Annotated in this window: 52 protein-coding genes (1 of these 52 running past the window's edge); 35 read left to right on the forward strand and 17 right to left on the reverse strand. The window is 69.0% G+C overall.

Annotated elements, in window-relative coordinates; translation table 11 throughout:
• The 3 genes in view from AC6CH0_RS10175 to AC6CH0_RS10185 are tightly spaced (at most 18 nt apart) and all read right to left on the reverse strand, a layout consistent with a single transcriptional unit that may run on beyond the window.
• Nucleotides 1-719: the 5' portion of a hypothetical protein gene (locus tag AC6CH0_RS10175; protein WP_498100317.1), read on the reverse strand. Its footprint begins 703 nt before the window's first position; the window shows 719 of its 1,422 coding nt (coding positions 1-719); the start codon lies at nt 717-719; the stop codon falls past the left edge of the window.
• Between the two features lie 5 nt (nt 720-724).
• The gene (locus AC6CH0_RS10180; protein WP_498100319.1) at nt 725-1,828 is read right to left on the reverse strand and encodes a glycosyltransferase; all 1,104 of its coding nucleotides are present in this window, start codon (nt 1,826-1,828) and stop codon (nt 725-727) included.
• An 18-nt stretch (nt 1,829-1,846) separates the two neighbouring features.
• Nucleotides 1,847-2,461, reverse strand: a complete 615-nt coding sequence (locus AC6CH0_RS10185; RefSeq protein ID WP_498100321.1) for an LbetaH domain-containing protein — start codon at nt 2,459-2,461, stop codon at nt 1,847-1,849.
• A gap of 48 nt (nt 2,462-2,509) precedes the next feature.
• Here AC6CH0_RS10185 and AC6CH0_RS10190 point away from each other — a divergent pair, with 48 nt between their 5' ends.
• The 3 genes from AC6CH0_RS10190 to AC6CH0_RS10200 all read left to right on the forward strand — a co-directional run bounded on the left by AC6CH0_RS10190 (nt 2,510) and on the right by AC6CH0_RS10200 (nt 5,892).
• Nucleotides 2,510-3,772, forward strand: a complete 1,263-nt coding sequence (locus AC6CH0_RS10190; protein ID WP_498100323.1) for a glycosyltransferase — start codon at nt 2,510-2,512, stop codon at nt 3,770-3,772.
• Nucleotides 3,773-3,856: 84 nt separating this feature from the next.
• Nucleotides 3,857-4,885, forward strand: coding sequence for a GDP-mannose 4,6-dehydratase (gene gmd, locus AC6CH0_RS10195; protein WP_498100325.1), 1,029 nt, complete (start codon nt 3,857-3,859; stop codon nt 4,883-4,885).
• Nucleotides 4,882-5,892, forward strand: coding sequence for a GDP-L-fucose synthase family protein (locus AC6CH0_RS10200; protein ID WP_498100327.1), 1,011 nt, complete (start codon nt 4,882-4,884; stop codon nt 5,890-5,892). Before gmd ends, AC6CH0_RS10200 begins: the two co-directional genes overlap by 4 nt.
• A gap of 35 nt (nt 5,893-5,927) precedes the next feature.
• Here AC6CH0_RS10200 and AC6CH0_RS10205 read toward each other — a convergent pair whose 3' ends face one another.
• From AC6CH0_RS10205 to AC6CH0_RS10215, 3 genes are read right to left on the reverse strand one after another with little or no spacing between them, the layout of a single operon-like run.
• Nucleotides 5,928-6,209: a PqqD family protein gene (locus AC6CH0_RS10205; RefSeq protein ID WP_498100329.1), complete on the reverse strand. Its 282-nt coding sequence runs from the start codon at nt 6,207-6,209 to the stop codon at nt 5,928-5,930.
• Entirely contained in the window at nt 6,206-6,799 is a 594-nt protein-coding gene (locus AC6CH0_RS10210) for an arsenate reductase/protein-tyrosine-phosphatase family protein (RefSeq protein WP_498100331.1), read from the reverse strand. The genes AC6CH0_RS10205 and AC6CH0_RS10210 overlap by 4 nt, the downstream gene beginning before the upstream one ends.
• Entirely contained in the window at nt 6,786-8,324 is a 1,539-nt protein-coding gene (locus AC6CH0_RS10215; protein WP_498100333.1) for a tyrosine-protein kinase domain-containing protein, read from the reverse strand. Before AC6CH0_RS10215 ends, AC6CH0_RS10210 begins: the two co-directional genes overlap by 14 nt.
• A 78-nt stretch (nt 8,325-8,402) precedes the next feature.
• Between AC6CH0_RS10215 and AC6CH0_RS10220 the strand changes: the two genes are divergently transcribed.
• The 4 genes from AC6CH0_RS10220 to AC6CH0_RS10235 all read left to right on the forward strand — a co-directional run bounded on the left by AC6CH0_RS10220 (nt 8,403) and on the right by AC6CH0_RS10235 (nt 12,400).
• Complete coding sequence (locus AC6CH0_RS10220; RefSeq protein WP_498100335.1) at nt 8,403-9,569, forward strand: PqqD family peptide modification chaperone; 1,167 nt, start codon at nt 8,403-8,405, stop codon at nt 9,567-9,569.
• A complete protein-coding gene (locus AC6CH0_RS10225) occupies nt 9,566-10,468 on the forward strand; it encodes a helix-turn-helix domain-containing protein (protein WP_498100337.1) in 903 nt (300 codons plus the stop codon). The genes AC6CH0_RS10220 and AC6CH0_RS10225 overlap by 4 nt, the downstream gene beginning before the upstream one ends.
• A 135-nt stretch (nt 10,469-10,603) precedes the next feature.
• Nucleotides 10,604-11,341, forward strand: coding sequence for a hypothetical protein (locus tag AC6CH0_RS10230; RefSeq protein ID WP_498100339.1), 738 nt, complete (start codon nt 10,604-10,606; stop codon nt 11,339-11,341).
• A 15-nt stretch (nt 11,342-11,356) separates the two neighbouring features.
• Complete coding sequence (locus AC6CH0_RS10235; RefSeq protein ID WP_498100341.1) at nt 11,357-12,400, forward strand: MauE/DoxX family redox-associated membrane protein; 1,044 nt, start codon at nt 11,357-11,359, stop codon at nt 12,398-12,400.
• Here the strand turns inward: AC6CH0_RS10235 and AC6CH0_RS10240 are convergent.
• Together AC6CH0_RS10240 and AC6CH0_RS10245 are read right to left on the reverse strand one after the other, a co-directional pair.
• Nucleotides 12,397-13,356: a nucleotidyltransferase family protein gene (locus tag AC6CH0_RS10240; protein ID WP_498100343.1), complete on the reverse strand. Its 960-nt coding sequence runs from the start codon at nt 13,354-13,356 to the stop codon at nt 12,397-12,399. The genes AC6CH0_RS10235 and AC6CH0_RS10240 overlap by 4 nt on opposite strands.
• Nucleotides 13,349-14,533 carry a DUF418 domain-containing protein gene (locus AC6CH0_RS10245; protein WP_498100345.1) on the reverse strand — a complete coding sequence of 395 codons (1,185 nt, stop codon included), beginning with the start codon at nt 14,531-14,533 and terminating at the stop codon, nt 13,349-13,351. Before AC6CH0_RS10245 ends, AC6CH0_RS10240 begins: the two co-directional genes overlap by 8 nt.
• A 109-nt stretch (nt 14,534-14,642) precedes the next feature.
• On the opposite strand from AC6CH0_RS10245, the gene lepB reads away from it, so the two are divergent.
• The gene (gene lepB / locus AC6CH0_RS10250) at nt 14,643-15,353 is read left to right on the forward strand and encodes a signal peptidase I (RefSeq protein WP_498100347.1); all 711 of its coding nucleotides are present in this window, start codon (nt 14,643-14,645) and stop codon (nt 15,351-15,353) included.
• 12 nt (nt 15,354-15,365) lie between these two features.
• Here the strand turns inward: lepB and AC6CH0_RS10255 are convergent, their stop codons facing one another.
• Entirely contained in the window at nt 15,366-15,737 is a 372-nt protein-coding gene (locus tag AC6CH0_RS10255; protein WP_498100349.1) for a TraR/DksA family transcriptional regulator, read from the reverse strand.
• A gap of 78 nt (nt 15,738-15,815) precedes the next feature.
• On the opposite strand from AC6CH0_RS10255, the gene AC6CH0_RS10260 reads away from it, so the two are divergent.
• From AC6CH0_RS10260 to AC6CH0_RS10270, 3 genes are all read left to right on the forward strand, one after another.
• On the forward strand, nt 15,816-18,296 hold the full coding sequence (locus AC6CH0_RS10260) for a DNA polymerase III subunit gamma and tau (RefSeq protein WP_498100351.1): 2,481 nt from the start codon (nt 15,816-15,818) through the stop codon (nt 18,294-18,296).
• Between the two features lie 3 nt (nt 18,297-18,299).
• Nucleotides 18,300-18,896, forward strand: coding sequence for a recombination mediator RecR (recR, locus tag AC6CH0_RS10265; RefSeq protein WP_498100353.1), 597 nt, complete (start codon nt 18,300-18,302; stop codon nt 18,894-18,896).
• A 173-nt stretch (nt 18,897-19,069) separates the two neighbouring features.
• Complete coding sequence (locus AC6CH0_RS10270; protein WP_498100355.1) at nt 19,070-19,429, forward strand: nuclear transport factor 2 family protein; 360 nt, start codon at nt 19,070-19,072, stop codon at nt 19,427-19,429.
• Nucleotides 19,430-19,475: 46 nt separating this feature from the next.
• Here the strand turns inward: AC6CH0_RS10270 and AC6CH0_RS10275 are convergent, their stop codons facing one another.
• On the reverse strand, nt 19,476-19,967 hold the full coding sequence (locus AC6CH0_RS10275; protein ID WP_498100357.1) for a hypothetical protein: 492 nt from the start codon (nt 19,965-19,967) through the stop codon (nt 19,476-19,478).
• A gap of 33 nt (nt 19,968-20,000) precedes the next feature.
• The gene (locus tag AC6CH0_RS10280) at nt 20,001-22,457 is read right to left on the reverse strand and encodes a cell wall-binding repeat-containing protein (RefSeq protein WP_498100359.1); all 2,457 of its coding nucleotides are present in this window, start codon (nt 22,455-22,457) and stop codon (nt 20,001-20,003) included.
• On the opposite strand from AC6CH0_RS10280, the gene AC6CH0_RS10285 reads away from it, so the two are divergent.
• From AC6CH0_RS10285 to AC6CH0_RS10310, 6 genes are all read left to right on the forward strand, one after another.
• A complete protein-coding gene (locus AC6CH0_RS10285) occupies nt 22,458-23,732 on the forward strand; it encodes an aspartate kinase (RefSeq protein ID WP_498100361.1) in 1,275 nt (424 codons plus the stop codon).
• Between the two features lie 166 nt (nt 23,733-23,898).
• Nucleotides 23,899-24,960: an aspartate-semialdehyde dehydrogenase gene (locus tag AC6CH0_RS10290; RefSeq protein ID WP_498100363.1), complete on the forward strand. Its 1,062-nt coding sequence runs from the start codon at nt 23,899-23,901 to the stop codon at nt 24,958-24,960.
• A gap of 202 nt (nt 24,961-25,162) precedes the next feature.
• The gene (locus AC6CH0_RS10295) at nt 25,163-26,464 is read left to right on the forward strand and encodes an ABC transporter substrate-binding protein (protein ID WP_498100365.1); all 1,302 of its coding nucleotides are present in this window, start codon (nt 25,163-25,165) and stop codon (nt 26,462-26,464) included.
• Between the two features lies 1 nt (nt 26,465).
• Nucleotides 26,466-27,431: a carbohydrate ABC transporter permease gene (locus AC6CH0_RS10300; protein ID WP_498100367.1), complete on the forward strand. Its 966-nt coding sequence runs from the start codon at nt 26,466-26,468 to the stop codon at nt 27,429-27,431.
• Nucleotides 27,428-28,378 carry a carbohydrate ABC transporter permease gene (locus AC6CH0_RS10305; RefSeq protein ID WP_498100369.1) on the forward strand — a complete coding sequence of 317 codons (951 nt, stop codon included), beginning with the start codon at nt 27,428-27,430 and terminating at the stop codon, nt 28,376-28,378. Before AC6CH0_RS10300 ends, AC6CH0_RS10305 begins: the two co-directional genes overlap by 4 nt.
• Nucleotides 28,375-30,168 (forward strand): amylo-alpha-1,6-glucosidase, encoded by a 1,794-nt coding sequence (locus tag AC6CH0_RS10310; RefSeq protein ID WP_498100371.1) that lies wholly within the window; start codon nt 28,375-28,377, stop codon nt 30,166-30,168. The genes AC6CH0_RS10305 and AC6CH0_RS10310 overlap by 4 nt, the downstream gene beginning before the upstream one ends.
• Nucleotides 30,169-30,247: 79 nt before the next feature.
• On the opposite strand, the gene AC6CH0_RS10315 is transcribed toward AC6CH0_RS10310, so the two are convergent.
• Entirely contained in the window at nt 30,248-30,904 is a 657-nt protein-coding gene (locus tag AC6CH0_RS10315; RefSeq protein WP_498100373.1) for a GntR family transcriptional regulator, read from the reverse strand.
• A 140-nt stretch (nt 30,905-31,044) separates the two neighbouring features.
• On the opposite strand from AC6CH0_RS10315, the gene AC6CH0_RS10320 reads away from it, so the two are divergent.
• Genes AC6CH0_RS10320 through AC6CH0_RS10340 form a run of 5 tightly spaced genes read left to right on the forward strand, consistent with a single transcriptional unit; the run spans nt 31,045 to nt 38,298 of the window.
• Entirely contained in the window at nt 31,045-33,210 is a 2,166-nt protein-coding gene (locus AC6CH0_RS10320; protein ID WP_498100375.1) for a beta-galactosidase, read from the forward strand.
• Nucleotides 33,211-33,217: 7 nt separating this feature from the next.
• The gene (gene gcvPA, locus AC6CH0_RS10325; protein ID WP_498100377.1) at nt 33,218-34,726 is read left to right on the forward strand and encodes an aminomethyl-transferring glycine dehydrogenase subunit GcvPA; all 1,509 of its coding nucleotides are present in this window, start codon (nt 33,218-33,220) and stop codon (nt 34,724-34,726) included.
• Entirely contained in the window at nt 34,723-36,312 is a 1,590-nt protein-coding gene (gene gcvPB, locus AC6CH0_RS10330) for an aminomethyl-transferring glycine dehydrogenase subunit GcvPB (protein ID WP_498100379.1), read from the forward strand. Before gcvPA ends, gcvPB begins: the two co-directional genes overlap by 4 nt.
• A 2-nt stretch (nt 36,313-36,314) precedes the next feature.
• The gene (locus AC6CH0_RS10335) at nt 36,315-37,550 is read left to right on the forward strand and encodes an ATP-NAD kinase family protein (RefSeq protein WP_498100381.1); all 1,236 of its coding nucleotides are present in this window, start codon (nt 36,315-36,317) and stop codon (nt 37,548-37,550) included.
• On the forward strand, nt 37,540-38,298 hold the full coding sequence (locus AC6CH0_RS10340; RefSeq protein ID WP_498100383.1) for an SDR family NAD(P)-dependent oxidoreductase: 759 nt from the start codon (nt 37,540-37,542) through the stop codon (nt 38,296-38,298). Before AC6CH0_RS10335 ends, AC6CH0_RS10340 begins: the two co-directional genes overlap by 11 nt.
• Before the next feature lie 92 nt (nt 38,299-38,390).
• Here AC6CH0_RS10340 and AC6CH0_RS10345 read toward each other — a convergent pair whose 3' ends face one another.
• From AC6CH0_RS10345 to AC6CH0_RS10360, 4 genes are read right to left on the reverse strand one after another with little or no spacing between them, the layout of a single operon-like run.
• Nucleotides 38,391-38,777 (reverse strand): RidA family protein, encoded by a 387-nt coding sequence (locus AC6CH0_RS10345; RefSeq protein WP_498100385.1) that lies wholly within the window; start codon nt 38,775-38,777, stop codon nt 38,391-38,393.
• A gap of 55 nt (nt 38,778-38,832) precedes the next feature.
• Nucleotides 38,833-39,564, reverse strand: coding sequence for an IclR family transcriptional regulator (locus AC6CH0_RS10350; protein WP_498100387.1), 732 nt, complete (start codon nt 39,562-39,564; stop codon nt 38,833-38,835).
• A gap of 1 nt (nt 39,565) precedes the next feature.
• Complete coding sequence (locus AC6CH0_RS10355) at nt 39,566-41,203, reverse strand: N-acyl-D-amino-acid deacylase family protein (RefSeq protein WP_498100389.1); 1,638 nt, start codon at nt 41,201-41,203, stop codon at nt 39,566-39,568.
• Between the two features lie 7 nt (nt 41,204-41,210).
• Entirely contained in the window at nt 41,211-42,521 is a 1,311-nt protein-coding gene (locus tag AC6CH0_RS10360; protein WP_498100391.1) for a type III PLP-dependent enzyme domain-containing protein, read from the reverse strand.
• An 82-nt stretch (nt 42,522-42,603) separates the two neighbouring features.
• Here AC6CH0_RS10360 and AC6CH0_RS10365 point away from each other — a divergent pair, with 82 nt between their 5' ends.
• From AC6CH0_RS10365 to AC6CH0_RS10410, 10 genes are all read left to right on the forward strand, one after another.
• Nucleotides 42,604-43,557, forward strand: a complete 954-nt coding sequence (locus AC6CH0_RS10365) for a sugar kinase (RefSeq protein ID WP_498100393.1) — start codon at nt 42,604-42,606, stop codon at nt 43,555-43,557.
• A 3-nt stretch (nt 43,558-43,560) separates the two neighbouring features.
• Nucleotides 43,561-44,169, forward strand: a complete 609-nt coding sequence (locus AC6CH0_RS10370) for a bifunctional 4-hydroxy-2-oxoglutarate aldolase/2-dehydro-3-deoxy-phosphogluconate aldolase (RefSeq protein ID WP_498100395.1) — start codon at nt 43,561-43,563, stop codon at nt 44,167-44,169.
• 300 nt (nt 44,170-44,469) lie between these two features.
• Entirely contained in the window at nt 44,470-46,134 is a 1,665-nt protein-coding gene (locus AC6CH0_RS10375; RefSeq protein WP_498100397.1) for an ABC transporter substrate-binding protein, read from the forward strand.
• A 51-nt stretch (nt 46,135-46,185) separates the two neighbouring features.
• A complete protein-coding gene (locus AC6CH0_RS10380; RefSeq protein ID WP_498100399.1) occupies nt 46,186-47,190 on the forward strand; it encodes an ABC transporter permease in 1,005 nt (334 codons plus the stop codon).
• Nucleotides 47,183-48,280 (forward strand): ABC transporter permease, encoded by a 1,098-nt coding sequence (locus AC6CH0_RS10385; RefSeq protein WP_498100401.1) that lies wholly within the window; start codon nt 47,183-47,185, stop codon nt 48,278-48,280. The genes AC6CH0_RS10380 and AC6CH0_RS10385 overlap by 8 nt, the downstream gene beginning before the upstream one ends.
• A gap of 5 nt (nt 48,281-48,285) precedes the next feature.
• The gene (locus AC6CH0_RS10390) at nt 48,286-49,161 is read left to right on the forward strand and encodes an ABC transporter ATP-binding protein (protein WP_498100403.1); all 876 of its coding nucleotides are present in this window, start codon (nt 48,286-48,288) and stop codon (nt 49,159-49,161) included.
• The gene (locus AC6CH0_RS10395) at nt 49,158-50,009 is read left to right on the forward strand and encodes an ABC transporter ATP-binding protein (protein ID WP_498100405.1); all 852 of its coding nucleotides are present in this window, start codon (nt 49,158-49,160) and stop codon (nt 50,007-50,009) included. Before AC6CH0_RS10390 ends, AC6CH0_RS10395 begins: the two co-directional genes overlap by 4 nt.
• Nucleotides 50,010-50,078: 69 nt before the next feature.
• Nucleotides 50,079-51,233 (forward strand): ROK family transcriptional regulator, encoded by a 1,155-nt coding sequence (locus tag AC6CH0_RS10400; protein WP_498100407.1) that lies wholly within the window; start codon nt 50,079-50,081, stop codon nt 51,231-51,233.
• Between the two features lie 106 nt (nt 51,234-51,339).
• The gene (locus tag AC6CH0_RS10405) at nt 51,340-52,599 is read left to right on the forward strand and encodes a family 4 glycosyl hydrolase (RefSeq protein WP_498100409.1); all 1,260 of its coding nucleotides are present in this window, start codon (nt 51,340-51,342) and stop codon (nt 52,597-52,599) included.
• Entirely contained in the window at nt 52,596-53,600 is a 1,005-nt protein-coding gene (locus tag AC6CH0_RS10410; RefSeq protein ID WP_498100411.1) for an N-acetylglucosamine kinase, read from the forward strand. Before AC6CH0_RS10405 ends, AC6CH0_RS10410 begins: the two co-directional genes overlap by 4 nt.
• A gap of 36 nt (nt 53,601-53,636) precedes the next feature.
• Here AC6CH0_RS10410 and AC6CH0_RS10415 read toward each other — a convergent pair whose 3' ends face one another.
• The gene (locus AC6CH0_RS10415; protein ID WP_498100413.1) at nt 53,637-54,257 is read right to left on the reverse strand and encodes a MerR family transcriptional regulator; all 621 of its coding nucleotides are present in this window, start codon (nt 54,255-54,257) and stop codon (nt 53,637-53,639) included.
• A gap of 86 nt (nt 54,258-54,343) precedes the next feature.
• Here AC6CH0_RS10415 and AC6CH0_RS10420 point away from each other — a divergent pair, with 86 nt between their 5' ends.
• From AC6CH0_RS10420 to AC6CH0_RS10430, 3 genes are all read left to right on the forward strand, one after another.
• Nucleotides 54,344-54,763: a hypothetical protein gene (locus tag AC6CH0_RS10420; protein ID WP_498100415.1), complete on the forward strand. Its 420-nt coding sequence runs from the start codon at nt 54,344-54,346 to the stop codon at nt 54,761-54,763.
• A 71-nt stretch (nt 54,764-54,834) separates the two neighbouring features.
• Nucleotides 54,835-55,281, forward strand: a complete 447-nt coding sequence (locus AC6CH0_RS10425; RefSeq protein WP_498100417.1) for a VOC family protein — start codon at nt 54,835-54,837, stop codon at nt 55,279-55,281.
• Nucleotides 55,282-55,338: 57 nt separating this feature from the next.
• The gene (locus AC6CH0_RS10430) at nt 55,339-56,817 is read left to right on the forward strand and encodes a malate:quinone oxidoreductase (protein ID WP_498100419.1); all 1,479 of its coding nucleotides are present in this window, start codon (nt 55,339-55,341) and stop codon (nt 56,815-56,817) included.
• Nucleotides 56,818-57,027: the final 210 nt, after the last annotated feature.

Below are 57,027 nucleotides of genomic sequence, written 5' to 3' on the forward strand. Positions count from 1 at the left end.
CGCTTCGCGCCGAGGAGGCCGGCGCCTGCCAGAACAAGAAGTGGAAGTAGCGCGAGTGAACGACTGGCCAGCGCCAAGTAGAGAAGTGCGTACGCGCCGATGAGTACCCAGCCGAGTACGCGCGCTGGGGTCGAGCGACTTGCAATTGCCGAACCGAGCACCACACAGCTCGCTATGGCGAGCAGTATGAGGAGGCTCGTGGCTCCACCGAGATCGCCACTGAACCTCTCGCCGCGTGACAGCAGCCACGGCAGGCCCTGAAGAGAGACCATTGCGACGAGGACCGTGGCCGCAAGGGCAAGTCCCCACGCGTTTGCCCGCGGGGAAATGGGCCGATGGGCCTGTTCCAGACCGGCTGGAGGAACGGGCTTTCCGGCGAGCGCGCATGCGGCGATCGGAACCAGAATCGCTGCCAGGAAGAAGACGTTTGCCGTGCTCAGTCGCATCGGGTCGGAGAGAGCGGTGTCAGCGCCAGCTGTGCCGCCGTACGCACTCAGAAAATTCGAGAATGTGTATCCGAAGACCGCATTGATGAACATGAACACGCTGAACGCGAGCGCGGGCGACTCCCAGATCGGCGCGAGCCTTCGCCAAGTCAGGAGCAGGACGAGAAGTGTCGTCACGGCTTGTGGAAGAACGCGGTAGAAATCGGCGACGGCGAAGGTCAGGAATACGAGACCGAACGCCGGGATCAAGAGGAGTTGCGGGGTGCGGCTCACGCGTGTCATCGCAATTGACTTTCATATCGTTCGGCGAGGCGAATGGCAACGGCTGTCATGGTGAAGCTGGTGGATACCATTCGTTTGGCCATTTCGCCTGCATGGGTTCTCATCCCCGGTTCCATAAGGAACGAGCGCACGGCCGACACGAGCGACTGCAGGGAAGAGTCAATCACTGTGCCCGCGCCAGCTTCTGCAATGGATGGCGCGAGTCCGCACGAATCAGTCACGATGATCGGCAGTCGCATGGAGGCCGCCTCTAGCACGCTCATCGGGAAGGGTTCATCCACGGATGGCAGGACGTAGATCGCTGAGCGCGACATCCGCTCGAGGGTCAGCTCCGGCGCGAGAGCACCTTCCCATCGAATTCGGCCTTCGGCGCTGGACTGCCTGATGAGATGTTCTACGTGCTCTCCTTCTCCTTCGTCCGGCCCGACGAGAGAGAACGTCGCCGTCGGAAATTCCCGAGAGAGCTCGAGTGCAGCCCGGACGAAAAGGTCCGGCCGCTTGCGATGGTGGAGTCTCGCGAGGAAGAGCACATCGGGCCCTTCATTTCGCAGGGGAGTGATCTCACCGGGGTCGGGCACCCCGTTGACCAAGTGTTCGAGTTTGGACGCTGGCACGCCAACCTGCCGAAGATCTTCGCGTTCGCGTTCGGTTAGGAAGAAGACAGAAGCGGCACCCCGGAATGCGGGTCGGGTCCACAGAGCGTCCAGAGGCACGGCCAACGGATTCGATGAAGGATCGATCATGCCGTGGGTCTGCAGGAAGACTGGAACTCGAGCACGCTGCGCCGTTCGCGCAGCTGGCAGCGTTACGAGATCGCGCGCGAGATGGACGTGAATCAGATCGAAGTCGGATGCGCGACGCTTGAGCTCGCGTGAGAGTGGCCGCGATGCGAGTCCGGCAAATCCAACACCGGGAAGGACGGTACGCGCGGGAAAGGCGACCACGGGGATCCCGCTGATCTCGGTCGGCGCCGTGTCGTACCCGCGGTAGGTCGAGAACAGGGTCACATCGTGGCCGCGCTCCGCGAGCGCTTTCAACTGGTTGACAGCGACCCGTACAGGGCCCCCGTATGCACCATCGGGCGAGAGGAGGGTGACCACGTGTGCGATGTGCAACGGTCAGCCCGCGCTGTCGCTCGAGGTGGAGAATCGCTCGCCCAGCGGACCGGGGCGGCTCGCGGCATCCGCACCCCAGATCGTGTTGGCCGGAACCACACCCTCGACCACGGTCATCGGCCGGATGAGCGCCGAACGCCCGATGACCGCCCCGCCGAGCACGATGCACCTCGATGTGATCCACGCGCCTGCCTCGATGGTGATCGGGCGGGTGATTAGTGCCATGTCGCGGCGATGGGCATGGCTGCCGGTCGTGAGGAAGGTCTCCTGTGAGATGACGACATCGTGCTCGACGAAAATCTCGTCTTGATTGTGAAACCAGACTCCCTCGCCGATCCAGGAGTTGTCGCCGATGTGCAATTTCCACGGAAAGCTCACGCGGGTGCGCGGCCGAAAGACGACACCCTCGCCGATGTCGGCACCGAACCGCCGCAGTACGCGAACCCGAAGGCCGGAGCTGACCTGCCATGAGTTCGTCACGAACAAGCGCTCGAACACCGCCCATGCGTAGACGGTGAAACGCGACCGGCTCCAGGCGGTACGCTCACCGGGTGCTTGGGCGAGGGGGATCACCGGGTGCGCGAAATCGGAGGTCGAAGAGCGAGCAGCGTCGTTCATCGCGCCCCCAACTCATCGTTCCTCGCGGCCCGGGATAGTCTCAATCCTGTGACTGCCCGACCGCTGCGTATCGCAATTCTAGGTCTCAACTATTCACCCGAGCCAACAGGCATTGCGCCGTACACCGCGTCCATGGCCGCCGGACTGCGCCGACGCGGTCACCAGGTGCGCGTGATCACCGCTCACCCGCACTACCCCGAGTGGAGAGTGCGCGACGGATACGGGGGATGGCGCCGCACCGAAGTGGTCGACGGTGTGCGGGTGACGCGGCTCTCGCACCATGTTCCGGCGCGGCGAAGCGGCATCCTTCGTCTCGTCTCGGAGCTGAGCTTCGGCGTGCGCCTCGTCTTCGAACGGTGGGGAGCACCCGATGTCGTAGTGCTCGTTTCTCCCGCGCTCTTTTCGACCGCATTCGCTGGATTGCGATCGCGGCTGAGCCGGCGTCGCGCTGCGCATGTGGTCTGGGTGCAGGATCTCTACAGTGCCGGGGTCGTCGAGTGGGGCCAGGGAGGCGGTTCGGTCGCACGCATTATGCGGTTGGTCGAGTCGGCGACGCTTCGTGGGGCAACCGGCGTGGCCGTCATCCATGATCGGTTCAGCGACTACGTCGTCGATGAGCTCGGCGTCGAACGCTCGCGGGTGGAGGTGGTGCGCAATTGGTCTCACGTGCAGCCCGCGGTCGACGTCGACCGGGCGGCGGTGCGCTCGAGGTTCGGGTGGGGAGACGAGACGGTCGTGCTGCACGCCGGCAACATCGGCGCAAAGCAGGGGCTCTTGAACGTCGTCGAGGCCGCACACCTGGTAGATGCCGAGCAGCAGCCCGTACGCTTCGTGCTGCTCGGCGACGGCAATCAGCGTGCCGAGGTCGAGGCTGCGGCGCGGGGCATCCGATCGGTGCAGTTCATCGACCCGTTGCCCGATGGGGAGTTCGAACAGGCACTCGCGAGCGCCGACGTACTCCTCGTGAACGAGCTCCCCGGCATGGCCGAGGGGGCGGTGCCGAGCAAGCTCACGAGCTACTTCTCCACAGGGCTACCGGTGATCGCCGCGACGGATGTCGGCAGTGTCACGGCGGCCGAGATCGAGACGTCTGGCGGGGGAGTGCGGGTCGACGCCGGTCGCCCGCGAGAACTCGTGGATGCAGTGCTCGCGCTGCGCGCCGACCCGGTCAGGCGGGCAGCCTACGGCGCTGCCGGCAAGGCGTTCCGCTCGTCGACGCTGGATGCGGAAGCGGCGATCACGCGGTTCGCGGGTTGGCTGTGCGAGCTCAGTGAAGCCCGTCGCTCTGATGCGCGGCGCTCCGGCAGCTGAACAGTATGCTCGGCAGTCGGGGATCGTCGAAGCCCCGGCCCGCGTTCTGATGGGCGTTCTTTTGTACACGATGGGGGATCACCGATGACCAAGCGGGCGTTCATCACGGGGATCACGGGCCAAGACGGCTCGTATCTTGCAGAACTGCTGCTCGCAAAGGGCTACGAGGTGCACGGCCTCATCCGGCGGGCGTCGACCTTCAACACCTCGCGCGTCGACCACCTCTACGTCGACCCGCATGAAGCACGCGCCAAGCTCTTCTTGCACTACGGCGACCTCAGCGACGGTGTGCGGCTCGTGACGCTGCTGGCCGAGATCCGGCCCGACGAGGTCTACAACCTCGCCGCGCAATCGCACGTGCGCGTGTCGTTCGACGAGCCCGAGCACACCGGCGACACGACTGGCATCGGCTCGATTCGACTGCTCGAGGCCGTGCGCATGGCGGGCATCGACACGCGCTTCTACCAGGCGTCATCATCGGAGATGTTCGGCGCGACCCCGCCGCCGCAGCACGAGGAGACGCCGTTCTACCCGCGCTCGCCGTATGGCGCCGCGAAGGTCTACGCCTACTGGGTGACCCGCAACTACCGCGAGGCGTACGGCATGTTCGCCGTGAACGGCATTCTCTTCAACCACGAATCGCCCCGACGCGGTGAAACGTTCGTGACGCGCAAGATCACGCGCGCCGCCGCCGCCATCAAGGCGGGCGTGCAGAGCGAGCTCTACCTCGGCAACCTCGATGCGGTGCGCGACTGGGGCTACGCGGCCGAGTACGTCGAGGGAATGTGGCGCATGCTGCAGGTCGACGAGCCCGACGACTTCGTGCTCGCCACCGGCGCAGGCATCACCGTGCGCGATTTTCTCGAAGCGGCGTTCTCGCGCGTCGATCTCGACTGGCAGGAGTTCGTGCGGTTCGACGAGCGCTACTTGCGGCCCACCGAGGTCGACGCGCTCATCGGCGATGCGAGCAAGGCCAAGGAGCGGCTCGGCTGGGAGGCCACCGTCGACAGTCGAACGCTGGCCGGACTCATGGTCGATGCCGACGTCGAGGCGCTCTCCTGTGCAGGCACGCCGTGGATCGACCGCGTCTCGCTCGAATCGTGGGTGGCATGAGCGAGGAAACCAGCCAGAGGCGAGTCGTCGACGACCGCGACGCCGTCGAGTTCACCCCTGCACCGCTCGACCGTGCTGCCGGGTTCTACGTCGCCGGGCACCGCGGCCTTGTCGGATCCGCTGTGTGGCGTCGCCTCGAACAGGCCGGGTTCACTGGGCTGGTCGGCCGCAGTTCGAGTGAACTCGACCTCACCGATCGCGCCGCGGTCTTCGAGTTCTTCGCCGAACAGCGCCCGCGGTACGTCGTGCTCGCCGCGGCGAAGGTCGGCGGAATTCTCGCGAACTCGACGTACCCGGTCGACTTCCTCTCCGAGAACCTGCGCATACAGGTGAACGTCATGGACGCAGCGGTCGAACACGGTGTGCAACGGCTGCTGTTCCTCGGCTCCTCGTGCATCTACCCGAAATTCGCCCCGCAGCCGATCCACGAGCACGACCTGCTCACCGGTCACCTCGAGCCGACGAACGACGCGTACGCGATCGCGAAGATCGCCGGCATCCTGCACGTGCAAGCGGTGCGCCGGCAATACGGCCTGCCGTGGATCTCGGCGATGCCGACCAATCTCTACGGGCCCGGCGACAATTTCTCACCGACCGGCTCCCACGTGCTGCCCGCGCTCATTCGCCGCTACGACGAGGCGGCGCGCACCGGCGCACCCTCGGTGACGAACTGGGGCACCGGTACGCCCCGGCGCGAGTTCTTGCACGTCGACGACATGGCGGCGGCGTGCCTGCACCTGCTCGAGCACTACGACGGGCCCGATCAGGTCAATGTCGGCACCGGCACGGATGTCACGATCGCCGAGATCGCCGAGACGATCGCACGTGTCGTGGGCTACGAGGGGCGCACCGAGTGGGACACGAGCAAGCCAGACGGCACTCCGCAGAAGCTGCTCGACGTCTCCAAGCTCGCAGCGGCGGGCTGGACCGCGCAGATCGACCTCGAGACAGGGCTGCGTGACACGGTCGACTGGTACCGAGCGAACCTCGGTCACCTGCGCGGCTGAGGTCGCGCGAGGCATCCGCTCTCGGGCCGGCGTGGCTACTCGACGGGGGTGACGAGATCCGCCGCCCGCAGCTCCTCCAGGAAGCCGCGCACATCGGCCGCGATCGCTTCGGGTGCGCTTCCGTAGGCTTTGGCGAGTTCGGCGACGATGGCCTCGAAGGTTCGCGGCTCGCTGCCGAGGCTCGCCCAGACCGCCGCGGCCGCCCCTTCGAGGGCGACCGGCGTCGCCGTCGGTGCGTCGAGGTGCAGCACCACGGTGTGGTCATCTGCGGCCACCCATGCGACATGCGGGCCGCGCGCCCACCCCGTCGGCGTCATCGCAGTCCGAACACCAGACGGCTCGTGGTCAAAGAGAGCTGCTCGGCGACTGATTCGTGCACCGCGCGAGATCTGCCCATCGGGTCGATCACGTCGTCGTCGGGAGTCAACCGGACCATGCTGCGTCGCCGGGATGCCGCCGCCACGAGTCGGAGGTGGCGGGCGACCGCCGCCTCGTCATCGGCGTCGACGGGGTGCTCATCGGGCATGGTCGCGAGCAGGCGGGCGAACTCGACGATCGTGAACGTGCGGTGTGCCGCTCGAGGAAACCGGCTCAGCAACTCGTTGCGCTGGCCGACGGTCATGGTGAGCACGAGGTCGGCCGCGTCGATCTCGCGGTCGCCGAGTTGCCGTCCGACGGCGTGCGCAGGGTCGGCGCCGTAGTGGCGTGAAAGTTCGGCGGGGATCGGCTCCATCGGGGCGCCGACGACGGCACCGAGACCTGCGCTGGCAACCTCGACGACGCGAATCCCCGCTTCGGCGAAGCGTGCGCGCAGGAGCTGTTCGGCGAGCGGCGAACGGCAGATGTTGCCCAGGCAAACCGTGAGGATCGAGAACACCGGTTCGCCGCGTCGATCAGCTCGTGGCACGTCTGCCCCGGCTCGTCTCGTCGGCCTGCACCGTGTCCCCGAGCGCAGCGCCGAGATCGGCGATTGAATCGCTGTTCTCGGTTTCGTCGCGCTCCACCGGAACATGAGCCGTCTGTTCTTGCCCGACGGTGCCGTAGTACTGCCGGTACTGGTAGCCGTAGTTGTTGGCGTCGGCGCCCTTGCGCGGCACGCCGTTGAGAATGATGCCGAGCGGGCGTGCATTCACCCGCGCGAGGTTCTGAAGCGACTTCTCGAGCGCGTCGCTCGTCGTGCGTCGTGCGTACGCGACGACGAGTGCGCCGTCGGTGCGAGCAGCGAGTACGGCGGCGTCGGTCACCGGGATGAGCGGTGGCGCATCGACCAGCACGATCGCATGCCGCGCGAGCTCCTCGAGCACCGACAGCATGGCGTTCGACCCGAGCAGTTCGCTGGGGTTCGGCGGAATCGCGCCGGCTCCGAGCACGTAGAGACGGTTCGTGTCACCCCACGGCTGCACGACGTCTTGCAGTTCGGCCCGGCCGATGAGCACGTCGGTGAGCCCGACGCCGGGCAGCACCCCGAACGTCTTCGCGATCATGGGCCGGCGCAGGTCGCCGTCGACGACGACGACGCGCTCGCCCGACGCGGCGATCGCGATCGCGAGGTTCGAGATCACGGTCGACTTTCCCTCGCCGGGAAGAGAGCTTGTGACCGCGATGATGCGCGGCCGGTGGTCGGGATTCATGAACTGCAGGTTCGTGCGAAGCTCGCGCACCGCCTCGGCGACGGCGAAGTCGTAGCTGTCAGAGGTGCGGGCATCGTTGCCGCCCTGCGAGGTCGCCAATCGCTTCTCGTTCGTGAAGTTCTTGTCGAACGGGATGGTGCCCACGACCGGTAGACCCGTCACCCGCTCGATCTGCTCGCTCGAGCGGATGCGCCGATCGAAGACATTGCGAAGCAGGGCGTAGGCCACGCCGAGCGCCAACCCGATGAGGAGGCCGAGGGCTACCGCGAGCCGGGTGTTCGGCGATGCGGGTTCGGTGGGCAGCACCGCCGCGTCGAGTGACGTGAACGACACGATCGATCCTTGCGCGCCATCGGCCGCGTCGGAGTTCTCGAGCGCGGCGACCTGCGTGCCGATGCCGCTCACCCAGGCCTCAGCGAGATCGCGCGCAGCTTCGGGCGTTGGGCCTTCGGCGGTCACCTTGATGACGGCGGTGTCGAGCGGGTTCTCGACTGTGATCTGGGTGACGAGCGACTCCGGCGAACTCTCGAGCCCGAGGTCTTCGATCGCATTCGACGCCACGGCACGCGACTTCGCGATGTCGATGTACGCCTTCACTCGCGACTTCGCGTAGTTGTCGCCGGCCAGCGCCGCGCCGAGGTCGCTCGACACTCCGGTCGTCACGATGCCGCTCGCGTTCGCCGAGTACACCCGTGGCTGCAGCGTCGTCCAGCCGAACGCCACGAGCCCGCCGAGCACGGTGATCAGCAGCACGGCGACCCAGTGCGCTCTGAGAATTCGCCAGTAGTCCCGCAACTCCACGAGTCCCCCTTCGGTCGCCCCCGGCGACGTGCTTCATGATACGGGTTCGACGGTCATCGGGGCGTTATCGTGGGTCGCGTGCAGACTTCCTTCATCGTGAATGCGCTCGGCGCGCGTGTTCGCGTCGAGATCGAAGGCAGCTCGCTCAGCCCAGAACAGTTCGGCGAGCTCCTCGAGATGTGGGGGGCGTGCGGCGCACACACCGAGACAGCGCAGCCCGCTGACGACGGCGCAGACGCTACGGTGCGACGCGTGTTCCGGCCGCACGCGGATGTTGAGCACGACGCCGGAGGCGCACCGCAACCGGACTGGCCAGTGTCTGGCTCCTTCCGCAGCCTCAGCGACCATCTCGCGAGCGAGATCACCGCGGCCGCGATCGAACATGCCCGCGGCCGCTTGCTGATGCTGCACGCGGCTGCACTCGCCGAACCCCAGACCGGGCGCGTGCTGGTGTTCGTAGGGCCGTCGGGCACCGGCAAGACGACGCTGTCGCGAACGCTCGGTCACAGGCTGCAGTATCTCTCCGACGAAACCGCGGGCATCGGGGCTGACGGCCGCGTTGATCCGTATCCGAAGCCGTTGTCGCTTCGGATGACCGACGATCACCGGCCGAAACGCCAGGTTTCGCCCGCGTCGCTCTCGCTGCTGCCCGCAACGATGCAGGAGTACCGGCTTCATCGGGTCGTCGTTCTCGACCGTCGGCCGGATGCGCCCGTGCTGCCCGTTATCAGCCCGATGACGGTGACGGAGGCGATTCGTGCCCTGACCACGGAGATCAGCTACCTGAACGCGCTCGAGGCGCCGTTGCAGCGACTCGCGGCCGTCTGCTCGGCCGGCGGTGGGGCCGTGCGGGTGAGCTATCGCGATGCCGCGCACCTCGAACCGGCACTCGACGAGCTGTTCGCCGACGGTGGGGGCGCGCCCGGCTGGCATCCGCTCGAGACGACGATCTCGACGCGGCACGAAGCATCCGGGGCCCGTAGTTCGTTCCGGCGCACGCCGACCATCGATGCCGTGGCGGACAGCGCCGGATTGGTCGTGCTGAAGGGGCGCGTCGTGCACGCGCTCGACGGCATCGGGCCGGTGATCTGGAACGATGCCGACCGCGCGCGCACGGTGTCGGAGCTGACCGAGACCGCGGTCGCCGAGTTCGGTGCGCCAGAGGGGCTCGACGCCGAGCAGCTCGTGCGAAGCGCGGTCGACGAGCTCGTGAGCGCGGGACTGCTGGAGCGGGTACCGGTATGACCACCCGCTTCGGCGCGTATGACCGCGACGAAGCCGGGGCCCGGTTCGGTGTCTCGGCTGGCGGAGCTGCTGACTTCGAGTTCATCGTCGATGAGCAGCAGTTCGGAAGCGTGACGGTGCTGCGGGCCACCGGCGCCACGGTCTCGTTCGACGAGCCACCGGCCGCGCTCACCGAGGTCGTCGACATCGTCTTCGTGGAGCAGGGGGCGCTCGACGTCGGCGACCCCGCCGAGCAGCAAGCGCCCTCGGGGTCGGTCATCGTCGCGCCGAGCTGGGTGTCGCGCCGACTCGGTTTCGCCGACGACTGGTCGGCCGTCGTGGTGCGGGTCGGTCGCGTCGCGGTCGAGGCATTCGCACCGAGGTTGCCCGACGCGATCGGCGTCTTCACCGAGCGCACCGTCTTCGACCGCGCGGTGCACGCCTTCGTCGCAGAGCTCGCAGATGGGCCCACCTCGTTCTCGGCACTCGAGCGATACGCCACCGAGCAGCTGCTCACCGAGATGGCGGGCAGCATGCTGCTCGACCGTTTCGGCGGCGGATGGTCGGCAGGGTCACCCGCGGCGGTGCTCCGAGATCGAGCCATCGCCGTGATCGCACAATCGCGGGCGGATCCCTCGCTCAACGCCGAGGCGGTGGCGCACGCGGTGAAGGCGTCGCTGCGGCGCGTGCAGGCCGCGTTCGCCGAAGTCGACAACTCGATCTCCGCCGAGATCCGCCGCCAGCGGGCGAGACTCGCGAAATCGTTGCTCACCGACAGCCGCTTCGACGTGCTGAGCATCGAGCAGGTCGCCGAACAGTCGGGGTTCGGCACCACTATGAGCCTGCGTCGGGCGCTCGCAGAGCTCTACGGCACCGGCCCGCGCGAACTGCGCGCACATCGGGGAAGCGACTCTGCATAGAACATTTCGCGCATGATGTACGCGGGAAGTGACAATCTGCGCAAAGAGGTGGCAGGAATCGCGCACTGCTGAGTACGCTCGCGAAATGGGGGACTTCACCCTCGAGCGCACCTACGCACCGAGTGGAGCAATTCAATGAATGACCAGATCACGCAGCCCGAGAGTGGCCTGAGCCGTCGTACCGTCGTCAAGGGGGCCGCTTGGTCGATCCCCGTGATGGCCGCTGCCATCGCCGCACCCGCCGCAGTCGCCACCGGCGGCCCCGCCTGGGACGTCCAGGTGACCGGCAACTGTGAGAACGAATACGACATCACGACCCTGACGACGCTTCTTGAGAGCCTCAATGCGAACCCGCTGTACCAAGCCCTGGTGCCCGGCTTGGTCGTGACCGTTCAGACCGCCCTTGCCGCGATCGGCATCGACGACGACGCGGCTCGCAACTTCACGATCACGGCACTCGAAGGCACCGTGCCTGCTGGAACGCAGTTCACGATGACCTATCCTGCGCTGCTGAACGTCAACCTCGGCATCCTCGAAGGACTGATCGAGGCTCAAGCGCTCACCGTCGTGAACATCAACAGCACCAGTGCGACCTTCACGCTCGACGCCCCCCTCACGGTGGGCAATTCCATCACCATCGATGTGTTCGACTCGATCGTCAACGTCGGGGCGCTCTCAGCGGTCACGCTGAGCCTCGTCGGCAACGACAACCCGACGAGCCCTGGCAGCGAAGGCGCCGACAGCGCGACCATCTCCACCCTGCTCGCGCCGGCGGTCGACCTCGGCACGCTCGGCATCCCGCCGGTCGTCGTCATCCCCGGCGTCCTCGAAGTTGTGATCGACGGCGACCTCGTCGTTCAGCTCTGCGCGTAGCGATACGCTTCGGGCGTGAATAGCTTCAGCCCCGCCGACGTCGTCATCGACGCGTCGACGGGGCTGATTGCTGTCGTCCTCCTGCTTTCGGGAGTCGCGAAACTGCCCAATCCGGCGCCCACGTTGCGTGCAATGGAGGGGTTCGGCATTCCGCGGACGCTCCGCCGTCGCTGGATCGCCCACGCGCTCCCGATCGCCGAACTTGCCATCGGCCTCATGCTGTTGCTCGCGCCTGGATGGGTGCGATTCCTCGCGGCTGTCGCGGCATCGGTGATGCTGCTGATCTTCACGGTGCTCGTCGTCCGCGCTGTCGTGAGCGGTTCCGACGTCTCGTGCGAGTGTTTCGGCGCGCTCAGCCGTGATCACGTCGATGGCTGGACTGTCGCTCGAAACCTCGTGCTGCTGCTCGCGGCGGTGGCGGCGGCGTTCGCCGGCACGAATGCAACGGCACTCCTGCCCTCGCTGCTCGGCCGTCCACTCGACGAGGTCGCACTGCTCATCGCCGTGTGGCTCGCGTTCGCGATCGTCGCGCTGCTGCGGTGGAACCTCGACCAGCGAGCCGAGCTCGCTCGATTGCGTCGCGGCGAGCCGGCCATCGCCGTCGGTGAGCCGCGTGAGGTCGCCGTCGGCGACCCGATCCCCGACGCGGAGCTCGTGAACCGCGTGGGCGTCACGCTCCGGCTCGATCGGCTCGATCGCGGCCGGGCGGTGCTGCTGATCTTCGTGAAGACGGGCTGCAGTTCGTGCGCGAAAATGGTGCCGCGAGTGCCGGACTGGGAGCGGAAGGTTGGTTCCACCGTCACCGTGCGTGTCGCGACCTCGTCGCGACCCGAAGAGATCGACAGCGCGTATCCCGAGCTCGGCGATCGCGTGCGATACGGCGCCCGGGCAGCGCGTGCTGTGCTCGGCACCGATCGGCTGCCGTCGGCAGTGCTGCTCGGATCCAACGGCATGGTCGCGTCGCCCGTCGCACGCGGACCCGAAGAGATCGAGGCGCTCGTGAACGGTATTGCCGAAGCGCAGGCGACCCTGTCGAACGTGCAGCGCGGCGGCAGCTAGCGCATCGCCGAACCACTGCGCCGCGAACCGCTGCGCCGCCGATCGGTGCGCAGCGCGGCGGTGGCGCGGCGAGCCTCTGGCAGGGCGGCCATGCCGACGCGAAACCGTCGCCACCAGGTCGCGATGAGGGCCCGGTTGCCGCCCCTGGCCTCGGGATGGAGCATCCGCAGTCTGCGCGGCGACGGGAACACCGCCTCGAAGAGCACCTTCGGTCGCCGGTACCAGCGTGCCCGTCGGAGTTCGATGAGCCAATCCGCTGCGCCGCCCGAAACCTCGCTGCGGATGCGCCACATCAGCGCCTCGTCGTTGTCGTGGTCCGCGGAATCGGCGAAGCCGAGCTCGCGCAGGAACGGTGCGGCCGTCGCCGTGGCGCCGAGCTCGATGGCGGCGTCGTGCACCGCCTCCCGCTCCGTGTCGTCGAATGACTGCTCGGCGGTGTCGACGAGCTGCCGATAGGCACGCAGCTCGCTCGGGCTGCGGGCGCCCCGAAGCGCGTGCAGCGCGAGCACGAGCAAGCCGTCGGCACGGCTCGGTGCGTCGACGGAGCGACCGGCGACCGTCATGCTCACCCGTCGTGCCCAGAGGGTGTCGAACACCTGCGTCGGCGGCACGGTGAATCCGGGCCAGTAGTGGTGCACGTCGTAGTCGCACGGCCATTCGTCGTGGATCAGCGTCGTGGCGTGCCCGCCGGACAGCGGCAACGGACGGTACCCGGGGCGGCCGTGCCATCCGAGTGTCCGAAGCCCGCGAATGAACCGTTCGGTGCCGGCGGGGTCGACGAGCACATCGACGTCGAGCGAGGCGTGCGGCGGCCTGAGGCCTTGCAACGCCGCGACCGGGCCCTTGATGAACAGCACGCGCACGCCGACCCGATCGGCCACGTGGGCCGCGAGGGCTGTCGCGAGCGGCACTGCGTCAGCCAGTCGCAGTTGCGTCGTGGTCGACGGTTCACGCACGGCCGGCCCCCGCCGATTCGCCGTCGCCCGGTTCAGCCGACGAGGTCGACAGAGCTGGCTCGCCCGAGTCAGTCGCCTCGCCTGCACCGGTCTCGTTCGACGCGCGTGGGCGACCGCGCCGATGCCGACCCGTCAACGCTCCGATGAGTCGCTCGAGCGGCCCGACGCCGACGAAGCGCGACCAGAGCAGTGCGAAGACCGCGCACACGACGAGCAGGCCCGCGGTGATGAGCCAGCCGCGCGAGGTTCCCACCCAACCGCCGTCGCCCGCGCCGAGCGGGCTCGCCCAGACGGCGGCGAGCACGAGCACCTGCAGCGTGTAGACGCTCAGCGCCATCTCGCCCTGTGCCGAGATCGGGCGCAGCATGGCGCGGGCGGCCCGCTGGAACCAGCCGCGGGTGCCGTCGACGAGCAACGCGATCGAGCCGTACGCGAGCAGCGAGAGACCGAGGTCGCGCAGCAGGTCGGGGTAGCTGCCCGAGGTGTAGGCATCGGCCGCCACGGCCGCTTCGCGCCACGGAACCGAGACGGCGAACAGCAGCGCGCCCGCGCCGAGCACGAGTGCGAGCCGTGCGTTGCGGCCGGTCGCCCATCGTCCGATGACGATTCCGAGCAGCAGCAGCGGCAGGAGCCCGAGCACGCGATACGAGAACCCGAGCGCGAGCCAGTCGAGTACGACCGTGACCGGCGTCACCGGGTAGACGAGTTGCGGCGTCGCCACCGAGGCGCTGCGCGCCAGCTCGGTGAGCGGTGCGCCGGCGAGGCACAGCACCGCGGTCACGGCGAGCAGTACGCGAGAGGAGAGGAACAGGAGCGGCAGCGCCACGAGCAGTGTCGCACCGAGATAGGCGAGCACGACGGCGACGTGCGCCTCGAGCAGATCGAGTGCGAGACCGAGCACGATGAGCGCGACGGCCTTGATCGCGGTCTGCAGCCGGAACCGCCGTCGATCGGGCCGCGCCATCTCGGCTGCAGTGTTGAGCGCGACGGTGGCGCCGATGACGAGCGCGAACAGCGGTGACGCGACGTCGTTGAGCAACGCTTCGCCCGCGAGCACGATGCCCGGCGACACCGCGTGGGTGAACGGGATCGCGTGGGCGATGATCATCGCCACGATGGCGAAGCCGCGCACGGCGTCGAGCGAGACGAGCCGTGTCCGAGCTCCCGGTCGATCCATGCGTCCACCCCCGGTGTTGAACATACCGGCTGCGGGCATGCGGATGCCACGCGCACGCGCGCATCCGACCTCGCGAGTCTCGAGGCCTGCGCACGATAGCGTGAGCGGCATGTCGCGCGCGGAAGGTCACGGGGTTGCGCCCGCACGCGCGCAGCGGCGGGGCATGCCGATCTGGTGGCATGTCGTCGTCGCCGTGCTCGTTCTCGCCCTGGTGCAGGCGCTCCTGGTGAAGCTCTACCAGGTGCCGTCGGCGTCGATGGAGCAGACGCTGGCCCCGGGCGATCGACTGCTCGTGAACCGTCTCGCCTATACCGCGAGCGAGCCTGAGCGCGGAGACGTCGTCGTATTCGAAGCATCCGACGCGTGGAAGAACGACACGGCCTCCGCCGACGACTCCGCGCTCGTCGCCGCCGCGAAGTGGCTCGGCGACCTCGTCGGCATCGGGCCGGGCACCGGGCGGGCCCTCGTCAAACGGGTCATCGGGCTGCCCGGGGAGACCGTCGTCTGCTGCGATGCCGAAGGCCGCGTCACCGTCGACGGCGAGCCGCTCGACGAACCGTGGGTCTTCGAGGACCTCCCGTTCGTCTCAGGAGAGATGGACTGCGAGAGCGAGGTGCGCTCGCCGCGATGCTTCGAACCGGTGGTCGTGCCCGACGGCGGCTACCTCGTGCTCGGGGACCACCGTTCGGCTTCAGCCGATTCCGTCGTCGGATGCCGCGGCTCGCCCGCCTCGGATTGCGCTCGTTTCGTCGAGCGCGAGGCGATCGTCGGTCGTGCCTTCGTCGTGGTGCTGCCCTTCGCCCACTGGCGCGGGCTGTAGACCGCAGGGGCGTCAGCGCACGAGTCGCGCGCAGTCGATGCAGAGCTCGGCGGTGGGCCGAGCGTCGAGCCGGGGGACCGCGATGCGGTTGCCGCAGTTGCGGCAGATGCCGTAACTGCCGTCGGCGATGCGCGCCAGGGCGCGGTCGATGTCGGCGAGTTCGGCCTGCGCATCGGCGAGCACCGCGGTGCGCTGCGACCACTCCTGCGTCATCGTCGGACCCTCCGGGTCGTGTTCGTCGTCGGCGGTGCCGCCGGATCTCGCGGCCCGCACCTCGCTCATGACATCCCCGAACTCGGCGAACCGGCCCTCCGCATCCGCACGCTCGCTCAGGAGTTTCGCCTGGAACCGCTCGAGTTGCGGCTTGGTCATCTTCGACGTCATCGCGCCTCCTTCCGATCCCCGAATGGTACGCCCGAGACATCCTGCCGTGGTGTCACACGCGGCAACTACGATTGATGCGTGGTCACCGCCCTCTATCGCCGCTACCGGCCCGAGACATTCGCCGAGATGATCGGCCAGTCCCAGGTGACGGAGCCGCTCATGACGGCGCTCCGCACCGATCGTGTCAATCACGCCTATCTCTTCAGCGGCCCTCGTGGCTGCGGCAAGACGACGTCGGCGCGTATTCTCGCGCGCTGCCTCAATTGCGCAGAAGGGCCGACGGATGTCCCGTGCGGCGTCTGTCCCAGTTGCGTCGAGCTCTCCCGTGGGGGAGGTGGTTCGCTCGACGTCGTCGAGATCGACGCCGCGAGCCACAACGGCGTCGACGACGCCCGCGACCTCCGCGAGCGGGCGGTGTTCGCCCCGGCCCGTGACCGATTCAAGATCTTCATCCTCGACGAGGCCCACATGGTCACGCCGCAGGGCTTCAACGCGCTGCTGAAGCTCGTCGAAGAGCCGCCCGAGCACATCAAGTTCGTCTTCGCGACGACCGAGCCCGACAAGGTGCTCGGCACCATCCGCTCGCGCACGCATCACTACCCGTTCCGTCTCGTTCCACCCGGGCCGATGCTCGAGTACGTGCAGCAGCTCTGCACCGAAGAGGGCGTCGAGGTCGCACCCGGCGTGCTGCCGCTCGTCGTGCGCGCCGGCGGCGGCTCGCCGCGCGACACGCTGTCGCTGCTCGACCAGCTGATCGCGGGCTCCGAGGGGCCGACGATCGACTACGAGCGCGCCGTGGCGCTGCTCGGCTACACCCACGGCGCCCTGCTCGACGAGGTCGTCGACGCGATCGGCGCCGGCGATGCCGCTGGCGCCTTCGCGGCCGCCGACCGGGTCGTGCAGACCGGGCAAGACCCGCGCCGTTTCGTCGAAGACCTGCTCGAGCGCCTGCGCGACCTCATCGTCGTCGCGGCGTCCTCACCTGAGGCCGCCGCCGCGGTGCTGCGCGGCGTGCCCGAAGACGAGCTGGCCCGCATGGCGTCGCAAGCTGCAGCCTTCGGTCAGGCCGAGCTCTCGCGCGTCGCCGATCTCGTCAACCAGACCCTCACCGAGATGACCGGTGCGACCTCACCGCGGCTGCACCTCGAGCTCATGCTCGCGCGCGTGCTCGTGCCATCGGCAGATGAGACCGAGCGCGGCGCGCTCGCCCGTGTCGAGCGGCTCGAGCGCCGTGTCGGCGTGGCGGGTTCCGCGGCGACGCCGGTCGAGGCATCCGATGCTCGGTCCGACGGGCGGGGTGCGAGCACGTCCGGCGTGACGGCACCTCCGAGCCGAACGGCGGCAGCGCGTGCGCCCGAGCGGGCCGCTCCTGCGGCGTCGGCTGCGGCCGATGCCACGCGAGTCGATGCGGCGGCCACGCCGCCGCCCGGGTCTGCCCCCGTCAACGCCGCAGCCGCTGAGAGCGCGTCGCCCGCCGCCGCCGAGCCGACCCCGGCGGGTACGCCGGTCGATCAGCCCCCGGCCGCCGCGACCCCGGCGAAACTCGTCGGAGCGGTCACGCTCCAGCAGATTCGCGACGCCTGGCCAGAGGTGCTCGCCTCGCTGCAGCGCACGAAGCGCAGCGCGTGGATGGTGGCGTTCACGGCGCAGGTGCGAGACCTCCGCGACGGCGACGTGCTCGTGCTGACGTTCCCGAGCGAGCACGATGTCGCGGGCTTCCGCGGCGGGGCGCCCGGGCAGAGCGTGAGCGAGCTGCTGCGCGGTGCGATCGTCGAGGTGCTCGGCATCCGCGTGAAGTTCATCGCCAAGGTCGACGGTTCAGGCGGAGCACCGCCCGCACCCCCAGCGCCGACCACGCTTCCGCCCTCCCAGCCCGCGCCCACGGAACCGCCCGCGCCGCGACAGGTGCCCGACCCCGCGGCGTCACCGGTGGGCCCGACGTCGACGGCCGCGCCATCCGCGACCTCCGCCTCTGCGCAGCCGGCGCCGGGCGGCACGACGCGTGCACCCGCCCCGACGCCCGAAGCCGCAACCACCGCTCCGGCGGCATCGCCAGTGCCATCCGGCCCGGTCGACTCATGGGCGACCGTGGCGATCCCGCGCGACCCGGTCGCCGATGACAGCAGTGAAACCGCCACGACGGGTGCTCGCACCGTCACCGCGGTGGCCGAGCGCCCGGCCATCGGCGCTCCGGCTGACGCGTCGCCCGGCACTGCCGGTCTCACTCCTGGCCAGACCCGAGACGACCACGGCGACGTGCCCGACGACGCTGATGCGCCGCCGGAAGACGACGAGCCCCCGTTCGACCTCGCATCGCTGCCGCCCGACCCGGCCGAGGCATCCGTGGCCGTCGATTCGGCCGCGGTGTCGGCCCCGGCGTCTGCCGCTGCTCCCGCTCGTTCTGCCGCGCCCCACCGTTCCCCACGCCCGCTGTCGACGTCATCCGCCGACGGTGGCATCCAGCGCTACGGTGAAGCCGTCGTGCGCGAAGTGCTCGGCGCGACCTTCCTCGAAGAGGTCGAGGCGGCGCCGCGCCCCGGCTTCGGGGAGCGTGGCTAGCCCGTGTACGAAGGCATCGTTCAAGAGCTGATCGACGAGCTCGGCCGGCTGCCCGGAATCGGGCCAAAGTCGGCGCAGCGCATCGCGTTCCACATCGTGCAGACCGAGCACTTCGACGTGACCCGTCTCGCCGAGATCCTGCTGCAGATCCACGAGAAGGTGCGGTTCTGCGAGATCTGCGGCAACGTCTCCGAAGAGGCGACGTGCGGAATCTGCCGCGACCCGCGGCGCGACCCTGCACTCATCTGCGTCGTCGAAGAGGCGAAAGACGTCGTCGCGATCGAGCGCACCCGCGAGTTCCGTGGGCTCTACCACGTGCTCGGCGGTGCGATCAGTCCCATCGACGGCATCGGCCCCGACGAATTGCGCATCCGGCAGCTGATGCAGCGACTTGCCGACGCCACCGTGACCGAGGTGATCATCGCGACCGACCCGAACCTCGAGGGCGAGGCGACCGCGACCTATCTCAGCCGCCTGCTCACGACGCTCGAGATCCGGGTCACCCGCCTCGCCTCGGGCCTGCCGGTCGGCGGCGACCTCGAATACGCCGACGAGGTCACGCTCGGTCGTGCCTTCGAGGGGCGCCGCGTCGTCGGCTGACCGGCTGACCGGCTGACTGGGGTGCGCTGGAGTCAACCTGTGCGGACCGAGGCAACGAGTGCGCTTCCTCCGGCGTCCCTCGCGTCCTCTGACGTGGGCAGTCGACCACAGTGCGCGCCCTTCACGACGTACAGGCCTTGACGGCCACATCTCTCACGGATAGAACGGATGACATGGCGAGCAACGCAGCGGACTGGGTCGAGGGTTACGTCGCGGCATGGGAATCGAATGATCCCGAGCAGATCGGGGCGCTCTTCACCGATGACGCGCGGTACCTCCCGAACCCCGATGACGAACCGCGCGTCGGTCGCGAGGCGATCGTGGCCGGGTGGCTCGAAGACCTCGACGAGCCGGGCAGCTGGTCGTTCGACTGGCGCATCGTGCATGAGGCCGACGGCTTCGTCGTGGTGCAGGGCCGCACCGAGTATCCGGCCGACAAGGACTACCTGAACCTCTGGGTCATTCGTCTCGCCGATGACGGCCGCGCCACTGAATTCACCGAGTGGTACATGCCGAGGCCGCATTCAAGCTGAGCCGCACTCGGGCTGAGCCGCACTCAGGCCGAGCTCCACGATCTCGTCAGCGCAGCACCTCGACGAGCACGATCCACGCGTGCAGGATCGCCGAGGCGACGGCCAAGATGGACGCCGCGGCGAGGAAGCCGAGCCCCGCGCCTGGGGCGCCGGCGAGCACGGCGATCGCGCCGGCCATGAAGAGCGCGACCGGCAGCCAGCCCGCGGCGGCCTTCGCGATCGGCGACCCGTGCTCCCGGCCCTCGGCAACGATGAGACGCGTCGCTCGGAATTCGAACACGGCGGCGAGAACGGCTGCGAGCAGAGCGCCGATTCCGTACACGAGCACGGGTACCTCGGGCACCAGTCCGAGCGCAGTCACGATGATCGCCGCCATGAGCGCCGCGAGGGCGGCCGCGGCGCGACCGGGAAGCGACGGCGTCTTCAGGATCTCGGCGATGTTCACCGACATCGCGACGATCAGGAGACCCGCGAGCGCTGCCGTCGCCCCGAGCATCGCGACGTTGAACTCCGACCATCCATCGAGCAGCTCACCCATGCCCGCACTCTACGCCGCGCCGCGCCGAGAACCTCAACCGCACAGGGTGAGCTGCTCCACCGCCGTTGAGAGGGCGGCGGTTCCGCCGATGAGATGCACTCCCACGACCCGTTCGGTCAACAGAGCTGTCGCGGTCGGCAATGGCACACAATCTGGCGTCGACAGGTATATCGGAGCACCGTAGGCTGCTGCGAGTGGGCCGCCGGACAACGCATCGGCGAAACCGAAGCCGGTCGAGATGAACGCATGATCGGGGGTGTCGAAGGCGGCAGCATTGATCTTCGCTGCGACAGCATAGCGATCCTCACCGTCGAAACGCGTTGTGCTGAAGATGTGATCGCTGAGCGCCGTCGTGATCGATCGTTCGAGCGCGGTGGAGAGCGCAACCGGACCTCCGATGTAGTACAGATCATCGGCGCCGAGATCCTTGATGAGTGCGATCACGTCCGGATCCGCCAGGTCCGACCAGCTGTCGACAAGGACGACTGGTGCTCGGAACTGTGCAGCGGCCGGACCCGCCGCCAGTGCGTCGGGGAAGTTGCGACCAGTGGCGATGAATACGGCGTCGGCCCCGGTCTCCTCGAAGCCCTGCCTGACGAGCAGCTCAGCGGTTTCGAATCGGTCAGCACCGCCGACGCGGATGACGTCGGCATGGCTGTCGACGAAGTTGCTCATGAGATCTTGCACCCGGTTGGAGACAGCCGTCGAGCCACCAGCGATAACGATTTGCCTCGGGTCGAGACGCTCGAGCTCAGCGGCGACGACCGGCGGGATTGAGTCCGGAGGCACGAGGAGCACTACCCCGCCCGCCGCGCTTGCGGCGGGTCCAGCGGCCAGCGCATCCGGATAGTTGATGCCACTCGCGATGTAGACCACGGGTGCGTTCCCATCGGGAAGCGTGGCTTGAGAAACGGCGACCGAGGTCGCGTAACGGTCGTCGCCTGCAAGGCGGTCGACCTCGAAGACGCGCTCGGGCAGCTCAACGGTCTCGAGATCCAGGACCTGGCCAGAAGTGACGGTCACGTCGGTGCGATCGAAGAAGTACTTCGCATCCTGCCAGTATGTTGCCCCCACGTCGTAGCGGTCGACCGCGTAGAAGTAGAGTGCATAGGTTCCCGGGGCGAGCGGTTCAGTTTCGAGTCGAGACCCGAGAGATGAGCTTGCGGTGGCGACGCGGTAATAGCCGCCGGTCGTCTCATCCAGTCGGTAGACGTCAACAGCTGCCCCGACTTCGCTGGTGTCATCGGACGAGAGTGTCGGCGCGGTCACCGTGGCCCGTACCTTCGCACCCTGTTCGAGTGCCGCATCGATGCCAGTCACGACCTCGTTCGCGGCGACGTCGACGATCGTCGCGTCGGATTCTGTTGCGCTGTCCCAGTATTCGCTCAGCGAGAGCCCGCCTCCGGAGAATTTCACCTTGTAGCGCCCGGGAGCGAGATCGAGGAATGCGAAGCTGCCGTCGGGTTCAGGCGTCAGGAACGGCGTGTACGGCGTCTGGCCGTCGAGTGGATAGGCCCAGACTCCGGTCGCGGCGGGCACGAGTGACCCGTCGACGTCGACGAGGACCTTGCCTTCGATCGCACTCGTTCGACGGGTGGTGAGCGTCAGGGCGGTATCGTCGCCGAAGTCGACCAAGAGCGGCGAGCCCGGATTCGCCGGGTCGTAGCGTTCGCTGAGTTGGTTGACCGATTCCCATCCGGAGCCACCCGTGGCCTTGAGAGTGTAGGAGTCCGGCGAAACCAAGAAGGTGAATGCCCCGTTCGCATCGGTGAAGCTACCGATGCTCTTCGTGCCGAACCCGAAGAAGTCGCCGTTCGCGCCCTGCAGGGTGAGGGGTGTGTTCACGACCGGACCGACCGGGGTGCTGAACGTTCCCGAGATCGTGATCGCTCGTCGAAGCTGGACGTCGAGATGCAGGTTCTGACCGGGAGCGATCGTGATCGGCGTCGAGTCTGCGCGCGAATACGCATCCTGCCACCACTCGCTGAGGAAACGGTCTTGATTCGCATCGCCGCTGCCCATGTTGACAAATGCCACGCGATACGTTCCGGGGGTGATGTCGGCGACCTCGTAGGCTCCGGTCGACTGGTTGTTGTTCGCGCCTGCCGCGATCCAGCTCGCATCGTCGCTGTAAAGGCGTACGTCCATCGGGACGATCGTTCCGTCTTCTCCGATGATGGTGCCCGAGATCGTTCCGGATTGACCGGCGGCAGTCGCCGGGGCGGAGACTGCAGGAGAAATGATCAGCAGCAGCGCGACTGCGCCTGTGGCGAACGCCCGGGAAAGTGACACTGATTGGCCTCTCTGATGACAGCGCGACGTCGTCGTCGTCGAAGGTGAGCATATCCTCCACTTGTTCACGTGCAGGCACTGCGTCCACAGCGTCATATGGATGGGGATGGAGTCTGAGCCGCCGTATGATGAGGAATTCGACGCCGGGCGGCTCGGCCCGTGCGCCCAGCTGTCCGTTTCATCCCCCTTGGAGACCACGTGAGCTTGATCGTGCAGAAGTTCGGCGGGTCGTCCGTCGCCGACGCCGAGAGCATCAAGCGGGTCGCCAAGCGCATTGTCGAGACCCGCAAGGCGGGCAACGACGTCGTCGTGGCCGTCTCCGCGATGGGCGACACGACCGACGAACTCCTCGATCTCGCCAACGAGGTCACGCCGATGCCGGCGCCGCGCGAGCTCGACATGCTGCTCTCGGCCGGCGAGCGCATCTCGATGGCACTGCTCGCGATGGCGATCAAGAGCATGGGGCACGACGCACGCTCGTTCACGGGCAGTCAGGCCGGCATGATCACGGATGCCACGCACGGCGCGGCCCGCATCGTCGACGTGACCCCGGTGCGACTGCGCGAGGCGCTCGACGACGGTGCCGTCGTCATCGTCGCGGGCTTCCAGGGCTTCAATCGCGACACCCGTGACATCACCACCCTCGGCCGCGGCGGCAGCGACACCACGGCGGTCGCGCTCGCTGCGGCGCTCGACGCCGACGTGTGCGAGATCTACACCGACGTCGACGGCGTGTTCACCTCAGACCCGCGGGTCGTGAAGCAGGCCCGCAAGCTCGACCGCATCACGAGCGAGGAGATGCTCGAACTCGCGGCATCCGGGGCCAAGGTCCTGCACATCCGCGCGGTCGAATACGCACGCCGCCACGGCGTGACCCTGCACGTGCGCTCGTCGTTCAACAACAGCGAGGGGACCATCGTCTACGACCCCGCTCGCCTGCCCGAAGGAGAAGCTGTGGAAGAGTCCGTCATCGCAGGTGTCGCCGTCGACCTGACGGAGGCGAAGATCACGGTCGTCGGCGTGCCCGACAAGCCGGGCGTCGCCGCGAAGATCTTCAAGATCGTGGCCGGCACCAACGCCAACGTCGACATGATCGTGCAGAACGTGTCAGCGGCATCGACCGGCCGCACCGACATCTCGTTCACGCTGCCGAAGTCCGACGGCGAGAAGGCGCTCACGGCCCTCGCCAGCGCGCAAGACGCCATCGGCTTCCTCTCGCTCCAGTACGACGACCAGATCGGCAAGCTCTCGCTGGTCGGCGCTGCGATGCGCTCGGCCGCCGGTGTCTCCGCCCGGCTCTTCGAGGCGCTCTACAGCGCCGGCATCAACATCGAGATGATCTCGACGAGTGAGATCCGCATCTCGGTCGTGACGCGTGCCGACAGCGTGCACGCGGCCGCACGGGCCGTGCACACGGCATTCGAGCTCGACGGCGACGAAGAGGCCGTCGTGCACGGGGGCACGGGGCGCTGACGCCCGATCGAGCGGATGTCGCATCCGTGCGATCATCGAAATCCTCGCGGATGCCGGGGCAATCCTGCCAAGATTCCGCGAACCGCCGGGAGCCGCCGTGGCGGCTGGGACAATGGAAGATCGCTTCCCGTCGGCCGGATGGCCGCAGGGTGACAGAGGAGTGCACGTGAGCAACACCAGTGGAGTGAACATCGGCGTCGTCGGCGCGACCGGCCAGGTCGGCGCAGTCGTGCGCAAGCTGCTCGAGGAGCGCGACTTCCCGGTCGCCTCGATCCGGTACTTCGCCTCGGCGCGTTCCGCCGGGTCGACGTTGCCTTGGAAGGGCGAAGACGTCGTCATCGAAGACGCCTCCACGGCCGACCCGAGCGGCCTCGACATCGCGATCTTCTCCGCCGGTGCAACGCTCTCGAAGGCGCAGGCGCCGCGGTTCGCCGCCGCCGGCGTCACCGTCGTCGACAACTCGAGCGGCTGGCGCATGGACCCCGAGGTGCCGCTCGTGGTCAGCGAGGTGAACCCGCACGCCATCGACGAGGCCGTCAAGGGCATCATCGCGAACCCGAACTGCACGACGATGGCCGCGATGCCCGTGCTGAAGGTGCTGCACGACGAGGCCGGTCTCGAGCGACTCATCGTCAGCACGTACCAGGCCGTCTCGGGTGCCGGGCTCGCCGGCGGCGAAGAGCTGCTCGAGCAGGCTCGCGCCGCGGTCGGGCAAGACACCATCGGGCTCGTGCACGACGGGGCATCCGTCGAGTTCCCCGCGGCCGAGAAGTTCCCGCGCACGATCGCGTTCGACGTGATCCCGCTCGCCGGCTCGATCGTCGACGACGGCGACCACGAGACCGACGAAGAGAAGAAGCTCCGCAACGAGAGCCGCAAGATCCTCGAGCTGCCGGGTCTCCGCGTGGCGGGCACCTGCGTTCGCGTGCCCGTGTTCACGGGCCACTCGCTCTCGATCAACGCCGAGTTCGCGAACCCGATCACGCCAGAGCGCGCCACCGAGCTGCTGGCGGATGCCCCGGGCGTCGAGCTCTCCGAGGTGCCCACGCCGCTGCAGGCCGCGGGCAGCGACCCGAGCTTCGTCGGGCGCATTCGCCAAGATCAGTCGGCCCCCGACGGCAAGGGCCTCGTGCTCTTCGTGTCGAACGACAACCTGCGCAAGGGTGCGGCGCTGAATGCCGTGCAGATCGCCGAGCTCGTGGCGGCGAAGTTGCCAGCGCGCGTCTGAGCGGATTCTCGAACAAACGGATGCCCCGTGGCCGATCGGCCACGGGGCATCCGCGTGTTTCGGGCGGGGGATCGAGCGTTGCCCGTTCGTGACCTGCCTCGCCTTGACCTTTCTGAGTTTTGTATACAGAATAATGGCGAAGCAGTTCTCCCAGCCGGCGCCAAGCCGGCTCCCCTCCTGCAATGACGAAAGAGGTAGCGGAATGGCCCGCGCGAACTCGAAGATGAGACGCCTGTTGGCGATCGGTGCAGCAAGCGCCGTCGCGATCGGCCTGGCAGCATGCAGCGGCGGGGGAGGTGCGAAAGACGAGAACACCGTCGTGTGGTCGACGTGGGGCACCGCCGAAGAACTGACCCGCTACGAGGACTTCAATGCGGAGTTCATGAAGCGCCACCCCGACATCACCGTCAAGCTGCAGCCGGTCGCAAGCTATGGCGACTACCACTCGAAGCTCCTCGCCCAGCTCACGAGCAACACCGCACCCGACGTGTTCTACGTCGGCGACGACAAGATCGGCCAGTTCGTCGACTCGGGTCGGCTCATGCCGCTGAAGAAGCTCATGGAGTCGAAGGAGAGCCAGACCAAGCCCGACGACTTCTTCCCCGGCCTCTTCGGTGCAGCCGAAGCCGACGGCGAGTACTACGCGGCACCGAACGACTCCAACCCCGACGTGCTCTGGTACGACAAGACGGCGCTGGCCGCCGCGGGTATCACCGAAGACCCGGCCACCCTCTCCGAGAACGGCGAGTGGACGACCGAGAAGTACCTCGAGATGAACGACAAGCTGAAGGCCGCCGGCCTCACCGGCTCGATGTTCTGGAACTACTGGGCGACCCACTACAGCTGGATCTCCTCGCAGGTCGGCACCGCGCCGTACGACGAGGCGGGCGCGTTCGTCGCCAACGAGGACCCGGCGACCGTCGACGCCGTCGCAACGCTCGGCGACTACTTCCAAGACGGCCGCTTCGTCGTGGCGGACGTGCTGCCCGACGGTGCCGGCGCCGACAGTGTGTTCGTGACCCACAAGGCCGGCTTCTTCGTGCAGGGCCGCTACACGATCGGCACGGTCGAGAGCGCAGGCGAGGCCGACCAGTACGACATCGTGCGCTGGCCCACGCCCGACGGGCAACCAGCACCGACCGGTGTCGCGACGTCGTACCTCGCGATCAACGGCAAGACCGACGCCAAGGACGCCGCGTTCACCTTCTGGACCGAATTCCTCTCGGCCGAGGGCCAGACCTTCCGTCTGGAGGGGGGCGGAAACGCGGTCCCCTCGATCAAGGGTGCCGACGAGGTCGTGCTCGAAGGCGGTTACCCGGCGCACGCGCAGACCTTCCTCGACATGCGGGACATCGGCTTCGAGGACTACGCCGCCGAAGCGAAGGTGCCGAGCCTGTCGACCGACATCAGCGAGATCTTCCTGAAGCTGTACCAGGGCAAGCAGGATGCTCAGGCCACCCTCGACGAGGTCGCCGACCTCGTGGCGGAGAAGTCGGGCGAATAGCGTGATCGATCTCGCCACCGGCGAGCGGATGCCGCAGACCAAGTCTGCGGCATCCGCCCCGCCGAGCCCGCGCAAGGAGGCCGCCTGGCGGCGGCGCGACCGCCGCTGGGGCTACCTGTTCGTCGGGCCGCAGCTGCTCGGAATGCTGCTGTTCGTCGTGCTGCCGTTCGCCGCGAGCCTCGTGCTCGCGTTCGCGAGCTGGGACGGGCTCACCGATCTCACCTGGGTGGGGTTCGAGAACTTCACTGCGCAGCTGCAAGACGAACTGCTGCTGCGTTCGATCGTGAACACCCTGATCATCGCGGTCGTCACCGTGCCGATCGGCCTCGGTCTCGCGGTGATCATCGCGGTCGCGCTCGAGAAGCTGAAGACCCGAACGCTCTACCTGATTCTGTTCTTCGCGCCGGTCGTCACGTCGACCGTCGCGGTGGCGATGATCTGGCAGCAGATGTTCCGAGCCGACGGCGTGCTCTCCGCGACGATCTCAAAGGTCTTCGGCATCGCACCGCCCGACTGGCTGGGCGACCCGAAGCTCGCGCTCCTCGCCGTCTGCATCGTGACGATCTGGTCGTCGCTGGGTCTCAACGTGGTCATCTTCCTGGCGGGTCTGCAGAACATCTCACCGTCGGTCATCGAGGCGGCCCGCATCGACGGTGCCGGCGCCTGGCGTCTGTTCCGAAGCATCCGGCTGCCGCTGCTCTCGCCGATCGTGTTCTTCTCCTCGGTCGTCGCATTCATCTCCTCGCTGCAGACCTTCGACACGGTGTACGTGCTCGTGTCGGGCGGCGGGCCTGACAACGCGACGCGCACGATCGTCTACCACATCTACGATCTCGGCTTCGGCCGGTTCGAGTTCGGCCCGTCGAGTGCTGCATCGGTGATCCTGCTGCTGTTGACCCTCGTCATCACCGCGGTCCAGTTCGGCGCGCAGAAGAAGTTCGTGCACTACGAGGATGACGCAGCATGAGTCTCATGAACCCGCGCCTGACCGATGGCGTGCAGGCCCCACCAAGCGATTCGACGATCGCGATCTCGGCTCCCGGATACGACTACCGGCCGAACGCCGCTCGCCGTCCTGGCCGCGGCAGGCGTCGCCTCAGCGCGACGCTGCTGCACGTCGTGCTCGTCGTCGCGGGCATCGCGATGGTGTTCCCCTTCATTTGGATGCTGCTGACCTCGTTCAAGGCGCTGCCGCAGCTGCTGCAGGACCCGCTCGCCTTCCTGCCCCAGCCGTGGACCCTCGACAACTACGTCGAGGCGTGGAACGCGGTGCCCTTCGGGCAGGCGTACGTCAACAGCATCTACATCGCGGTGCTCGTCGTGGTCGGTACCCTCATCACCGCGTCGATGGCCGGATACGCGTTCGCCCGCATCCGCTTCCGCGGCAGCGGAGTGCTCTTCGTCGTCTTCCTCGCGACCCAGATGATCCCCGCGCAAGTGACGCTCATCCCGTTCTACCTGCTCATGACGCAACTCGGCTGGGTCGACTCCCACCTCGCGCTGATCGTGCCCGGAATGATGGCGAACCCGTTCGCGGTGTTCCTCATGCGACAGTTCGTGCTGTCGCTGCCGAAGGAGCTCGAGGAGGCGGCGCTGGTCGATGGTGCCGGCCGCTGGCGCATCTTCTGGAGCGTCGTGCTGCCGAACCTGAAGCCCGGACTCGCGGCGCTCAGCATCATCGTGTCGCTCAGCGTCTGGAACGCATTCCTGTTCCCGCTCGTACTGCTGAACACGCCCGACCTCTTCACGGTGCCGCTGCTGCTCTCGTCGTTCCAGGGGCAGTTCGGCTCGGTCAACTACGGGCTCGTGATGGCCGCGTCCGCGATCTCGACGATCCCGATGCTGATCGTGTTCGTGATCGGGCAGCGACGGATCCTCAACAGCATGGCCGCGTCGGGGCTGGGCGGACGATGAGCGCGGTCGGTCGAGGAGCGAAGCGTATCGAGACCATTCCTGCCTCGGAGCTGGCCGATCTCGCCGGCCGCCACCTCGACCTCGTGCAGGCGCCGTTCACGCTGCCGCGTTCGCGCGTGCTCGTGTTCCGGTCCGACCGTGCGGAGATCGTCGAGCACGGCGGAGCCGACGGCGCTGCAGACGCGGCGCCCGCGACTGCGCTGCGGGTGCACACCTCGGAGTACGAGCGCTGGCTCGACGAGTGTCGCGTCATCGACGAGCTCGTCGTCCGGAACCGTGCCGGTGAAGCGCTGCACGTCACCGGCGTGCAGCCGCACGTCATCGAGTTCGCCGGGGGAGCGGTGACGCTCTCCTTCGCGGGCGCGGGCGCGCTGAGCGTCGGTCTCGCCGCCGTCGGTCGAGTAGCGACGAAGGAGCGTATCGAGACCACGGTCGAATGGACGACTCCAGATGGTGCGCGAACCCGCGTCGACCTCACGGCGGAGGCGCCGGCGGTGCGATTGAGCATCGGACCCGAGCGATCCGTGCGGCACGAGGCATCCGTGCTGCACGATCGAGATGTCGCCGCGACGCGCGCACTGTGGGCGGACTGGTTCGCGAAGTGCCCGATCGTGCGCGACGATCTGCAGCAAATGGCCGCGTTCTGCTGGTGGGTGCTCGGTGCGAACATCGTCGAGCTGCCCTCGCTCGGCCGGGCGCGCGGCGTGGTGCCGTCGAAGATCGGCTACGTCGGCGTCTGGCAGTGGGATGCGTACTTCATCGCGGTCGGCCTGCGCCACGGCGACCCCGAGCTCGCCCGGGAACAACTCGAGATCGCGTTCCGCTTTCCGGGCGCCGACGGGGAGTTGCCCGATGTCGTGCACGAGCAGGGGGTGCTCGCGACGAGCGACGACCTGCCCCAGGCCGACCGCGACCGCCTGCGTCGCGCGGGCTCGCAGGTCGCCGATCCGAACGCGCCGGTGCCGCTCACGAAACCGCCACTCGCGGCCTGGGCGCTCGCCAAGGTGCTCGAGGCCGAGGACGCGCCCGACTGGGCACGCGAGCAGCTCGCGACGATCCGTCGCTCGCAGGAGTGGTGGTTCGCACGCAGCGACCTCGACGGCGACGGCATGCCGGAGTACGGCCACCCGTACTCCTCAGGGCTCGACGACAGTCCGATCTTCGACGGGCCGCTGCCGACCACCGCGCCCGACCTCGGCGCCTACCTCGTACTCCAAGACCTGGAACTCGCCCGGCTCGCCGAGCGCTACGGGGTGGATGTCGCGGGCGATCCCACCGCGCATCGCGCTCGCGCCGAGCGCACCCTCGCGCGACTGCTCGAGATGTGGAACGAAGCATCCGCTCGGTTCGAGGCGCGTGCGGCCGGCGAGACGGTCGGCACCGACGCGGTCGTCGGACTGATGCCGCTGCTGACCGGGCTGCTGCCAGGTGGCGTCGTCGATGCTCTCGTCGCAGCACTCGAGGACTCCGAGCGATATCGGCTGCCCTGGTCGGTGCCGACCGTTTCTGCCGCCGACCCCGACTTCTCGCCCGAGCGGATGTGGCGCGGGCCGGTCTGGGTGAACACCAACGCCCTCATCGTCGATGGGCTGCGGGCGTCGGGGCATCCCGGGCTCGCTCGCGAACTCGCCGAGCAGACCGTTGCGCTGGTGGTGCACGCCGGCGGTCCGCACGAGTACTTCAACCCGCTGACCGGGCGCAAGGCGCGCACCGCGACGACCGCGTTCGGCTGGTCGGCGGCGCTCTTCATCGACCTCGCGGTCGGTCTGACCCCTTCGTCGGTCGAGTAGCGAAGCGTATCGAGACCTGACGTGCGCGGGTCTCGATACGGCGCTGGCGCGCCTACTCGACCGGCGGGCCGGCGGAAGGTCAGGCGGTGAAGTACGGGCTCGAGGCGTTGTCGAGGATGCGGCGCATGCCGTTCATCCAGTTCGCTTCGAGTGCCACCACTGCCCTCGGCACGTCGCCGTCGGCGAGGTGCTGCGCGATCTCGGCGTGCTCGGCGGCAACGCGCCCGATCATGACATCGTTCGGCACGAGCAGCGACTCGTAGCGGTGGAACGCGCCGCGCACGCTCGCGATGACATCGAGCAGGCGTTGGTTCGGGCACGCCGAGAGCATGATGCCGTGCCACTCGTCGTCTTTCGAGACGACGAGGGCGTGCTCGACCACTTCTTGGTGGAACTCGGCGGCGATCGTCGCGAGGCGGCGCCCGATCGTGCGGAGTTCATCGGCGGGGCTGAGCTTCAGTGCGAGCCCCTCGAGTGCGGCCATGACCGGCGCCAGGTCTTCGAACTCCTGGGCGCTCAGCGGAACGAAGCGGAATCCCTTGCCGTTCTCGCTCTCGATCTGGCCCTCGCTCTCGAGGGCGATGAGTGCTTCGCGCAGCGGAGTGCGGCTGACCCCGAGCTCCGCGGCGAGCTGCACCTCGTTGATGCCCTCGCCCGGTTGCACCGCGCCGGTGCGCATGCGCGCGAGCAGCTCCTCGCGAACCTGCGAGCGCAGGTTCTTGCGTTCGATCGCCATAAAGTCGCCCTCCGGGCCGCTCGGTCGTCGCGGCAAGCCTAGGGCTTGACCGGTTCCGACATCCGGCTTACTGTGTCTGTATACAGAATACATTCTGCAGCGCAGTCTGTACACCCCGAAGCTACTCGGAGAGGAGCGGCATGGCCGAGGAGTCACCGCGGAGCATCCGTCTCGAAGCTCTCGCCTACGGCGGCGACTACAACCCCGACCAGTGGCCCGAGCAGGTGTGGCTCGAGGACGCGCGGCTCATGCGCGAAGCCGGCGTCAACCTCGTGAGCCTGCCGGTGTTCTCGTGGCCGCAGCTCGAACCCGAGCCCGGCGTCTACGACTGGGGCTGGCTCGACCGGGTGATCGACGTGCTGTGGGGATCCGGTATCCGTATCGACCTCGCGACCGCGACCGCGACGCCGCCGTCGTGGCTCGTACGCAGCCACCCCGAGATGCTGCCCTGGAACGTCGACGGCCAGCGGCTGGAATTCGGCTCGCGTCAGGCCTACTGCCCGAGCTCGCCCGTCTGGCGCGAGCACGTCGGGCGGATGACGCGCGCCATCGCCGAACGCTACGGCGACCACCCCGCGCTCGCGCTCTGGCACGTGTCGAACGAGTACGGCGACCATGTCTCGCGATGCTGGTGCCCGGAGTCATCCGCTCACTTCCGTCGCTGGCTCGAAGCGCGGTACGGCGACCTCGACGGCCTCAACGAGGCGTGGGGCGTGAACGTCTGGGGCCAGCGCTACACCGAGTGGGAGCACATCGAGGCACCGCGCACCGCGACCGGGCCGGTCAACCCGACGCAGCTGCTCGACTTCGAACGCTTCTCCTCCGATGCGCTGCTCGAACTCTTCCAGCTCGAGGTCGACGTGCTGCGCGAGGTCACGCCCGACATCGCCGTGACCACGAACTTCATGAGTCTGCTCCGAGACCTCGACTACTGGGACTTCGCCGCCGCTGAAGACCTCGTGACCGACGACGCCTACCCCGACCCGGCGGACCCGAACGCGCACGTGCCGGCGGCGCTCAACTACGGGCTCATGCGCTCGCTCAAAGGCGGCCGCCCATGGCTGCTGCTCGAGCAGGCGGCGAGTGCCGTCAGCTGGCGCGACGTCAACGTGCCGAAGGCGCCCGGCCAGATGCGCATCGACAGCCTGCAGGCGATCGCCCACGGTTCCGACGGCGCCATGTTCTTCCAATGGCGGCAGGCGAAGTACGGCCAGGAGAAGTTCCACTCGGCCATGCTCGGCCACCGCGGCGAGGCGTCGCGCAGCTTCCAGGAGACGAAGGCGTTCGGTGCAGAGCTCACGAGGCTCGCGGGGGTTCGCGGCACGCGGGTGCGGGCATCCGTCGCTCTCGTCGTCGATTGGGACTCGTGGTGGGGCTCGTCGGCGACCGAGTCGCTGCCGTCGCAGCGGCTCGGCTGGCTCGCCCAGGCGCGCGCCTGGAGCGCCGCGCTCTACGCCCTCGGTCATCCAGTCGACACGGTGCGCGCGACCGGCCCGTTCGATGGCTACGACGTCGTCGTGGTACCGAACCTCTACATCGCGGATGCGGCTCAGGCCGCCGCGCTCGGCGAGTTCGTCGCTCGCGGCGGACATCTCGTCGTCGGCCCGTTCTCGGGCGTGGTCGACGCCACCGAGAAGGTGCACGAGGGCGGCGCGCCCGGGCCGCTGCGCGAGCTGCTCGGCATCGAGATCGACGAGCACTGGCCGGTGCCCGACGGACATGCGGAGCGCATCGAGTTCGTCCCTGCCGGTCGAGTGGCGCATCCCGTCGGTCGAGTAGCGAGCGACAGCGAGCGTATCGAGACCAGCGCCGCGGGGAGCACGGACCGGGGTCTCGACACGGCGCTGCGCGCCTACTCGACCGGCGTGTGGGGCGAGTGGCTCGAGGTGCACGCCGGAACCGAGGTGGTGGCCCGCTACTCGAGCGGCGAGCTCGAAGGCCGTGCGGCTGTCACTCGTCGTGCGCGAGACGCCGGCGCCGCCTGGTACCTGAGCGCCGTGCTCGAGCCATCGGGCACCATCGAGCTCTTCCGCCGCGTGCTCGCCGAGGCCGGGCTGCCGGCGCGCGAGCGCATCGACACCGACCTCGAAGCCGTGACCCGCTGCGACGAGACCACCGACTTCACCTTCGTGCTGAACCACGGTCGGCGCGGGCTCGTAGTCGACGTTCCGGTCGGCGCAACCGAGCTGCTCACCGGTGAGACGACGACCGGCCGGCTCACCCTGCCGCGCTTCGGCGCCGCCGTGCTCACCACTCCGCGTGCGGAGTCCGCTCCCTTCATCACCCTGTCCGACACCACCGACTGAGGCTCACATGACCGACCCCTTCGTCCATCCGTACATCCCGAACACCGCTCCCGAGTCGAAGGCCGCCATGCTCGAGGCCGTCGGCGCGGCATCCGTCGATGAGTTCTACGCCGACGTGCCCTCCGACCTCCGCCTCGGCCGGCCGCTCGACCTGCCCGTGCCGTTCACCGCCGAGCAGGACCTCGTGCGCCACGTCGAGGGTCTGCTCGCGAAGAACGTCTCGACCCGGCAACGGCTGAGCTTCCTCGGCGCCGGCACCTACCACCACTACGTGCCCGCGGTCGTCGACGAGGTGATCAACCGCAGCGAGTTCCTCACCGCCTACGCGGGGGAGCCCTACGAAGACCACGGCCGCTTCCAGGCGTTGTTCGAGTACCAGTCGCTCATGGCCGAACTGCTCGCGATGGACGTCGTGAACGTGCCCACCTACGACGGCTACCAGGCGACGGCCACGGCGTTGTCGATGGCGGGCCGGATGTCGGGACGTCGCCGAGTACTCGTCGCGAGCGACGTGCTGCCCGAGAAGCTCTCGAAAGTGCACGACTTCGTGCGAGTGCACCTCGACCTCGAGTTCGTCGACACCATTGGCGGCGTGACGGATGTCGCGGGCCTCGCCTCGCGGCTCGGTGACGACGTTGCCGCGGTCTGGGTCGAGACGCCGAGCCACACCGGCGCGATCGAGGCGCGACTGCGCAGCATCGCCGACGCCGCGCACGCCGTCGGCGCCGTGCTCGTGGTCGGCACCGACCCCATCGGCTACGGCGTGCTCACGCCGCCGGCCGAGCAGGGCGCCGACATCGTCTGCGGCGACATCCAGTCGCTCGGACTGCACCAGTGGTTCGGCGGCGCGCACGGCGGCTTTATCGCCGTGCACGACGACCCGCGGTTCATCATGGAGATGCCGTCACGATTGTTCGGGCTCGCGACGACCGATGTACCCGGGGAGTACGGCTTCGGGGACGTGGCGTACGACCGCACCTCGTTCGCGCAGCGTGAAGACGGCAAGGAGTGGGTCGGCACCGCCGCCGCGCTCTGGGGGATCGCGTCCGGCGTGTACCTCGCGCTCATGGGTCCAGAGGGCATGCGCGAACTCGGTGAGGTGCTGCTCGCCCGCACCCGCTACGCGCAGCGGGCGCTCACCACGGTGCCGGGCATCGCACTCGGCGACGACGCGCTGCACCTGCGAGAGTTCACGATCGACCTCGCAGGCACCGGACGCACGGCTGTCGACGTCATCGATGCACTGCGGGCCGAGGGAATCGAACCCGGGGTGCCCGTCGGCGAATGCGAGTTGCTCGTCTGCGTCACCGAGATGACCTCGCAGTACGACATCGACCGGCTCGCTGCTGCGCTGTCGGAGTTCGTGAGCGGTGCCGGCGGCGCCGCTGGTCTCGATACGGGCTCCGCCCTACTCGACCGGCGGGGAGCCGCTGGCCTCGATACGGGCTCCGCCCTACTCGACCGGCGAGACGCATCCGACCAGACCGCCCCGATCCTCGAGGAGCAGAGCGCATGAGCCTCCCCGTCGCCCCCAAGCCCACCCTCCGTCGCTTCCACCAGGCACGCTGGGACGAGCCGATCATCTTCGAACTCTCGACCCCCGGCGAGCGTGGCGTGCTCGTCACGAACGTCGAGTCCGGAGTGCGCGATGCCGTCGGCGACGTCGTCGCCGAGCTGCCGGCCGGCCTGCGTCGGGAGACGCCGCCGGCGCTGCCCGAGATGGGCCAGATGCGGGTGCTGAAGCACTACCTGCGACTCTCGCAGGAGAACCTCGGCGCCGATTTCAACGTCGACATCGGTCAGGGAACCTGCACGATGAAGTACGCGCCGAAGGTCAACGATCAACTCGTCGGCACTCCTCAGCTCACCGCCATGCACCCCCTGCAGGACCCGGCCGACGCCCAGGGCGTGCTCGAGATCGTGTGGAGCCTCGAGCGTATGCTCGCCGAGATCTCGGGCATGGAGGAGGTGTCGCTGCACACGCAGGGCGGCTCGGCCGCGATCTGGTCGAACATCGCCATGATCCGGGCGTACCACGAGGCGAACGGCGAAGCCGAGCAGCGTCGCGAAGTCATCACGACGATCTTCAGCCACCCGTCGAACGCGGCTGCGGCGAAGGCAGCCGGGTACGACGTCATCACGATCCACCCTGATTCCGACGGCTATCCCGACCTGGCGGCGCTGAAGGCGGCGCTCTCGCCCCGCACTGCGGCGATCATGGTGACGAACCCCGAAGACACCGGCATCTACAACCCGGCCATCCGCGAATGGGTCGACGCAGCGCACGCCGTCGGCGCGCTCGCCTCGTACGACCAGGCGAACGCGAACGGCATCCTCGGCATCACGAGGGCCCGTGATGCCGGCTTCGACGTCTGCCACTTCAACCTGCACAAGACGTTCGGCACGCCGCACGGCTGCGGCGGCCCCGGTGCAGGGGCGAACGCCGTGAGCGCAGCGCTCGCCCCGTTCCTGCCCGGGCCGCGCGTCGTGCGTGAGGTGAACGACGGCGGCACCGCGCGCTTCGACGTGCGCGATGCGGGGGAGCAGTCGATCGGCTCGGTCGCGCCGTTCCACGGCGTCATCCCGAATATCGTTCGCGCCTACTCGTGGATCATGGCGCTCGGCGCTGAGGGGCTGCTCGCAGCGGCCGAGATCGCGGTGCTCAACAACAACTACCTGATGAAGCGAGTGCTCGAGATCCCGGGCGCCTCTGCGCCGTACGCGACCGGCCGCCGCCGCATCGAGCAAGTGCGGTATTCGTGGCAGGCGCTCTTCGAAGAGACCGGCATCACCTCGGAGGAGATCGGCATCCGCACGGCGGACTTCGGCATGCACTACTGGACCAGCCACCACCCGTACATCGTGCCGCAGCCGTTCACCCTCGAACCGACCGAGTCGTACTCGATGGCCGAGCTCGACGAGTACGTCGCCGTGCTCGCCGAGGTCGCTCGCGAGGCCCGCGAGCAGCCCGAGGTCGTACGCACGGCCCCGCACAACCAGACGGTGCACCACACGCACCACGACGACCTCGACGACCCCGAGCGCTGGGCGATCACCTGGCGCGCGTACCAGCGCAAGTACTTCGCCGAGGCCGCAGCCTGAGCATGCTTGCCCTTCTCGTCAATCCCGTGGCCGGAATCGGGGGCCCGGCCGGCCTCGCCGGCAGCGACGGCGAGGCCGTGCAGCAGCGCGCGGGCGAACGCGGCGCGACGTCGCGGGCCGCCGCGCGTACCCTCGCGGCGCTCGCGGAGGTCGCCGCGACGAACCCGGGCATTCGGGTGTTGACGGCGGCCGGTTCGATGGGGGCGGATGTCGCGCGGGCGGCCGGTCTCGAGCCGGTCGTCGTCGCGCAGCCGAGCGAGCCGACCCACGCCGCGGACACGACAGCCGCGGCCCGAGCGCTCGCCGACGCCGGCGCCACGCTCCTGCTCTTCGCGGGCGGCGACGGCACGGCGAGGGATGTCACTGCAGGGCTCGGCGCCGCCGGTCGAGTAGCGCCCGACGGAGGAGGGCGCGTATCGAGACCCGCCGTCATCGAGGGTCTCGATACGCTCGCTGGCGCTCGCTACTCGACCGGCGGCCCGACTGCCGTGCTCGGCATCCCCGCGGGCGTCAAGATGTACTCGCCGGTCTTCGCCGTGAGCCCGCGTGCCGCCGGTGCCGTCGCCGCCGCTTGGGTGGCCGAGGGCGAGTTGCCGGTACGCGAGCAGGAAGTGCTCGACATCGACGAGGAGGCGCTTCGGCATGCCCGTGTCGAACCGCGGCTCTTCGGCATGCTCAGCGTGCCGTTCCGGCCGGGGCGCACCCAGGCGCGCAAGGCGGCGACACCTGCTGACGAGCACGCGGCCGTGCGCGCCGCGGCGCGGGGCGCGGCATCCGCCCTTCGGCCGGGTGTGCGGTACCTGCTCGGGCCGGGCGGAACGATGGCCGAGCTCGCCCGGGTGCTCGGCGTGCCGAAGACGCCGCTCGGCGTCGACGTCGTGCTCGACGGGCGGCGCGTGCTGGCCGGGGCATCCGAGCGCGAGCTGCTCGCCGAGATCGCCCGGGGGCCGGCCGCAGCAGTCGTCACCGTCATCGGCGGGCAGGGATTCCTGCTCGGCCGCGGCAACCAGCAGCTCTCGGCACGTGTGCTGCGCGCACTCGGCGACGATCCGTTGATCGTCGTCGCGCCGGAGCAGAAGCTCATCGACCTCGGCGGGCGCCCACTGCTCGTCGACACCGGCGACCCCGACGTGGATGCCGGCCTCGCCGGATTCATCCGCGTCATCACCGGAACATCCACCACCAGCATCTACCCTGTCGATGCACCGGAACACGAAGGAGAAGGCCGTGCGCCTTGAGCACAAGCAGGCCATCGTCACCGGCGGAGCGGGCGGCATCGGTCGCGCAACGTCGATCGCCCTCGCCGCGGAAGGCGCCGCGGTCGCGGTCGTCGACCTCAACGCCGAGGCGGCCGAGGCGGTCGCCGCCGAGATCCGCGAGTCGGGCGGCGTCGCCATCGCCATCGCAGCGGATGTCTCGAGCGAAGCCGACATCGAACGCGTCATCGCCGAGACCGTCGCCGAGTTCGGCGGCGTGAACATCGTCTTCAACAACGCAGGGATCATCCGCCGCACCACCGCTGTGGAAACGACGGTCGAGGAGTGGGACCGGGTGTTCGGCGTGAACGTGCGCTCGATCTTCCTCATGTGCAAGCATATCGTGCCGATCATGGCGGCCGCGGGTGGCGGCTCGATCGTCAACACCGGCTCGGGGTGGGGCCTGAAAGGCGGCGGGCAGGCGATCTCGTACTGCGCCTCGAAGGGCGCCGTCGTGAACATGACGCGTGCACTCGCGATCGACCATGGGCCGCAGGGCATCAGGGTGAACTCGGTGAACCCCGGCGATGTCAACACCGGGATGCTCCGCGATGAAGCACGCCAGCTCTCGCAGGACGCCGACGCGTTCCTCGCCGAGGCCGCCGACCGGCCGCTGCAGCGCATGGGCGAGCCGCGAGAGATCGCCGCGGCGGTCGTGTGGCTCGCGAGCGACGAGTCGAGCTACGTCACGGGCTCGGCGCTCGTCGTCGACGGCGGTGGCATCGCCTGAGCCGTCGGTCGAGGAGCGCGGCGCTCCCGGCGGTCGAGGAGCGCGAAGCGCGTATCGAGACCACGGGACGGGTCTCGATACGGCCTGGCGGCCTACTCGACCGGCGGGATCGCCGCGACCACGTCGATCTCGACGAGGATGTTCGCCAGTCGCGAGCCGACCGTGGTGCGCACTGGGTACGGCTCGGTGAAGAACTCCGCGTAGGCGACGTTGTATTCGGCGAAGTCGGTGAGGTCCTCGAGGTGAGCCGTGACCTTCACGACGTCGTCGAAGGTGAGGTCGTACTCCGCGAGCACGGCCCCGATGTTGCGCAGCACCTGACGCGTCTGCTCTGCGGCACCACCCGGGACGACCTCACCGGTCGCGGGATCCTGCGGGCCGAAGCCGGCCGTGTAGAGAAAACCGTTGGCGACGACGCCGTGGCTGTAGGGGCCCGCGGGCTTCGGTGCGTTCGAGAGGGTGACGGCGATCTTGGACATGGTTCCTCCTGGATGGTGATCGGTCGTGGTCGAGGTCGAGGTCGATGGGTCTCGCTCAGCCGAGCTCTCGCGCAATGAGCTCGGCGGTCTCGCGCATGGCCGGCAGGTTCGCCCGCAGGTGGTCGAGGTCGGCGACCATGTGAATCGCGGTGACCGAGAGGGCGCCCACGACGCCGAGCTGAGTGCGGATCGGCACGGCGATGCAGTTCACGAAGGCCTCGAACTCGCGGTCATCGACGGCCCAGCCGCGCGCGCTCGCGAGGGCGAGTTCGCGGTCGAGTCGCTCGCGGGTGGTGATCGTGAAGTCGGTGTGGCGTTCCCAGGTGACTCCGGCGAGCACTGCGTCACGACGGGCGGGATCGAGTTCGGCGAGGATCGCCTTGCCGACGGCCGAGCAGTACGGGATCACCGAGCGCCCGATGCGGGAGTACATGCGCACGCCCGACTCGTCTTCGGCCTTGTCGACGTAGACGATCGACCGGTCCATGAGCGCCGCGAGATGCACGGTGTTTCCCGTGCGGCGCTGCAGCCGGCGCACGTGTTCAGCGCCGGCCTCGCGGAGGTCGAGAGTGTCGAGTGCCTCCTTCGAGAGCGACACGAGCCGCATGCCGAGTGTGTAGCGGCCAGAGCGACGCTTGCGCACCCAGCCGACCTCTTCGAGCGCCTGCAGCTCGCGGAACATCGTCGAGCGATGCAGTCCGAAGGCCTCGGCGAGCTCGGCGACCGTGCGCGGGTCTGCCGCGATCGCGTCGATGATGCGGGCGGCGCGTTTCACGCTCTGCGACATCTCAGCCCTCCTCGCCGTCGGCGCGGCGGCCGCGCCGACGGATGCCACGACCCGGCGTCGCCCCGGTGAGCTCGCCGCCCGCCAGCACGGGCACGCCTGCGACGAGCACGTCGTCGATGCCGACGCCGAGCCCGAGCGGCGCGTCGTAGCTCGCCGTCGGCTGCACCGCATCGGGATCGACGAGCACGAGGTCGGCGATGAACCCCTCGCGCACGAGCCCGCGGTCGCCGAGCCCGAAGCGGGCGGCGGCACGGGCCGACACGAGCGCCGAGGCATCCGCCCAGCCCATCGCCGCTTGTTCGCGCACGAGCAGTGAGAGGTAGCGAGAGAACGAGCCGCGCGCCCGCGGGTGCGGATGCCGGCCGAGGAAGATGCCGTCGGAGCCGCCGATCGCGGCCGGGTGCGCGATGATCTCGGCGAGCCCGGCATCGCTGCGCTCGCGCTGCACGGCCATCACGACGTTGACCTCGAGATTCGAGGCGACGAGCACGTCGAGCGCGAAGTCGATCGCGTCGACCTCGCTATCGGCGCTCGCACGAACGGATGCCTCCGCGGCACCCTGCGCGACCGTGAGGCCGTGCGCCCAGTCGTACTCGGCGGCCGCGATGTGGGCGAGCGTGAGCATCGCCGGCCAGTCGGGCCCGAGGCTCGCGTAGCCGGCGATGCCCGGAAACCACTCCGCACGGAGTCGCGCACGCGCCACCGGGTCGGCGAGCTCGGCGACGATCTCGGCGGTCGGCCGCACGGTGAGCGAGGCGGGCAGGAGCGGCATCGCGAGGATCGAGCAGCCGCGGGTGTACGGGTAGGCGTCGAAGCTCGCGTCGACGCCCCCGACGGCAAGCGAGTCGAGGAGGCCGTGCACGAGGTGGGGCTCGGCGTGGAAGTGCGACACGTGCACTCGAGCGCCCGAGGCGAGCGCGATCGAGGCGATCTCGGCGATGCCCTCGGCCGAGTTCGCCTCGTAGCCGCCGCGCATGTGCGAGACGTAGACGCCGTCGACGTCGGCCACCGGTGCGGTGAGCGCGGCGAGCTCGTCGGTGGAGGCGAAGAGGCCCGGCGCGTAGTCGAGGCCGGTCGAGAGTCCGAGCGCGCCCTCCGCAAGACCATCAGCCACGAGGGCGCGCATCTCGGCGAGTTCGGCCGGCGACGCGGCGTCCGTCGACCGGCCCATCACCGTGAAGCGCACGGTGCCGGCGGGCACGAGCGCGGCCGCGTTGATGGCGGTCGCGCCGTCGTAGGCGGCGAGCAGCGACGCCACCCCGCCGCCGCGGTAGACGGGGTGGCGGCCGTTGATCGCCGCGAAGTACTCGGTGGCGTAGTCGCCGCTCCCGGGGGCGTACGAGACGCCGTCCTGGCCGCCGATGATGGTCGTGACGCCCTGTCGCAGCAGTGCGAGCTGCACCTCGACGTCGAAGAGTGCGCCGTCGGCGTGCGAGTGCGCATCGATGAACCCAGGCATGAGCAGGCGGCCGCCGCCGTCGATGCGGGGCACCTGCGTCGAGCGGTCGGCCGGGGCCTCTGCGATCGTGCCGGCGGGCGCGATGCGGACGATGCGCTCGCCGTCGACGAGCACGTCGGATGCCTCGGCACCGACGCCATCGGCATCGACCACGATCGCGTTGCGAATCAGCACACTCATGTCGGCTCTAGAAGAACGTGCGCACGAGTTCGACGACCCGATCGGAACCGCCGCCCTCGACGACCGGGATGAACCGCCACTTGTCGAACGCGGTGCAGGGGTGCGAGAGGCCGAGCGACACGACCTCGCCGATCGCGACCGGCAGCGCGGCATCCGAGCGCAGGTAGCCGTGCTGGTCGTTGAGGGCGGTGACGGATGCCCCGGCGAGCGGCCGTTCGCCGAGCCCCGGCACCGCGGCGACGCCCAACGGGACGGGCAGCCCCTCGTCGTAGGGGAAGTCGCGCTTGCCGCCGTCGAGCAGGGCGAGGCCGGGTTCGGGGTGGGAGACGATGCGGGCGTACCCGCGCATGGCGGAGGTCAGTTCGGCGTCGATCGGTGAGATGCCGCGGTAGAAGCCGTCGTCGTGCAGCAGGGAAGCCCCAGAGCGGAGGATCCAGCGGGTGCGACTCGTCTCACCGGCAGGGGTCGCTGCGGCATCGGCGGCGATCGCGGGAGCGAACACCTCGGCGACGAGGTCGAGGTAGGCGCTGCCGCCCGCCGTGACGATGAGCCCGGCGGCGGGATCGCTGCCGCCCTCGGTGAGACCGCGCACGATGCCGTGCAGTTCGAGCATCTCGCCGAGGTAGGTGCGCACCGCCGTGAGCGAGGCGGGGGAGCGGTCGTGACCGAGGCTGCCCTCGTACCCGGCCGTGCCCGCGAGGCGCAGCATCGGTGAGGCCGCCACGCGTTCGGCGATGCGCGCGGCCTCGGCGACACTGCGAGCGCCGGTGCGCCCGCCCGCTGCGCCGAGCTCGACGAGCACGTCGATGCGGCGGGGGAGGGGAGTCGCGAGCTCGGCGAGTGCTCGCTCCATCGCCTCGATCGTCTCGACGGAGTCGACCCAGGTGCGGAACGAGAAGTCGGGCTCGGCGAGCTCCTCGGCGATGAACGCGAGCGCGGCCGGAGCGATCAGCGTGTTCGCGAGCATGATCGATGCGACGCCGAACGCACGTGCCGTGCGCACCTGCCCGGGCGTCGCGAGGGTGAGCCCGGTGGCGCCGGCGTCGAGTTGACGCTGCCAGAGGGCCGGCGCCATCGTCGTCTTGCCGTGCGGCATCAGCTCGAGGCCGCGTGCGTCGCACCAGCCCTGGATCACGGCGGCGTTGGCGGCGAGTGCGCGCTGGTCGAGGGCGAGGAGCGGGGTCCAGAACTCCGCGAGGCGCGGTGCGGTCGCGAGGAACTCGCGCACGGTGAGACCGGCGGCCCGATCGGGGAGCCCCTTGTCGGCACCGGTCAGCCGCTCATCGTCGAGTGCGGCGAGTTGCGTCTGCTGCGGCATCCGTCGTCCCCCTCAAATCTTGCGTGTTGCACATGATGCAACACGTTTGCACTGAATCTGCACACACGACAGCATAGGGTGCGTGAGCCCCGCACCGCTGCCCGAGATCGTCGCACTCGGCGAGACCATGGCACTCGTCGCGCCCGCGCTCGCCGAACCGCTCGAGACCGCCGAGCATTTCCACGTCGACACGGCCGGCGCCGAGGCGAACGTCGCCGCGCACCTCGCCGCCCTCGGCCGCAGCGCGGCATGGCTCGGCCGGGTCGGCGACGACGCGCTCGGCCGTCGAGTGGTGACGCACTTGCAGTCGCGCGGCGTCGACACCCGGTGGGTCGAGGCTGATCCCCAGGCGCCGACGGGTGTGTACTTCAAGGACCCCGGGCACGGCGTGCTCTACTACCGCGCGGGCTCCGCGGCCTCGCGCATGTCGCCGTCGTTCCTCGAGGGGCTTCCGCTCGACTCGGCCCGGGTCGTGCACGTGAGTGGGATCACACCCGCCCTCTCCGCCTCGTGCGACACCCTCGTCGACGCCCTGTTCGCGCGGGTCGCCGCGTCGCCAGGGCTGCTGAGCTTCGACGTCAACCACCGGGCGGCACTCTGGCCGGCGGATGGCGCGGCCGACCGGCTTCTCGAGTTGGCATCGCGCGCCGACCTCGTGCTCGTCGGCCTCGACGAGGCCGAGGGGCTCTGGGGCACGACCTCTCCCGAAGCGGTGCGCGCGCTCCTTCCCGAGCCCCCGCTGCTCGTCGTGAAAGACGGAGCCGTCGGGGCGACCGAATTCGGTGGACGCGCCGGCACCGCCCCGTTCGTGCTCGCCGGTACGACGATCGTGCACGGCACCGCTCGGGTGCCCGCGAGGTCGGTCGAGGTCGTCGAAGCGGTCGGTGCGGGTGATGCATTCGCGGCCGGATATCTCGACGCCCTCCTCTCCGGGGCCGGCCCGAGCGATCGCCTGGCTGGGGGCCACGCCCGCGCAGTGACCGTGCTCGGCGACACGGCCGACTTCCCCCGCACCGCAGCCTCGAGGAGCAACTGAACCATGAGCGTCAGCAACGCCGAATTCGACGACATCTTCGCGGGCCACTCGCTCATGGCGATCTTCCGCGGCATGGGCGCCGAGCGCAGCCTCGAGCTCGCCGAGCGCGCCTGGAGCCTCGGCATCGACGTGGTCGAGCTGCCGATCCAGGCAGATGCAGATCTCGAGGCGCTCGCCGTCGTCGCTGCGGCGGGTCGCGCGGCCGGCCGTCTCGTCGGAGCGGGCACCGTGGTCTCCACGCGGCATGTCGAACTCGCAGCGTCCGCCGGCGCCGCATTCACGGTGAGCCCCGGGTTCGATCCGGTCGTCTCCCGGATCTCGGCCGAGGCCGGCCTGCCGCCGCTGCCGGGCGTGGCGACGGCGAGCGAGGTCCAGGCGGCGATGGCGCTCGGCCTCACGTGGCTGAAGGCGTTTCCCGCGTCAGTGCTCGGCGCAGGGTGGTTCAGTGCGATGGCCGGTCCCTTCCCCGACGCACGATTCATCGCGACGGGCGGTATGGATGCCTCGAACGCGCGCGAATTCCTCGATCGCGGCGTGCGCTCGGTCGCCGTGGGCTCGGCGCTGGAGGACCCGGCGCAGCTGTCGGCCCTCGCGGAGCTCATCGCGAAGTAACTCCCCGCCGGCGTTTCCCGACGCCCCGTCTCGGACTCCGAGACGGGGCGTCCTGCGTTGCCGCCGCTGTTGACGCTGCCCCGCTCTCACCGGCACCGTTCCGGGCGATCCGTCCCGCGACCCGAGCCCGCGGTTGCAGGAAACGGGCCGGAAACGCGTGGGAAACAGAAACTGGATGACTTGTTTCTAGTTACTATCTTTTCTGTTAGGGTCACTTCCAGTAACGCCTGAGCACGAGCACCAGCGGGCGGCGTCACTGCACCACCTTCCACGCAACGAAGCACGAGAGGAATGTCGGAGATGACTCGAACCACACGCTCATTCGCGGTGGCACTCGCCGCAGGAGCGGCTGCGCTCGCCCTGGGAATGACCGGATGCACACCGTCGGCCGGAGGGGGCGGAAGCGATTCCTCCGTGCTCCGCGTCTGGGCCGGCAGTGCCACCCCGATCAACAACAACTTCAACCCGTTCGCCGCCGACACGGCCGTGCACGCCACCTTCGGCGCGATCTACGAGCCGCTGTTCTTCTTCAACCAGCTGTCGGCCGATGCGCCCGTCGGCCTCATCGGCGACACGTACGAATACAGCGAAGACGGCAAGACCCTCACCGTCACGATCAAGCCCGACCAGAAGTGGAGCGACGGCGAAGACCTCACCGCCGCCGACGTCGCCTTCACCTTCGGCTACGGCTCGAACAAGTCCGAGCAGTTCGTCTCGGCCGAGGCGAGCGACGACACCACCGTCGTGCTCACCTACACCGAGCCCCAGTTCACGAGCGCCTCGCTCGCCCTCGGCTCGACGTACATCATTCCCGAGCACATCTGGGCCGACATCGACGACTTCATGGCCGAGACGAACCCCGAACCCGTCGGCTCCGGCCCGTTCACGCTGAAGAGCTTCTCGGACGCCGCGTACACGGTCGAGGCGAACGAGCTCTTCCGCGACGGCGCCCCCGCGGTCAAGGAGGTGCAGTACCTCGGCCTCGACTCGAACCAGTCGTCGCAAGACCTGCTGACGACCGGCAAGATCGACTGGGTCGGCCAGTTCATCGCGAACCCCGACGCCGTCACCGGCAAGGGGAACATCACGACGCTCAACCTGCAGCAGGACCCGACGACGATCACGACCTGTGCGAACGCCGACCTCGGCTGCGTCGGGCCGCAGACCGACCCGGCCGTGCGCCAGGCGATCAACGTCGCGATCGATCGCGCCACGATCGCCGAGAAGGCATTCGCCGGACTCGCGGGCGAGTCGTCGCCGTCGTTCACCCTTCAGCCGCGCGATGAGCAGTGGCTGAGCGACCCCGAGCTCGCGACGAGCCCCCAGTCGGCGGATGTCGCCGAAGCGGGCGCGATCCTCGAGGCCGCCGGATACACCAAGGACGCCGACGGCTTCTACGGCAAGGACGGCACGGCGATCGAGATCGACCTGTTCTCGCCCGACGGCTGGACCGACTACAACGACGCGGCGAAGCTCATCTCCGAGCAGGCCGCCGAAGCCGGCATCCGCATCAATGCGCGCACCGTCTCCGACGCCGAGTACTGGACGCCGATCCAGTCGGGCGACTTCCAGATGGCGCTGTACGGCCTCACCCAGAGCCTCGTCGCCGACCCGTACTCGAACTACCACGAGTACTTCGCAGCGAGCTCGACCGCCAAGGTCGGCGAGAGCCCGCTCGACGGGCAGAACTACTCGCGCTACTCGAACCCGGTCGTCGATGCCGCAGTGCTCGCCGCCGGCGCGACGCAGGATGTCGCTGCGAAGCAGGCCGCCTATGCGGCGATCCAGACCGAGATCGCCCGCGACCTGCCCTACATCCCGGTGGTGCTGAACGCCTCGCAGTCGTTCTTCAACACCGAGAAGTTCTCGGGATGGCCGAGCGAGAGCGACCTCTACGCCGCTCCGCTGCCCTACCTCTCGGTGGCCAACGCGGTGGTGCTCGCGCACCTCACGCCCGCGAAGTAGCCCCACCGGTCCCATGGAACGAACTTTCCCACTCTCGAGGACGGCAGCGGCATGAGCTTCTACCTTCGGCGGGTCGCCTTCTACCTGGTGACCTTCTGGGCGGCGATCTCGCTCAACTTCCTGCTGCCCCGGCTCCTTCCGGGCGACCCCGCCGCGATCATGCTCGGCAAGCTGCGGCGTGCCAGCGGTGGGCGCCCGCTCTCCGAGGAGACGATCGAGGCGATCACCTCGATCCTCGGCGCCGGGAAGGACATGTCCCTCTGGGACCAGTACCTCGCGTACTGGGGTCGGTTGCTTCAGGGAGACCTCGGCGTCTCCTCGACGAGGTATCCGGCCCCGGTCGCCGAGCTGATCGCGAACGCACTGCCGTGGACGATCATCCTGGTCGGCGTCGCGACCGTCATCTCATTCCTGCTCGGCATCATCGTCGGCGCATGGGTGGGGTGGCGGCGCGGCACCTGGCTCGACCATCTCGTGCCCATCACGACCGTGTTCCAGTCGATCCCGTACTTCTGGCTCGCGCTCGTGCTCGTGGCGGTGTTCTCGGTGCAATTGGGCATCTTCCCGATCGTCGGCGGCTACGACGTCTTCGAGTTCCCAGCCGGACCCGAACCGAGCTGGGCGTTCATCGGCAGCGCGGTCTCGCACGCGATCCTGCCGGCGATCACGATCGTGCTCTCGTCGGTGGGCGGGTGGCTCCTCGGCATGCGCAACATGATGGTCTCGACGATGTCCGAGGACTACGTCGTGACCGCGGAGGCGAAGGGGCTCACGCCTCGGCGGGTGCGCACCAAGTACGCCTCGCGCAACGCCGCCATTCCGAGCCTCGCCGGCTTCGGCATCGCGCTCGGCTTCGTCGTCGCGGGCTCCATCGTGATGGAGCAGGTGTTCAGCTACCCCGGCATCGGCAAGCTCATGATCCAGGCGGTGCAGGGTCTCGACTACGCGCTCATGCAGGGCGTGTTCCTCGTGATCACGCTCACGGTGCTCGCCGCGAACTTCTTCATGGACCTCATCTACGGCTTCATCGACCCGAGGGTGCGACACAATGGCTGATTCCCAACCCACCCTCGATCGCGAGGCGACCGACTCGGGCTACGCCATGGGCGACGACGCGCCGTTCCAGTCGCCGGTCTCGGCCGAGGCCGTGCGCGAGACCGCCAGGGAGGCGACCGCCACCGCTGCGATCGCCGCCGCGCGGTCGAGTCGAGGCGGGCGGTTCCGGCACATCCTGCCGAGCCGCTCCGGCAAGCTCATCACGGGCCTCGTGATCGTCGGCCTCATCGTGCTCTTCGGCATCTTCGGGCCGATGATCGCCCAGCCGCCGCGCGACTCCGACAACGATGCGCTCCTGCCGCCCTCGCCCGAGCATTGGCTCGGCACCACGAAACTCGGCTACGACGTCTTCTCGCAGCTCGCGTGGGGCACGCAGGGTTCGTTGTTCGTCGGCCTCGTGGCCGGAGTCGTCGCACTGCTGCTCGCCGTGATCTTCGGCGTGTTCGCGGGCTACTTCGGCGGCGTGCTCGATGAGGTGCTGACCCTGTTCACCAACATCGTGCTGGTGATCCCGGGCCTGCCCGTCGTGATGGTGATCGCCGCGTACGTGCAGAACGCAGAGGGGCTCGGACCGCTCGCGCGGAGCTCGCTGCTCGTCGCGCTCGTGCTCGGCATCACCGGCTGGGCGGGATCCGCCGTGGTGTTGCGCGCCCAGGCCAGGTCGCTGCGCACCCGCGAGTACGTCGCCGCGGCACGCGTCGCCGGCGAGAAGCCGGGCCGCATCATCTTCGTCGAGATCCTCCCGAACCTCGTTCCGCTCCTCGCTGCGCAGTTCATCTTCGGCGTCATCTTCGCCGTGCTCGGCGAAGCCGGACTCTCCTACCTCGGTCTCGGCCCGACCGGATCGATCACGCTCGGCACGATGCTGAACGACGCCCAGACGGGGCAGGCCGTCGGCACCGGCGCCTGGTGGTGGTTCGTACCGCCCGGCGCGATCATCGCCGCCCTCGGTGCTGGCCTCTCACTCATCAACTTCGCGATCGACGAGGTTGTGAATCCCAAGCTCAGGCTCGCGCCCGAGAACGCGAAGCGCCAGCGCAGGGCCGCCAAGGCCGGCAAGGGCATCGCCGACACCGGAGCATTCGCATGAACGGCATGAACGGCACGAACGGCATGAACCTGGGCGAACCGGTGCTGAGCGCCCGCAACGTCTCGATCGAGTACGAGGTCGACCCGCCGGTCAAAGCCGTGCGGAATGCCTCGATCACCCTTCACCGCGGTGAGATCCTCGGCCTCGCCGGCGAGTCGGGCTGCGGCAAGACGACGCTCGCCTACGGCCTCAATCGCCTGCTGAAGGCGCCGGCGCTCATGACCGGCGGCGAGGTGGTGTTCCACGACGCATCCGGCCGTGACATCGACGTCGTCGCACTCGACGGAGAGGCACTGCGCACGTTCCGCTGGAACAAGGTCTCGATGGTCTTCCAGGGCTCGATGAACTCGCTGAACCCCGTCATGAACGTGCGAAAGCAACTGCACGACGTGTTCACGACGCATCGGCCGGCCATGAAGCGCGCCGAGCGCGAGGCGAGGAGCGCCGAGCTGTTGAGCCTCGTCGGCGTCGATCCGACGCGCCTCTCGAGCTTCCCGCACGAACTCTCGGGCGGCATGCGCCAGCGCGTCATGATCGCGATGGCGCTCGCCCTCGACCCCCAGGTGATGATCATGGACGAACCCACCACCGCCCTCGACGTGGTGGTGCAGCGCGGCATCATCCGCGAGATCATGCGGCTGCGCGAGCGCCTCGGATTCGCGGTCGTGTTCATCACGCACGACCTGCCCCTCCTCATCGAGATCAGCGACCGCATCGCGATCATGCTCGACGGCGAGATCATCGAGCAGGGGCCCGCCGAGCAGATCTACCGCTCACCGGGGCATCCGTACACCAAGCGCCTGCTCTCGAGCTTTCCGAGCCTGCGCGGTGAACGTGGCGACTTCATCCGCACCGGCGTCGCGGCAGGGGGTGCAGCATGAGCGGGGGTGGGAACGGCGCGAGCGAGACCACGACGCTCGAGGCGCGCCACCTGGTCAAGGACTTCCGGCTGCGCAGCGGAGCGAAGGTGCGCACGCTGCACGCGGTGAAGGATGTCTCGTTCACGCTCGAGCCCGGTCGCACGATCGCCCTCGTCGGCGAGAGCGGGTCGGGCAAGTCGACGATCGCCCGCATGATGGCGAAGCTCGAGACGCCGAGCTCGGGGGAGGTGCTGCTCGACGGCGCTCCGAGCGCGAATCGCGGCGGCGGGCTCGCGAGGTACCGGCGCGACGTGCAGATGGTCTTCCAGGATCCGTTCGGCTCGCTGAACCCGTTCCACCCGATTCGGCATCACCTCGAACGTCCGTTGCGCATCCACAATCCCCGGCTGTCGTCGCGGGAGATCCGCGTTCGGGCCGAGGAACTGCTCGAGCGGGTGCGCCTGTCGCCGGCATCGACGTTCGCAGATCGGCGGCCGCACGAGCTCTCGGGCGGCCAACGGCAGCGGGTGGCCATCGCCCGGGCGCTGGCCCCCGGAGCCCGGTTCATCGTCGCCGACGAACCGGTGTCGATGCTCGACGTTTCGATCCGCCTCGGCGTGCTGAACCTGCTCGCCGAACTGCAGCGGCAGGAGCATCTCGGCGTGCTGTACATCACGCACGACCTGGCGACGGCTCGGCACTTCTCCGACGAGATCCTCGTCATGTACCGCGGCGAGATCGTGGAACGCGGGCCGAGCGAGCAGGTGATCCTCGACCCCCGGCACGACTACACGAAGACGCTGCTCGAATCGGCGGCGGACCCCGAGCGACTCGGGGTGCTGCGCGACGAAGTGCGGAATGGCGGGTGAAAACATAAACAGTAAACATCCTTTTCAGATAGAGTGACCAGCAGGACCGACAGACGGAAGGCGGCACGCATGAGCCAGATCGACCCGGGCACACCGACGTGGCTCGCGGCGCGCAACGATCGCACCGCCTTCCGCCTGCTGCTCGCGCACGGTCCGCTGACCCGATCGCGCCTCGGCGAGCTCACCGGCCTGTCGAAGCCGACCGCCTCGCAGATGCTCGCCCGGCTCGAGCGGGTCGGCCTGATCCACCCGGTCGGCGAGCTCTCGGGCGGCCGTGGCCCGAACGCGGTCACCTATGGCGTGCGCACCGACCGCATCACGGGTGTCGCGATCTCGATCCTCGACCGCTCGATCCAGGCGGTCGTGGTCGATGCCGTCGATCACGACCACCCGATCGTGCAGATCGCGACGGATCCGGCCGACCGCACGCCCGAGGGAGACGTGCGCGCCGCCGTGCACGCCGCCTGCGCCGAGGCGGGCATCGACGAGGCATCCGTCAGCCGCGTCGTCATCGGAGTGCAGGCCGCCTTCTTCGTCGACGGCGACGAGCTCTCGTTCACCGACACCCTGCCCGGGTGGCCCGAAGTGGGCGCGCGTGCTCGCATCGAACAGGCCCTCGGCCTGCAGGTGACGATCGACAACGACGTGAACCTCGCCACCATGGCCGAGCGTTCAGCCGGTGCCGCACAGCACGCCGCGAGCTTCACCCTCCTCTGGATGGGCGACGGCCTCGGCGTCGGCGTCGATCTCGGCGGCACGGTGCATCGCGGTGCATCGGGCGGCGCGGGCGAGATCGGCTACCTCGCGGTTCCCCGCACCGCGGCGACACTCGCTCCGGCGGCGAACGACTTCACCGACCTGCTCGGCGGGCCCGCTGTCGCGCGTCTGCTCGGCGGCGACGTCGAGCCCCTCGCCGAGATGCTCCCGCGGCTGCCCGGCGACGACACCGCGCTCACCGCGCTCGCCGACCGCGTGATCCTCGCGGTCAACCCGCTCCTCGCGATCCTCGATCCGTCGATGATCGTGCTCGGGGGCCCGACGGGCAGCGCGGGCGGCGTCCGCCTCGCCGAGCTGGTCGCCGAGCGAGTGGATCCATCGGCGCACCCGAAGCTCGCAGTGCGCACGAGCGGCACGGGCGCACAGCCGGTGCTCCTCGGTGCGCGCGAGCAGCTCGTCGAGCAGATCCGAGACCACCTCGAGGCGGACATCTCGCTCGCCACCTGACAGTCGTCTCCAGCTCGCGGATGCCGCCGAGGCATCCGTCGACCGACCCTGAAACCTGCTCTCGCGCCCACGTGCGCGGGGCGAACCATGCACGGAATGAGGACCCATGAAGCTCGCCATCGTCGGCGGAGGATCGACGTACACCCCCGAACTCATCGACGGGTTCGCTCGCTTGCGCGACACGCTGCCGCTCGAGGAGATCCGGCTCGTCGACCCCGATGAGCGTCGCCTGGCCCTCGTCGCGGGCATGTCGCAGCGCATGCTGCAGCACGCCGGCCATCCGGCCCGGGTGGTCGGCACGACCGACCTGGTCGCCGGAGTCGCCGACGCCGACGCCGTGCTGATCCAGCTGCGCGTCGGCGGACAGGACGCGCGGCACGCCGACGAGAGCTGGCCGCACGAGGCCGGCTGCATCGGCCAGGAGACCACCGGGCCGGGCGGGCTCGCGAAGGCGCTCCGCACCGTGCCGGTCGTGCTGCGCATCGCCGACGTCGTGCGCGAGCACGCGAAGCCCGATGCGTGGATCGTCGACTTCACGAACCCCGTCGGCATCGTCACGCGCGCGCTCCTCGACGCGGGCCACCGTGCTGTGGGCCTCTGCAACGTGGCGATCGGGTTCCAACGTCGCTTCGCGGCGCTGTTCGGCGTCGAGCACGACCGGGTGAGCCTCGGCCATGTCGGCCTGAACCACCTCACCTGGGAGCGGAGCGTCGTCATCGACGGCGACGACCGACTGCCTGGCCTGCTGCACGACCGGCTCGGCGAGGTGGCCGACGAGGTGCACCTCGCGCCGGCGCTCATCTCGCAACTCGGAGTCGTGCCCTCGTACTACCTGCGGTACTACTACGCGCACGACGAGGTGCTGCGCGAACAGCTGCAGGAGCCGACCAGGGCCGAGGCGGTGCGTGCGATCGAGCACGAACTGCTCGAGCTCTACGCCGACCCGACGCAGCACGAGAAGCCCGCCGCCCTCGAGGGGCGCGGCGGCGCGTTCTACTCCGAGGCGGCGATCGAGTTGCTCGCCGCCATGCGCGACGGGGCGAGCCGAGCCCGCGTGGTCAACCTGCGCAACGACGGCGTGCTGCCGTTCCTGCCCGACGACCACGTCATCGAGGTGCCGGCCGTGTTCCGCGACGGGGGATTCGTCGCGGAACCGGTCGCGCCGCTGCCCGACGACATCCGCGGCCTGATCTCGGGCGTCGCCGGGTACGAGCGGCTCGCGCTCGACGCCGCAGTGCACGGGGGCCGCGACCGGGTGCTACGGGCGATGCGCGCCCACCCGCTCGTGCTCCAGCATGATCGCGCAGAGCAACTGACCGACCTGCTCATGGCCGAGAATGCGCCATTCCTGGAGTGGGCCCGATGAACGGCCTCATCGTCGCGGTCGACGCGGGCGGTTCGAAAACCGACGCGGTAGCGCTCACGATCGACGGCGAACTGCTCGCGCATCGTCGCGGCCCGGGATCGAGCCCGCACTTCGAAGGACTCGCCGAGGCGGTCGCCGTCGTCGATGAGCTCGTTCGTGGCGTCGCGGGCGGCGAGCGCGTCTCGCAGGCCGGGCTGTACGTCTCGGGCCTCGACCTGCCGGTCGAGATCGAGCAGTACGCCGCCGCCATCGGCGCGCTCGACTGGGCGGGGGAGTCGACGGTCGTCGACAACGACCTCTACGCTCTCCTGCGCGCCGGGACGGACGAGTTCGATGCGGTCGCCATCGTGTGCGGCACGGGCGTGAACGCGATCGGCGTGCGCGCCGACGGCGCCGAAGTGCGCTTTCCGGCGCTCGGCGGCATCTCCGGCGACTGGGGAGGAGGCAGCGGCATCGGCGAGCAGGCCCTCTGGCACGCAGCGCGAGCCGCCGACGGGCGGGGGCCGGCCACGATGCTCTCGGCGATCATCGTCGAGCAGCTCGGTGTCACCTCGGTGCCCGCGCTCATCGAGGACCTGCACTTCGGTCGTCGTGACTCCAGTGAGCTCACGGCGTTGACCCCCGCCGTCTTCGCGGCGGCGCGGGCGGGTGACGCCGTCGCGACCGAGCTCGTCGACCGGCAGGCCGAGGAGATCGTGGCGTTCGCCCGTGCGTGCGTGGTGCGCCTCGGACTCGAGTCGCGCGCGATCCCGATCGTGCTCGGCGGTGGCATCGTGCGATCGGGCGATGAGCGGCTGCTCGCTGGCATCACCGCGGGTCTCGCCGGGGTGGCACCCGAGGCTCGCATCGAGATCCTCGACTCGGCGCCGATCGTCGGAGCGGCGCTGCTCGCGCTCGCTCACGCCGGCGCGAGCAGCGAGGCGCTCGACCGGGCACGCGCGGCAGTGGTCGCGGCTACGCGATCGGATGCCTCGCGCGAGGACCTGCCCGTCGGGTCGTGACGCCCGGCGGGCCTGTCGGTGCCCGACCGTCGCGCGTCAGTCGGTGCGGCGAAGGCGGCGCACCGCGGCATCCTGATGCGCGAGCCGGCGAAGCGCGAGCAGCACCGGCTCGTAGAGCGCGGTGCCGAGCACGGTGTACTCGACGGCCGAGTGCGGCTCCGCCGGCATCCGCTCGAGGTCGTAGGCGGCGAGCTCGGCGACCGTGCGTCCGTACTGGGCGAGTCGTTCCGGCGAGATCGGCATGCCCGCGGCGTCGGCCGCGGCGAGGGCGCGTTCGAGCTGTGCGACCGCCGCGAACTCGGGGTCGTAGACCTGGCCGAGTGCCTCGAGCGCGGCTCTCGCGCGGGGGAACGGGTCGGATGCGTCGCCCGGATCGGCTCCGAGCGGGGGCAGGGCGCCGACGGCGCGCCCGAGTGTGGCATACAGGTCTTCGCCGGGTTCGTCGACGAGCTGCAGCACGACGCGCGTCTGCTGCACGCTGAGTCCGACGGGACCGGTAAGAGCTCGTACGAGCCGCAGCCGCTTCACGTGGCGCTCGTCGTAGCTCGCCTGCGTGGCCGACGTGGCGGTGCCCGGCTGCAGCAGGCCCTCGCGCAAGTAGAACTTGACGGTCGCGACCGGCAGGCCGGATTCGGCGGCGAGAGCGGAGATGCGCATCGGGCTCCTTGCGTTGGATAGTGCAACTCTCTAATATTGGAGAGTCTCACTATCTAATCATGACCTCATCGACGGAAGGATCGGCCATGCCGTCCGCAGAAGACCTCATCCTCATCGGCACCCTCCTGCTCGCCCTCGTGACCGTCGAGAGCGGCGGGTACTTCCTCACCCGTGTGGTGCGCGGCAAGGTGCCCGCGAACGCGCTGCAGGTGAGCTTCTTCCGGGCCGGCCACGCGCACGCGGCCGTGCTGCTCGTGCTCTCCGTCGCGATTCTCGCGGTGACCTCCCACGCAGCCCTCGACGGCTTCTGGCTGTGGCTCGCCCGGGTGGGCGTGCCGCTCGCCGCGATCCTCATGCCGGCGGGCTTCTTCCTCTCGGTGCTCGGCCGCGATCCCGAGAAGCCGAACCGGCTCATCGTGCTGCTCTGGATCGGCGTCGCCTCGCTCACCGGCGGGCTCATCTCCGCCGGCGTCGGCCTGATCGCCGGCGGCATCGCCGCGCTCTGACCTCTCCCCGCCGCGCCGCGCCGCACGAGAAGAGGGTGACGGGCGGAGCTGGGAGGCGTAGCGTCGAACGCATGGCCATTCCGCAGCGGTACTCGCTCATCACGCTCGGCGTCGCCGACGTCGAGGTCGCGACGGCGTTCTACCGAAGGCTCGGGTGGCACGAGGCGGCGTCGTCGGTCGCCGGCGAGGTCTCGTTCTTCGCGACACCCGGCGGGGTGCTCGCCCTGTGGGAGACCGCAGAGCTCGCGAAGGATGCCGCGTTGCCGACGATGCACGCACACGCGCCCGGCTTCCGCGCGGTGGCGCTCGCGATCAACCTCGCATCGAAAGCGGAGGTCGACGATGCCGTCGGCGACTGGGTGCTCGCGGGCGGGTCCATCACGAAGCCGGCCGCCGACACCGAGTGGGGCGGCTACAGCGGGTACGTCGCCGACCCCGACGGCAACCTCTGGGAGCTGGCGCACAATCCCTCGTGGCCGCTCGACGAGCGGGGGCTGCCGGTGCTCGGTAGCGCGTGATCAGCGCGTGATCCTCGCCGGTCGGGCACACCTCCGGCGGCATCTACACTGGAATCCGTGACTTCAGAGGAAACCGTCGACGTCGTGCTGATCGGTGGCGGCATCATGAGTGCCACGCTCGGCTCCCTGCTCTCGCAACTCCAGCCCGACTGGACGATCCGCGTCTACGAGCGGCTCGGCGAGGTCGCGCAGGAGTCGTCGAACGCGTGGAACAACGCGGGCACCGGCCATGCCGCTCTCTGCGAGCTCAACTACATGCCCGAGAACGCCGACGGCACCGTCAGCGCCGACAAGGCCGTCGCGATCAACGAGCAGTTCCAGATCAGCCGCCAGTACTGGTCGTACCTCGTGCAGCAGGGCGCGCTGCCCGAGCCGCACAACTTCATCAACTCGACGCCGCACATGACCTTCGTCAAGGGCAAGGCCAACATCGAGTACCTGAAGAAGCGGGTCGCAGCGCTGCGCGAGCAGCCGCTCTTCCCCGACATGGAGTACACCGAAGACCTCGAACGCATCGCCGAGTGGACCCCGCTCCTCGCCAAGAAGCGCAACCCCAAGGCCCGCGTGGCCGCGACGCGCATCGTGTCGGGCACCGACGTCGACTTCGGCGCGCTCACCAAGCTGCTGCTGCGCGACATCGAGCAGCGCGGCGCGCAGATCGCGACCAACCACCAGGTCACCCGACTGAAGCGGCAGAGCGACGGCACCTGGAAGCTGCGCCTGCGCCACCTCGTCGGCAACACCCCGAAGACGGTCAACGCGAGGTTCGTGTTCGTCGGAGCCGGCGGCGGCGCGCTCGCGCTGCTCCAGCACTCCGGCATCCCCGAGATCAAGGGCTTCGGGGGCTTCCCGATCTCGGGCCAGTTCTTCCGCACGACCAACCCCAAGCTCGTCGCCCAGCATCAGGCGAAGGTCTACGGCAAGGCCTCGGTCGGGGCACCGCCCATGTCGGTCCCGCACCTCGACACCCGCGTCGTCGACGGCGAGAGCGCGCTGCTCTTCGGCCCGTACGCGGGGTTCACGCCGAAGTTCCTGAAGACCTCGACCTGGTTCGACCTGCCGTTCTCGGTGCGCCTGCACAACATCGGCCCCATGCTGCAGGTCGCGTTCAAGAACTTCGATCTCGTGAAGTACCTCGTCGGCGAGCTGCTCGCCAGCCGCGACAAGAAGCTCGCAGCGTTGCGAGAGTTCATGCCGACCGCCAAGCACGAGGACTGGGAGCTCATCACTGCCGGCCAGCGCGTGCAGGTCATGAAGAAAGATCCCGAGAAGGGCGGCGTGTTGCAGTTCGGCACCGAGGTCATCACCGGCGCCGACGGAACGATCGCCGGCCTGCTCGGTGCGTCACCCGGTGCCTCGACCGCCGCACCGATCATGCTCGACATCCTCGGACGCTGCTTCCCCGACCGCATGGCCGGCTGGGAGCCGAAGCTGCGCGAGATGATCCCGAGCTACGGCACGAAGCTCACGGGCGACCCCGACCGCGCGGCGGCGACGCTCGCCGAGACCGCGAAGGTGCTCGACCTCACGGCCTGACCCGGTGCCGAAGCTGACGGCTCGTCGCGACCAGCCGCGACTACGGAAAGGGTTTGCTTTCGCGGCGAGCTCTGGTACCGTCGTCTTCGCTATGAAGTGAGTACACACCATCGTCCCGCGCCTGAGGCGCCGTTGACTTTGGGGTGTGCACACGGTTCTGATCACACCGTGTCGATCGCGACGGCATCTGCGCGCACCCATCGACGGCAA

It is taken from the genome of Agromyces sp. GQ35 (genome assembly GCF_059758475.1).

Coding starts and splice junctions, on each gene's coding strand:
- AC6CH0_RS10185 (WP_498100321.1), bottom strand. CDS start 2,461: ATGAACGACGCTGCTCGCTCTTCGACCTCCGATTTCGCGCACCCGGTG.
- gmd (WP_498100325.1), top strand. CDS start 3,857: ATGACCAAGCGGGCGTTCATCACGGGGATCACGGGCCAAGACGGCTCG.
- AC6CH0_RS10200 (WP_498100327.1), top strand. CDS start 4,882: ATGAGCGAGGAAACCAGCCAGAGGCGAGTCGTCGACGACCGCGACGCC.
- AC6CH0_RS10205 (WP_498100329.1), bottom strand. CDS start 6,209: ATGACGCCGACGGGGTGGGCGCGCGGCCCGCATGTCGCATGGGTGGCC.
- AC6CH0_RS10225 (WP_498100337.1), top strand. CDS start 9,566: ATGACCACCCGCTTCGGCGCGTATGACCGCGACGAAGCCGGGGCCCGG.
- AC6CH0_RS10230 (WP_498100339.1), top strand. CDS start 10,604: ATGAATGACCAGATCACGCAGCCCGAGAGTGGCCTGAGCCGTCGTACC.
- AC6CH0_RS10245 (WP_498100345.1), bottom strand. CDS start 14,533: ATGGATCGACCGGGAGCTCGGACACGGCTCGTCTCGCTCGACGCCGTG.
- lepB (WP_498100347.1), top strand. CDS start 14,643: ATGTCGCGCGCGGAAGGTCACGGGGTTGCGCCCGCACGCGCGCAGCGG.
- AC6CH0_RS10255 (WP_498100349.1), bottom strand. CDS start 15,737: ATGACGTCGAAGATGACCAAGCCGCAACTCGAGCGGTTCCAGGCGAAA.
- AC6CH0_RS10270 (WP_498100355.1), top strand. CDS start 19,070: ATGGCGAGCAACGCAGCGGACTGGGTCGAGGGTTACGTCGCGGCATGG.
- AC6CH0_RS10275 (WP_498100357.1), bottom strand. CDS start 19,967: ATGGGTGAGCTGCTCGATGGATGGTCGGAGTTCAACGTCGCGATGCTC.
- AC6CH0_RS10295 (WP_498100365.1), top strand. CDS start 25,163: ATGGCCCGCGCGAACTCGAAGATGAGACGCCTGTTGGCGATCGGTGCA.
- AC6CH0_RS10305 (WP_498100369.1), top strand. CDS start 27,428: ATGAGTCTCATGAACCCGCGCCTGACCGATGGCGTGCAGGCCCCACCA.
- AC6CH0_RS10310 (WP_498100371.1), top strand. CDS start 28,375: ATGAGCGCGGTCGGTCGAGGAGCGAAGCGTATCGAGACCATTCCTGCC.
- AC6CH0_RS10315 (WP_498100373.1), bottom strand. CDS start 30,904: ATGGCGATCGAACGCAAGAACCTGCGCTCGCAGGTTCGCGAGGAGCTG.
- AC6CH0_RS10320 (WP_498100375.1), top strand. CDS start 31,045: ATGGCCGAGGAGTCACCGCGGAGCATCCGTCTCGAAGCTCTCGCCTAC.
- gcvPA (WP_498100377.1), top strand. CDS start 33,218: ATGACCGACCCCTTCGTCCATCCGTACATCCCGAACACCGCTCCCGAG.
- gcvPB (WP_498100379.1), top strand. CDS start 34,723: ATGAGCCTCCCCGTCGCCCCCAAGCCCACCCTCCGTCGCTTCCACCAG.
- AC6CH0_RS10335 (WP_498100381.1), top strand. CDS start 36,315: ATGCTTGCCCTTCTCGTCAATCCCGTGGCCGGAATCGGGGGCCCGGCC.
- AC6CH0_RS10345 (WP_498100385.1), bottom strand. CDS start 38,777: ATGTCCAAGATCGCCGTCACCCTCTCGAACGCACCGAAGCCCGCGGGC.
- AC6CH0_RS10350 (WP_498100387.1), bottom strand. CDS start 39,564: ATGTCGCAGAGCGTGAAACGCGCCGCCCGCATCATCGACGCGATCGCG.
- AC6CH0_RS10355 (WP_498100389.1), bottom strand. CDS start 41,203: ATGAGTGTGCTGATTCGCAACGCGATCGTGGTCGATGCCGATGGCGTC.
- AC6CH0_RS10360 (WP_498100391.1), bottom strand. CDS start 42,521: ATGCCGCAGCAGACGCAACTCGCCGCACTCGACGATGAGCGGCTGACC.
- AC6CH0_RS10370 (WP_498100395.1), top strand. CDS start 43,561: ATGAGCGTCAGCAACGCCGAATTCGACGACATCTTCGCGGGCCACTCG.
- AC6CH0_RS10375 (WP_498100397.1), top strand. CDS start 44,470: ATGACTCGAACCACACGCTCATTCGCGGTGGCACTCGCCGCAGGAGCG.
- AC6CH0_RS10380 (WP_498100399.1), top strand. CDS start 46,186: ATGAGCTTCTACCTTCGGCGGGTCGCCTTCTACCTGGTGACCTTCTGG.
- AC6CH0_RS10385 (WP_498100401.1), top strand. CDS start 47,183: ATGGCTGATTCCCAACCCACCCTCGATCGCGAGGCGACCGACTCGGGC.
- AC6CH0_RS10390 (WP_498100403.1), top strand. CDS start 48,286: ATGAACGGCACGAACGGCATGAACCTGGGCGAACCGGTGCTGAGCGCC.
- AC6CH0_RS10395 (WP_498100405.1), top strand. CDS start 49,158: ATGAGCGGGGGTGGGAACGGCGCGAGCGAGACCACGACGCTCGAGGCG.
- AC6CH0_RS10400 (WP_498100407.1), top strand. CDS start 50,079: ATGAGCCAGATCGACCCGGGCACACCGACGTGGCTCGCGGCGCGCAAC.
- AC6CH0_RS10405 (WP_498100409.1), top strand. CDS start 51,340: ATGAAGCTCGCCATCGTCGGCGGAGGATCGACGTACACCCCCGAACTC.
- AC6CH0_RS10410 (WP_498100411.1), top strand. CDS start 52,596: ATGAACGGCCTCATCGTCGCGGTCGACGCGGGCGGTTCGAAAACCGAC.
- AC6CH0_RS10415 (WP_498100413.1), bottom strand. CDS start 54,257: ATGCGCATCTCCGCTCTCGCCGCCGAATCCGGCCTGCCGGTCGCGACC.
- AC6CH0_RS10420 (WP_498100415.1), top strand. CDS start 54,344: ATGCCGTCCGCAGAAGACCTCATCCTCATCGGCACCCTCCTGCTCGCC.
- AC6CH0_RS10425 (WP_498100417.1), top strand. CDS start 54,835: ATGGCCATTCCGCAGCGGTACTCGCTCATCACGCTCGGCGTCGCCGAC.